49 protein-coding genes (1 of these 49 running past the window's edge) are annotated in these 57671 nt (G+C 61.1%); 41 read left to right on the top strand and 8 right to left on the bottom strand.

Going from position 1 to position 57671, the window contains the following annotated elements; translation table 11 throughout:
* From CIW50_RS27385 to CIW50_RS27310, 16 genes are all read left to right on the top strand, one after another.
* Nucleotides 1-1031, top strand: the 3' portion of a protein-coding gene (locus CIW50_RS27385) for an acyl-CoA carboxylase subunit beta (RefSeq protein ID WP_502707551.1). The gene continues 490 nt to the left of window position 1, outside the view; 1031 of the gene's 1521 nt are visible here — the last part of the coding sequence; its start codon lies off the left edge, out of view; its stop codon occupies nucleotides 1029-1031.
* Between the two features lie 8 nt (nucleotides 1032-1039).
* Nucleotides 1040-3055, top strand: a complete 2016-nt coding sequence (locus CIW50_RS27380; RefSeq protein ID WP_149534313.1) for an acetyl-CoA carboxylase biotin carboxylase subunit — start codon at nucleotides 1040-1042, stop codon at nucleotides 3053-3055.
* Nucleotides 3052-4914: a methylmalonyl-CoA mutase subunit beta gene (locus tag CIW50_RS27375; RefSeq protein WP_149534312.1), complete on the top strand. Its 1863-nt coding sequence runs from the start codon at nucleotides 3052-3054 to the stop codon at nucleotides 4912-4914. The genes CIW50_RS27380 and CIW50_RS27375 overlap by 4 nt, the downstream gene beginning before the upstream one ends.
* A gap of 58 nt (nucleotides 4915-4972) precedes the next feature.
* The gene (gene scpA, locus CIW50_RS27370) at nucleotides 4973-7126 is read left to right on the top strand and encodes a methylmalonyl-CoA mutase (RefSeq protein ID WP_149534311.1); all 2154 of its coding nucleotides are present in this window, start codon (nucleotides 4973-4975) and stop codon (nucleotides 7124-7126) included.
* Between the two features lie 235 nt (nucleotides 7127-7361).
* Nucleotides 7362-7706: a VOC family protein gene (locus tag CIW50_RS27365; RefSeq protein WP_246664481.1), complete on the top strand. Its 345-nt coding sequence runs from the start codon at nucleotides 7362-7364 to the stop codon at nucleotides 7704-7706.
* 95 nt (nucleotides 7707-7801) lie between these two features.
* Nucleotides 7802-8332: a flavin reductase family protein gene (locus CIW50_RS27360; protein ID WP_149534310.1), complete on the top strand. Its 531-nt coding sequence runs from the start codon at nucleotides 7802-7804 to the stop codon at nucleotides 8330-8332.
* Nucleotides 8333-8538: 206 nt separating this feature from the next.
* Entirely contained in the window at nucleotides 8539-9408 is an 870-nt protein-coding gene (locus tag CIW50_RS27355) for a branched-chain amino acid ABC transporter permease (protein ID WP_149534309.1), read from the top strand.
* Nucleotides 9392-10435: a branched-chain amino acid ABC transporter permease gene (locus tag CIW50_RS27350; protein ID WP_246664480.1), complete on the top strand. Its 1044-nt coding sequence runs from the start codon at nucleotides 9392-9394 to the stop codon at nucleotides 10433-10435. Before CIW50_RS27355 ends, CIW50_RS27350 begins: the two co-directional genes overlap by 17 nt.
* Nucleotides 10419-11144 (top strand): ABC transporter ATP-binding protein, encoded by a 726-nt coding sequence (locus CIW50_RS27345; protein WP_149534308.1) that lies wholly within the window; start codon nucleotides 10419-10421, stop codon nucleotides 11142-11144. The genes CIW50_RS27350 and CIW50_RS27345 overlap by 17 nt, the downstream gene beginning before the upstream one ends.
* Nucleotides 11137-11856, top strand: coding sequence for an ABC transporter ATP-binding protein (locus tag CIW50_RS27340; protein ID WP_149534307.1), 720 nt, complete (start codon nucleotides 11137-11139; stop codon nucleotides 11854-11856). The genes CIW50_RS27345 and CIW50_RS27340 overlap by 8 nt, the downstream gene beginning before the upstream one ends.
* A gap of 114 nt (nucleotides 11857-11970) precedes the next feature.
* Nucleotides 11971-12735 (top strand): enoyl-CoA hydratase/isomerase family protein, encoded by a 765-nt coding sequence (locus tag CIW50_RS27335; RefSeq protein ID WP_149534306.1) that lies wholly within the window; start codon nucleotides 11971-11973, stop codon nucleotides 12733-12735.
* 3 nt (nucleotides 12736-12738) lie between these two features.
* Complete coding sequence (locus CIW50_RS27330) at nucleotides 12739-13524, top strand: creatininase family protein (protein ID WP_149534305.1); 786 nt, start codon at nucleotides 12739-12741, stop codon at nucleotides 13522-13524.
* A gap of 105 nt (nucleotides 13525-13629) precedes the next feature.
* Entirely contained in the window at nucleotides 13630-14760 is a 1131-nt protein-coding gene (locus CIW50_RS27325; RefSeq protein ID WP_149534304.1) for an LLM class flavin-dependent oxidoreductase, read from the top strand.
* 16 nt (nucleotides 14761-14776) lie between these two features.
* Entirely contained in the window at nucleotides 14777-15556 is a 780-nt protein-coding gene (locus CIW50_RS27320) for an enoyl-CoA hydratase/isomerase family protein (RefSeq protein ID WP_149534303.1), read from the top strand.
* A gap of 1 nt (nucleotide 15557) precedes the next feature.
* On the top strand, nucleotides 15558-17426 hold the full coding sequence (locus CIW50_RS27315; protein ID WP_149534302.1) for an AMP-dependent synthetase/ligase: 1869 nt from the start codon (nucleotides 15558-15560) through the stop codon (nucleotides 17424-17426).
* 145 nt (nucleotides 17427-17571) lie between these two features.
* Nucleotides 17572-18795 (top strand): ABC transporter substrate-binding protein, encoded by a 1224-nt coding sequence (locus CIW50_RS27310; protein WP_149534301.1) that lies wholly within the window; start codon nucleotides 17572-17574, stop codon nucleotides 18793-18795.
* Between the two features lie 73 nt (nucleotides 18796-18868).
* Here CIW50_RS27310 and CIW50_RS27305 read toward each other — a convergent pair whose 3' ends face one another.
* Entirely contained in the window at nucleotides 18869-19735 is an 867-nt protein-coding gene (locus tag CIW50_RS27305) for an AraC family transcriptional regulator (RefSeq protein ID WP_246664479.1), read from the bottom strand.
* Between the two features lie 285 nt (nucleotides 19736-20020).
* Between CIW50_RS27305 and mdeB the strand changes: the two genes are divergently transcribed.
* Genes mdeB through CIW50_RS27285 form a run of 4 tightly spaced genes read left to right on the top strand, consistent with a single transcriptional unit; the run spans nucleotide 20021 to nucleotide 26118 of the window.
* Complete coding sequence (gene mdeB / locus CIW50_RS27300) at nucleotides 20021-22708, top strand: alpha-ketoglutarate dehydrogenase (RefSeq protein ID WP_149534300.1); 2688 nt, start codon at nucleotides 20021-20023, stop codon at nucleotides 22706-22708.
* Nucleotides 22709-22729: 21 nt separating this feature from the next.
* Nucleotides 22730-24004, top strand: a complete 1275-nt coding sequence (locus CIW50_RS27295; protein ID WP_149534299.1) for a 2-oxo acid dehydrogenase subunit E2 — start codon at nucleotides 22730-22732, stop codon at nucleotides 24002-24004.
* 8 nt (nucleotides 24005-24012) lie between these two features.
* Nucleotides 24013-25758, top strand: coding sequence for a dihydrolipoyl dehydrogenase (lpdA, locus tag CIW50_RS27290; RefSeq protein WP_149534298.1), 1746 nt, complete (start codon nucleotides 24013-24015; stop codon nucleotides 25756-25758).
* A gap of 24 nt (nucleotides 25759-25782) precedes the next feature.
* Complete coding sequence (locus tag CIW50_RS27285) at nucleotides 25783-26118, top strand: hypothetical protein (RefSeq protein ID WP_149534297.1); 336 nt, start codon at nucleotides 25783-25785, stop codon at nucleotides 26116-26118.
* 208 nt (nucleotides 26119-26326) lie between these two features.
* On the opposite strand, the gene CIW50_RS27280 is transcribed toward CIW50_RS27285, so the two are convergent.
* On the bottom strand, nucleotides 26327-26950 hold the full coding sequence (locus tag CIW50_RS27280) for a MarR family winged helix-turn-helix transcriptional regulator (RefSeq protein WP_246664478.1): 624 nt from the start codon (nucleotides 26948-26950) through the stop codon (nucleotides 26327-26329).
* A 167-nt stretch (nucleotides 26951-27117) separates the two neighbouring features.
* Between CIW50_RS27280 and CIW50_RS27275 the strand changes: the two genes are divergently transcribed.
* From CIW50_RS27275 to CIW50_RS27240, 8 genes are all read left to right on the top strand, one after another.
* Entirely contained in the window at nucleotides 27118-29379 is a 2262-nt protein-coding gene (locus CIW50_RS27275; protein ID WP_172980483.1) for a xanthine dehydrogenase family protein molybdopterin-binding subunit, read from the top strand.
* A gap of 16 nt (nucleotides 29380-29395) precedes the next feature.
* Nucleotides 29396-29833 carry an SRPBCC family protein gene (locus CIW50_RS27270; RefSeq protein ID WP_246664477.1) on the top strand — a complete coding sequence of 146 codons (438 nt, stop codon included), beginning with the start codon at nucleotides 29396-29398 and terminating at the stop codon, nucleotides 29831-29833.
* Between the two features lie 2 nt (nucleotides 29834-29835).
* The gene (locus CIW50_RS27265) at nucleotides 29836-30702 is read left to right on the top strand and encodes an FAD binding domain-containing protein (protein WP_149534295.1); all 867 of its coding nucleotides are present in this window, start codon (nucleotides 29836-29838) and stop codon (nucleotides 30700-30702) included.
* Nucleotides 30703-30707: 5 nt separating this feature from the next.
* Nucleotides 30708-31169, top strand: coding sequence for a (2Fe-2S)-binding protein (locus tag CIW50_RS27260; RefSeq protein WP_120286717.1), 462 nt, complete (start codon nucleotides 30708-30710; stop codon nucleotides 31167-31169).
* A gap of 65 nt (nucleotides 31170-31234) precedes the next feature.
* The gene (locus CIW50_RS27255) at nucleotides 31235-32446 is read left to right on the top strand and encodes an FAD-dependent monooxygenase (RefSeq protein WP_149534294.1); all 1212 of its coding nucleotides are present in this window, start codon (nucleotides 31235-31237) and stop codon (nucleotides 32444-32446) included.
* A gap of 22 nt (nucleotides 32447-32468) precedes the next feature.
* Nucleotides 32469-33170, top strand: a complete 702-nt coding sequence (locus CIW50_RS27250; RefSeq protein ID WP_246664476.1) for an isochorismatase family protein — start codon at nucleotides 32469-32471, stop codon at nucleotides 33168-33170.
* Complete coding sequence (locus CIW50_RS27245; protein WP_149534292.1) at nucleotides 33167-34018, top strand: alpha/beta fold hydrolase; 852 nt, start codon at nucleotides 33167-33169, stop codon at nucleotides 34016-34018. The genes CIW50_RS27250 and CIW50_RS27245 overlap by 4 nt, the downstream gene beginning before the upstream one ends.
* Before the next feature lie 15 nt (nucleotides 34019-34033).
* Nucleotides 34034-35086, top strand: coding sequence for a 2,5-dihydroxypyridine 5,6-dioxygenase NicX family protein (locus CIW50_RS27240; RefSeq protein WP_120286721.1), 1053 nt, complete (start codon nucleotides 34034-34036; stop codon nucleotides 35084-35086).
* 544 nt (nucleotides 35087-35630) lie between these two features.
* Here the strand turns inward: CIW50_RS27240 and CIW50_RS27235 are convergent.
* Together CIW50_RS27235 and CIW50_RS27230 are read right to left on the bottom strand one after the other, a co-directional pair.
* Entirely contained in the window at nucleotides 35631-36053 is a 423-nt protein-coding gene (locus tag CIW50_RS27235) for a PaaI family thioesterase (protein WP_149534291.1), read from the bottom strand.
* 42 nt (nucleotides 36054-36095) lie between these two features.
* Nucleotides 36096-36569: a MarR family winged helix-turn-helix transcriptional regulator gene (locus CIW50_RS27230; protein ID WP_149534290.1), complete on the bottom strand. Its 474-nt coding sequence runs from the start codon at nucleotides 36567-36569 to the stop codon at nucleotides 36096-36098.
* Between the two features lie 270 nt (nucleotides 36570-36839).
* On the opposite strand from CIW50_RS27230, the gene CIW50_RS27225 reads away from it, so the two are divergent.
* The 11 genes from CIW50_RS27225 (at nucleotide 36840) to CIW50_RS27175 (ending at nucleotide 50517) form a co-directional block, all read left to right on the top strand.
* Nucleotides 36840-37793, top strand: coding sequence for a Bug family tripartite tricarboxylate transporter substrate binding protein (locus CIW50_RS27225; protein WP_149534289.1), 954 nt, complete (start codon nucleotides 36840-36842; stop codon nucleotides 37791-37793).
* 7 nt (nucleotides 37794-37800) lie between these two features.
* Entirely contained in the window at nucleotides 37801-38301 is a 501-nt protein-coding gene (locus CIW50_RS27220; RefSeq protein ID WP_149534288.1) for a tripartite tricarboxylate transporter TctB family protein, read from the top strand.
* A gap of 2 nt (nucleotides 38302-38303) precedes the next feature.
* Nucleotides 38304-39812 carry a tripartite tricarboxylate transporter permease gene (locus CIW50_RS27215; protein WP_149534287.1) on the top strand — a complete coding sequence of 503 codons (1509 nt, stop codon included), beginning with the start codon at nucleotides 38304-38306 and terminating at the stop codon, nucleotides 39810-39812.
* 48 nt (nucleotides 39813-39860) lie between these two features.
* Nucleotides 39861-41513, top strand: a complete 1653-nt coding sequence (gene pimA / locus CIW50_RS27210; RefSeq protein WP_149534286.1) for a dicarboxylate--CoA ligase PimA — start codon at nucleotides 39861-39863, stop codon at nucleotides 41511-41513.
* Nucleotides 41514-41528: 15 nt separating this feature from the next.
* Nucleotides 41529-42713, top strand: coding sequence for an acetyl-CoA C-acyltransferase (locus tag CIW50_RS27205; RefSeq protein ID WP_149534285.1), 1185 nt, complete (start codon nucleotides 41529-41531; stop codon nucleotides 42711-42713).
* A gap of 98 nt (nucleotides 42714-42811) precedes the next feature.
* Nucleotides 42812-44908: a 3-hydroxyacyl-CoA dehydrogenase NAD-binding domain-containing protein gene (locus tag CIW50_RS27200; protein WP_149534346.1), complete on the top strand. Its 2097-nt coding sequence runs from the start codon at nucleotides 42812-42814 to the stop codon at nucleotides 44906-44908.
* Nucleotides 44909-45130: 222 nt separating this feature from the next.
* Nucleotides 45131-46213, top strand: a complete 1083-nt coding sequence (locus tag CIW50_RS27195; RefSeq protein WP_149534284.1) for an ABC transporter substrate-binding protein — start codon at nucleotides 45131-45133, stop codon at nucleotides 46211-46213.
* Nucleotides 46214-46281: 68 nt separating this feature from the next.
* The gene (locus CIW50_RS27190; RefSeq protein WP_149534283.1) at nucleotides 46282-47109 is read left to right on the top strand and encodes an ABC transporter ATP-binding protein; all 828 of its coding nucleotides are present in this window, start codon (nucleotides 46282-46284) and stop codon (nucleotides 47107-47109) included.
* The gene (locus CIW50_RS27185) at nucleotides 47106-47900 is read left to right on the top strand and encodes an ABC transporter permease (protein ID WP_149534282.1); all 795 of its coding nucleotides are present in this window, start codon (nucleotides 47106-47108) and stop codon (nucleotides 47898-47900) included. The genes CIW50_RS27190 and CIW50_RS27185 overlap by 4 nt, the downstream gene beginning before the upstream one ends.
* A gap of 108 nt (nucleotides 47901-48008) precedes the next feature.
* Nucleotides 48009-49196, top strand: coding sequence for a pimeloyl-CoA dehydrogenase large subunit (gene pimC / locus CIW50_RS27180; protein ID WP_149534281.1), 1188 nt, complete (start codon nucleotides 48009-48011; stop codon nucleotides 49194-49196).
* A gap of 178 nt (nucleotides 49197-49374) precedes the next feature.
* A complete protein-coding gene (locus CIW50_RS27175) occupies nucleotides 49375-50517 on the top strand; it encodes an acyl-CoA dehydrogenase family protein (protein ID WP_149534280.1) in 1143 nt (380 codons plus the stop codon).
* Between the two features lie 53 nt (nucleotides 50518-50570).
* Here CIW50_RS27175 and CIW50_RS27170 read toward each other — a convergent pair whose 3' ends face one another.
* Entirely contained in the window at nucleotides 50571-50852 is a 282-nt protein-coding gene (locus CIW50_RS27170) for a LysR substrate-binding domain-containing protein (protein ID WP_502707554.1), read from the bottom strand.
* Nucleotides 50853-51114: 262 nt separating this feature from the next.
* Here CIW50_RS27170 and CIW50_RS27165 point away from each other — a divergent pair, with 262 nt between their 5' ends.
* The gene (locus CIW50_RS27165; protein ID WP_172980482.1) at nucleotides 51115-52296 is read left to right on the top strand and encodes an acyl-CoA dehydrogenase family protein; all 1182 of its coding nucleotides are present in this window, start codon (nucleotides 51115-51117) and stop codon (nucleotides 52294-52296) included.
* Between the two features lie 42 nt (nucleotides 52297-52338).
* On the opposite strand, the gene CIW50_RS27160 is transcribed toward CIW50_RS27165, so the two are convergent.
* The 3 genes from CIW50_RS27160 to CIW50_RS27150 all read right to left on the bottom strand — a co-directional run bounded on the left by CIW50_RS27160 (nucleotide 52339) and on the right by CIW50_RS27150 (nucleotide 56293).
* A complete protein-coding gene (locus tag CIW50_RS27160; RefSeq protein WP_149534277.1) occupies nucleotides 52339-53550 on the bottom strand; it encodes an ABC transporter substrate-binding protein in 1212 nt (403 codons plus the stop codon).
* Nucleotides 53551-53574: 24 nt separating this feature from the next.
* The gene (locus CIW50_RS27155; protein WP_502707548.1) at nucleotides 53575-55101 is read right to left on the bottom strand and encodes an acyl-CoA synthetase; all 1527 of its coding nucleotides are present in this window, start codon (nucleotides 55099-55101) and stop codon (nucleotides 53575-53577) included.
* 70 nt (nucleotides 55102-55171) lie between these two features.
* A complete protein-coding gene (locus CIW50_RS27150; protein ID WP_172980481.1) occupies nucleotides 55172-56293 on the bottom strand; it encodes an AraC family transcriptional regulator in 1122 nt (373 codons plus the stop codon).
* Here CIW50_RS27150 and CIW50_RS27145 point away from each other — a divergent pair.
* Complete coding sequence (locus CIW50_RS27145; RefSeq protein ID WP_197738406.1) at nucleotides 56292-57395, top strand: NADPH:quinone oxidoreductase family protein; 1104 nt, start codon at nucleotides 56292-56294, stop codon at nucleotides 57393-57395. The two genes, CIW50_RS27150 and CIW50_RS27145, sit on opposite strands and share 2 nt — an antisense overlap.
* Nucleotides 57396-57671: the final 276 nt, after the last annotated feature.

Here is a 57671-nt window from a genome sequence, read left to right as displayed (position 1 = left end):
CCGGCGGCGACGTCTACTCGCCGGCCATGACCGACTTCATCTTCATGGTGAAGAACACCAGCTACATGTTCGTCACCGGCCCGGACGTGGTGAAGACCGTCACCAATGAGGTGGTCACCGCCGAGGAACTCGGCGGCGCCAGCGTGCATGCGACGAAATCCTCGATCGCCGACGGCGCCTTCGAGAATGACGTCGAGACGCTGTTGCAGATGCGCCGGCTGATCGACTTCCTGCCAGCCAACAACACCGAAGGCGTGCCGGAATGGCCGAGCTTCGACGACATCGAGCGCACGGATTTGTCGCTCGACACGCTGATCCCCGACAATCCCAACAAGCCCTATGACATGAAGGAGCTGATCCTGAAGATCGTGGACGAGGGCGACTTCTTCGAGATCGCGGAAACCTTCGCCAAGAACATCGTCACAGGTTTTGGCCGCATCGCCGGCAAGACGGTGGGCTTCGTCGCCAACCAGCCGATGGTGCTGGCCGGCGTGCTCGACAGCGACGCTTCGCGCAAGGCTGCGCGCTTCGTACGCTTCTGCGACGCCTTCAACATTCCGATCGTGACCTTCGTCGACGTGCCGGGTTTCCTGCCGGGCACCGCGCAGGAATATGGTGGCCTCATCAAACACGGCGCCAAGCTGCTGTTCGCCTACAGCCAGTGCACCGTCCCTTTGGTGACCGTGATCACCCGCAAGGCCTATGGCGGCGCCTTCGACGTGATGGCCTCGAAGGAAATCGGCGCCGACATGAACTATGCCTGGCCGACCGCGCAGATCGCCGTGATGGGCGCCAAGGGCGCGGTGGAGATCATCTTCCGCCAGGACATTGGCGACGCCGACAAGATTGCCGCGCGCACCAAGGAATATGAAGACCGCTTCCTGTCACCCTTCGTCGCCGCCGAGCGCGGCTATATCGACGACGTGATCATGCCGCACTCCACCCGCAAGCGCATCGCCCGCGCGCTGGCGATGCTGAAGGACAAGCATCTGGAAGTGCCGATGAAGAAGCACGACAATATGCCGTTGTGAGGCCAAAAGTGTTCAAAAAAATTCTGATCGCCAATCGCGGCGAGATCGCCTGCCGGGTCATCAAGTCGGCCCGCAAGATGGGTATCAAGACCGTCGCCGTCTATTCGGAAGCCGATCGCGATGCGCTCCATGTCGAGATGGCCGATGAGGCTGTCTTCATTGGGCCGCCTGCCGCGGCCGAGAGCTATCTCCTGATCGAGAAGATCGTCGAGGCCTGCAAGGCGACCGGCGCCGAAGCCGTGCATCCCGGCTACGGCTTCCTGTCCGAGCGCGAGGCGTTCCCGCGCGCGCTGGAAGCGGCCGGAATCGTTTTCATCGGCCCGAACCCCGGCGCCATCGCCGCGATGGGCGACAAGATCGAGTCCAAGAAGGCTGCGGCCAAGGCCAACGTCTCGACGGTGCCGGGCTATCTCGGTGTCATCGAGGACGAGAAGCACGCGGTCAAGATCGCCGACGAGATCGGCTATCCCGTAATGATCAAGGCCTCCGCCGGCGGCGGCGGCAAGGGCATGCGCATCGCGCATTCGACCTCGGAAGTGGCTGAAGGTTTCAATCTCGCCAAGGCCGAGGCGAAGTCCTCGTTCGGCGACGACCGTGTCTTCATCGAGAAGTTCATCGTCGATCCCCGCCACATCGAAATCCAGGTGCTCGGCGACAAGCACGGCAACGTGATCTATCTCGGCGAGCGCGAATGTTCGATCCAGCGCCGCAACCAGAAAGTCATCGAGGAAGCGCCGTCGCCGCTGCTCGACGAGACCACCCGCCGCAAGATGGGCGAACAGGCCGTGGCTCTCGCCAAGGCCGTGAATTACGACTCGGCCGGCACCGTGGAATTCGTCGCCGGTCAGGACAAGAGCTTCTACTTCCTCGAAATGAACACCCGTCTGCAGGTCGAACATCCCGTGACTGAACTCGTCACCGGCGTCGACCTCGTCGAGCAGATGATCCGCGTCGCTGCCGGCGAGAAGCTGCAGCTTGCGCAGAAGGACGTCACGCTGACCGGCTGGGCGGTGGAATCCCGCGTCTATGCGGAAGATCCGTTCCGCAACTTCCTGCCGTCCATCGGCCGTCTAGTGAAGTATCGCCCGCCGGCCGAGAGCAAGTCCGACAACATCACCGTGCGCAACGACACCGGCGTGCAGGAGGGCGGCGAGATCTCGATCTATTACGATCCGATGATCGCCAAGCTCGTGACCCACGCGCCGTCGCGCGCCGCCGCCATCGAGGCGCAATCTCACGCGCTCGACGCCTTCTATATCGACGGCATCCGCCATAACATTCCGTTCCTGTCGGCGCTGATGAGCCATCCGCGCTGGCGCGAGGGCAATCTCTCCACAGGCTTCATCGCTGAGGAGTTCCCGAAGGGTTTTGCCGCGCGGGCGCCGGAGGGTGAAGTCGCCCGTCGCATCGCCGCTGTGGCCGCTGCCGTCGACTCCATCTACGGCGAGCGCAAGCGGCAGATTTCCGGCCAGTTGATAGGTCGTCCGGTGACCCGTGCCGGTCGCCGCGCCGTCTGGCTCGAGCGTGAGGAAGTACTGCTCGACATCGCCCGCGATGGTGACGGGGCCACGGTTGCCTATATCGGCGCGGACGGCAAAGCCGGCAACGCGCATCGCGTGGTGTCGTCGTGGAAGCCCGGCGTGCCGGTCTGGGATGGCACCATCGATGGCGATCACGTCGCCATGCAGGTGCGCCCGATGGCGTCCGGCATCCGCATCGCCCATCAGGGCTACGAGGTCGCGGTCAATGTCTTCACCGAGGCCGAAGCGGCGGCCGCGCGCCTGATGCCGGTTGGCGTCAAGGCTGATACCGGCAAGAAGCTGCTATGCCCGATGCCGGGCCTCGTGGTGTCGATCGCCGTGACCGAAGGTCAAGACGTCAAGATCGGCGAGACTCTTGCCGTTGTGGAGGCGATGAAGATGCAGAACGTGCTGCGGGCCGAACGCGACGGCACCGTCAAGAAGATCCACGCCGCTGCCGGCGCCACATTGGCGGTGGACACGCTCATTCTTGAATTCGCATGAACCATCGTGACGATAGATTTATACGCCCGGAATGGGCCCACTTCGACGCTGCCCAGTGGCGCAAACTGGTGGATGGCGTGCTCAAAGGTGCACCGTTCGAGAAGCTGATCGGCAAGACCTATAACGGCATTGCCACCCGTCCGCTCTATGAACGTGCGGTCGATGTGCAATCGATCGCCGGCCGCCCCGCTGCCGCACCATGGCAGATCATGCAGCGGATCGATCATCCCGACGCCGCCGCGTCGAACGGGCAGGCGCTGCACGATCTCGAAAACGGTGCCACCGGTCTCGCATTGGTGCTTGAAGGTGCCATTGGCGCCCGCGGCTTCGGCCTGCCGGCCAACCAGGACAGCATCTCGACTTTGCTCAACGGCATCTATCCCGACGCCGGCGTTGGCTTCGAACTTCATGCCGGCCCGCAATCGCGCATGGCAGCGACCTGGCTCGCCGACGCCATCAAGGTCCAGGGCTTTGATCCAAAAAAGTGCGACATCCGTTTCGGCCTCGATCCGATCGGCGCCTGCGCGGTGTGGGGCGCGGGCGTCCAGGACTGCGACGAGATCGCGCCTGCTGTCACCGATGTGGTGAGGAAGCTCGACGATGACGGTTTTAGGGGCCCGTTCATGGTCGCCGATGGCCGCGTCATCCATGATGCCGGCGGCTCGGAGGTGCAGGAACTCGCTTACACATTGGCGGTGATGCTGGCCTATCTGCGCAAGCTCGACGGAGCCGGCTTTGCGCTGGAGATGGCGCGGTGCATGGTCTATGCGCGCCTTGCCTCTGATGCCGACCAGTTTCTAACGATGGCAAAATTTCGCTCTCTGCGCTTGTTGTGGGCGCGTATCGAGGAAGGTTGTGGGGTGAGGCCGAAGCCGCTCTTTATTGCCGCAGAAACCGCATGGCGCATGATGACCCAGCGCGATTCCGCGGTGAACATGCTGCGCGCCACCATGGCGACATTTTCCGCCGGGCTTGCTGGCGCCAACTCGGTCTGCGTGCTGCCTCATACGCTCGCGCTCGGCCTGCCGGATTCTGGCGCTCGCCGCATCGCGCGCAACACGCAGCTGATCCTGCTGGAAGAGGCCAATCTCGCCAAGGTCACCGATCCTGCCGCTGGTGCTGGCGGCATCGAAACACTGACACGCGAATTCTGCGACGCGGCATGGGCGTTGTTCCAAGAGATCGAGAAAGCCGGCGGCGCCTTCGCCGCTCTTAGCGCCAATCTGATCCAGTCGAAGGTCGCAGTTACCGGCGCCGCGCGCCAAGCCGCTGTCGGCAAGCGCATCGATGTCCTGACCGGCACTAGCGAGTTCCCCAATCTGCACGAAACCCGCGCTGCGGTGTTGAAGGCCAAGCGGATCTTCGCGAGACGCCGTGACGACAACGAGATCAAGTTTCCGCCGCTGGAGCCGATCCGCCTTGCCGAACCGTTCGAGGCGCTGCGCGACAAATCCGATCAGCTGCTCGCCCGCAACGGTGTGCGGCCGCAGGTGTTTCTCGCCAATCTCGGCACGTCCGCCGATTTCACCGCACGCGCGAGCTTCGCCAAGGGCTTCTTCGAAACCGGGGGCATCGAGGCCGTCCATAGCGAGGGCTTCGCCGATCCCGCAGCCTTAGCTAACGCATTCAAGGCGACGGGGCTGGCAATCGCTTGTCTGTGCTCCTCGGACAAGCAATATCCCGCTCATGCCGCGGCAGCGGCGAACGCGCTACAGGCGGCGGGTGCTCGCCATATCTATCTCGCCGGTAACCCCGGTGATCTTGAGGCCGAGCTGCGTGCAGCTGGCGTGCAGGACTTCATCTTTGCCGGCAAGGATGCACTCGGCGTTCTAACCGACGCCTTCGGTGAGTTGACATGATATCGGCCAATATCATCGATCACGTTGGCACGCACCCCTTCAATCACGAAGGCTGGACATGACCAGGATTCCGAATTTCGCCGATATCGCTTTCACCCCAACCGCAGCCCCGGTCTTTGCCGGCACAGCCGAACCGTGGCTGACGCCAGAAGGCATTCTGGTGAAGCCGGGCTACAGCGAGGACGATGTCAAGGGCATCGATTTCCTCGACACCTATCCGGGCATCGCGCCGTTCCTGCGCGGCCCCTACCCGACCATGTATGTCAACCAGCCCTGGACGATCCGGCAATATGCCGGGTTCTCCACCGCGGAGGATTCCAACGCCTTCTATCGCCGCAATCTCGCCGCCGGCCAGAAGGGTCTCTCGGTCGCGTTCGATCTCGCCACCCATCGCGGCTATGACTCAGATCATCCGCGCGTGTCGGGCGATGTCGGCATGGCCGGCGTGGCGATCGATTCGATCTACGACATGCGCACGCTGTTCGCCGGCATTCCGCTCGACCAGATGAGCGTGTCGATGACCATGAACGGCGCGGTGCTGCCGATCCTCGCGCTTTATGTCGCTGCCGCCGAGGAACAGGGCGTGCCACCGGAGAAGCTCACAGGCACCATTCAGAATGACATTCTGAAAGAGTTCATGGTGCGCAACACCTATATCTATCCGCCGACGCCCTCGATGCGGATCATCTCGGACATCTTTGCCTACACCTCGCAAAAGATGCCGAAGTACAATTCGATTTCGATCTCCGGCTATCACATGCAGGAAGCCGGCGCGACGCAGGATCTCGAACTCGCTTACACGCTCGCCGACGGCGTCGAATATCTGCGCGCGGGTCTTGCCGCCGGCATCGATGTCGACCGCTTCGCGCCGCGGCTGTCGTTCTTCTGGGCGATCGGCATGAACTTCTTCATGGAAGTCGCCAAGATGCGCGCCGCGCGGCTGCTCTGGGCCAAGCTGCTGACGCAGTTCAATCCGAAGGACCCGAAATCGCTGTCGCTGCGCACTCATTGCCAGACCTCAGGCTGGTCGCTGACCGCGCAGGACGTCTACAACAACGTGATGCGCACCACCATCGAGGCGATGGCGGCGACGCAGGGCCACACCCAGTCCCTGCACACCAATGCGCTCGACGAGGCACTGGCGCTGCCGACCGACTTCTCCGCGCGCATCGCGCGCAACACGCAGCTCTTTCTGCAGCAGGAAACCGGCACCAACCGCATCATCGATCCATGGGGCGGCTCCTATTACGTCGAGCGCCTGACCCACGACCTCGCCACCAAGGCCTGGGCGCATATCCAGGAAGTGGAAGAACTCGGCGGCATGGCCAAGGCCATCGAGGCCGGCGTGCCCAAGCTGCGCATCGAGGAAGCCTCGGCCAAGACGCAGGCGCGCATCGACGCCGGCCGCCAGGCGGTGATCGGTGTCAACAAATACAAGCCGGAGAATGAAGAAGCGCTCGACGTGCTCAAGGTGGAGAACTCCACCGTGCGCCGGCTGCAGATCGACAAATTGAAGAGGCTTCGTGGCGAGCGCAGCCAGGCCGACGTCGATGCCGCGCTGGCGGCGCTGACGCGCAGCGCCAAGGACGGCAACGGCAACCTGCTGGCGCTGGCCATCGATGCCGCGCGGGCCAAGGCCACCGTCGGCGAAATCTCCGATGCGATGGAGAAGGTGTTCGGCCGCCACCGCGCCGAGATCAAATCCATCACCGGTGTCTACAAGCGCGAGGCGTCAACCATGAATGACAACGTCGCGAAAGTTCAGGCGCTGATCGACGCCTTCGAGGACGCCGAGGGCCGCCGCCCGCGCATTCTCGTCGCGAAAATCGGCCAGGACGGCCACGACCGCGGTCAGAAGGTGATCGCGTCCGCTTTCGCGGATGTCGGTTTCGACGTCGATATCGGGCCGCTATTCGCGACCGCCGATGAGGCCGCGCGTCAGGCTGTCGAAAACGACGTGCACATCCTCGGCCTGTCGTCGCTGGCCGCCGCCCACCTCACCGCAGTCCCCGAATTGAAGGCCGCGCTGAAGAAGCAGGGCCGCGAGGACATCATGATCATCATCGGCGGCGTCGTCCCCCCGCAGGATTACGACGAACTCTACAAGGCCGGCGCCGAGGCGATCTTCCCGCCGGGTACCGTGATCTCGGAAGCGGCGGAGGAACTGGTCCATAAGCTCAATGCGCGGCTCGGATACCTTATTGTCTCCTGATTTCTGCCGCGTTGAAGACAGCCTGATGCTACGCCGCCGGTGCGCGGACGAAGAAGGTTTGTAACATCGCGCCGGGCAAGCGCAGGCCCGAATTTCCCGCATGTCGCCGCGGCAGCATAAAATGCTTATGAACGACATGCGACACGCGCTGTTCAAGCATTAATGCTGGACGGCCAGGGTGAATATCCATCGACGATGCGCATTGCAGGGGGCATCGATCAAATGGATTTCGAACGTGAAACTCAAGCAAGTTTATCTCACAGCGGCCGACCCAGAGCGTCTGGCCTCGTTCTACGAAGGCCTGGGTCTGAAGGTGCGCTTTGCAGACCCGGGAAAGTGGATTCAATTCGTGAGCGATCCCGCGGCTTTCTGTGTCGCCAGCCCAGCTGAATCGGTGTCGGATCAACTGCAAGATGCCGTTCTGGTGTTTGATGTCGACAATCTGGAAGCCGCGATAGAGAGCGCCGTAGCAGGTGGTGCTCAAGTTGAGGCAATTCGCGACATGGCCAGCCACGGCCGTGCGGTGAAGGTGCGCGACCCGAGCGGCAACGTTATCCAGTTCTACCAGGCGATCAAATAGATCAGACGCTCAGTAGATAAGACGGCGGATACCAACGCCGGTCACCATCGACGATATCGGGGCGCATCTTTTACATGAATCTAAGAGTATCACCTATGCAAGCGCCAGCAGCCTCAGCTTCCGATCCGTCATCCTTCGATCCTGCTGAGTTCCGCGTCGCCATGCGCAACGTGCCGGGCGCTGTTTCAATTGTCACGACAGGCCGCATGCCTCATCGGCACGGCCTGACACTGACCGCGGGCTGTTCTTTATCCACCGAGCCGCCGAGTGTGCTGGTCTGCGTCAATCGCTCTGCGGGGGCGCATGACACGATAGAAAGCAACGGCTCGTTCTGCTGGAATATTCTGGGCATCGAACATCTCGGCTTGGCTCTGACCTTTTCTGGTCAGGATGGAAGCAAAGGCGATATCCGCTTCGCGGACGGCCTTTGGTGCGATCTGAAAACCGGAGCGCCAAGTCTGATCGACGCGATCTGTAGCTTCGATTGCCGGGTCGTGAATGCACACAGCTCCGGCAGCCATACCATCTTCACCGGCGAGGTCGTGGCTCAAACCACGAGAAAAGGCGGCGAACCGCTCGTCTATGTCGATGGATGTTTCGCCGCGCCCAAGGCGCTTCCGAAATAAACCGAGCATCTACGCAGTACCGATTTGGATACAACCAGAATGGAGCCGATTGATATGCCAGGAAAGTGCAGCGTTCCAATCGAGGCCAGCCGTGAGCTTTCCGATCAGGCATGTCTGGAGATGTGTCGGCCGTGCGAGGCGCGCCGTCATCGACGAAGCGATCGCGCTGCAAGCTGCTTCACCTACCTACCAGCGGGGGCGTGCTGATGTTGTCGCTTTGGCTCAATGTTCTTGCGAGCGGGGTACTTATCGGCCTGGTTTACGGGCTCGTGGCGCTTGGCCTCACCATTATCTTCGGCGTCATGCGCGTGGTGAATTTTGCGCATGGAGAGATGGTGGTGTTCGGGGTGTACATCGGATACTGGACCGTCCGCATCTGGGACATTCCGATCATCGCGGCCGCTGCGATCGCCGCAGTGATTATGTTCTTGTTTGGATATCTCTTGGAAGCATTGGTCGTGAAGCGGTTCGTCAATCGACCGCACCACTATCAATTCATTGTCTTCATCGGCCTGTCGCTCCTCTTCAGCGGCGTACTGCTGGTCTCGTTTGGTCCTGATCCGCGGCCGACGGCCTCGCAGCTATCGTTCCAGACCGTTGCGGTGGGGCCGCTGACGCTGGATTGGGCGCGGATCCAGGCCGCCCTTACAGCCGGCGTTCTGATCGCTGCTCTCAGCGCCTATCTGAAATATTCTGCATTCGGCCGATCGCTTCGGGCTGCCGCAGATAACCGCTTGGGCGGGTTGGTCGTCGGCCTCAATATTCCGCGCGTGTATGCCGTGACCTTTGGTATCGGCTCCGCTTGCGCCGGAGTCGCTGGTGCGCTGATTTCACCGTTGTTCGACGCACAACCTTATCTCGCGGTCGACTTTACTCTTCTGGCCTTCGTGACAGTGATTGTCGGTGGTCTCGGCAGTTTCGGCGGCGCTCTTTTGGGGGGGCTCACGATCGGAGTGGCCGAAGCGGTAGCGGCGTTGATGTTCACGCCGTCGATGAAGACGGCACTCCCTTACGCGCTCTTGATCATCATTTTAATTCTCCGTCCGAGGGGTTTTTTCGGTGCAAAAGAAGTTTGATCAAACCAGCGATCCGAAGCGATGGGGTGCCGGCGTTCTGGTTTTCGCCATCCTTGCGATGGTGGGTAGTATATCAAATGCCTACATCATTTCGCTCCTCACGGTCGTCCTGTTGTTTACGTTTATGGGACAGTCCTGGAATCTCATGCTCGGGATCGGCGGGCAGTTATCCATCGGTCACGCGCTGTTTGTCGGGATCGGCGCATATAGCGTAGCGATCCTGAACATCAAATACGGCATCACACCGTGGATCGGGTTGATCCTGGGAGCGGCCATTGCCGGTCTTATCGGTGCTGTGCTCGCATGGCTCAGCTTCCGTTTCGAGGTCCGCGGCATCTACTTCGCGCTGCTTACGATCGCTGCCGCTGAATTCGCTCGGATCATGTTCGGCGGATGGGACTATGTAGGAGGGATGCAGGGCCTTTTCTTTCAGGCCCCGACGGGTTCGATGGACATCGCCATGCTCCGAGGCGACACGCGGTTCTATTACTTCGTCGCTCTTACCCTCGCGGCCATCGGCGTGGCGGGAACGGAAATGATCTCGCGGTCCTATCTAGGTTACGTCTGGCGCGCGATGAGGGACGACGACGACGCGGCGCGCGCGCTCGGCGTTCAGACCTTTCGTCACAAGATTTTAGTGATTTCGATCTCAGCCGCAATGGCGGCGATCGGCGGTGGCGTGCTAGGACTCGTGCAGGGGGCGATCTTTCCGGACTCGATCATGGGTATGAGCATCTCCGTCGATGTGCTCATCGGCCCGGTGGTGGGCGGACTGGGCACGGCCTTCGGTCCGCTGGTCGGTTCGATGGCTGCCATACCGCTTCACCATGCCATGGGTGCTCTCGGGGACAGTTTCGGCATTCCGGGATTGAACAGCATCGCGTACGGGGCCGTGCTGATCCTTGTTGTTTGGTTTCTGCCTGATGGCATCTGGCCCGCGGTGGTTCGCCTTTATGGCGCGATCCAACTGCCGGCGCGTGTTCGGATATCGAAGCTGCGGGAGGTCGAGAATGACCGCGCTGCTTGAAGTGAAAAACCTGACCAAATCCTTCCAGGGATTGGTTGCCGTCAATGACGTTAGCTTCGCGCTGGCGCCGGGCCGCATCACCGCGCTGATCGGGCCGAATGGCGCGGGCAAGACCACATGCTTCAATCTCGTTGCCGGTGCGCTGAGCCCGACCCGCGGACAGGTTCTGTTTGAGGGGCGTTCGATCGAACGGACGCCACCCGAGACGGTCTGTCGCATGGGCATAGCGCGGACGTTTCAAATCGTCCGGCCAATGAAGGACATGTCGGTGCTGGAGAATGCCATGGTGGGGGCCTTCAGCTGGACGACGAGTGTCAAGGAGGCGCGGGCCAAGGCCTACGAGTCGCTCGAAAGCGTCGGCCTTGCCGGCAAGGCGAATGCGCGCACCGATCAATTGACGCTGCCTGATCGCAAAATGCTGGAAATGGCCAAAGCGTTGTCGACGCGCCCCAGATTGCTGCTGCTTGACGAAGTGATGGCAGGTCTGCGGCCGACCGAGGCGGCCGGCGTGGTCGGCGTGCTGCAAAAGCTCGCGGAGAGTGGGCTGACGATTTTGCTGGTCGAGCATGTGATGCGGATCGTTATGGAAGTAGCCTCGACGGTGGTGGTGCTGCATCACGGCGCCAAGATTGCGGAGGGCAAGCCGTCGGACGTGGTGGCCGACCCGCGGGTGCTCGAAAGTTATCTGGGGGCCGGTTTCCATGCTTGACGATGCTCTTCTCGCCATCGACAACCTGTGCGTCGCCTATGACGGTTCCAATGCCCTGAACGGCGTGTCGCTCCGGATTAGCAAGGGTGAGCTGATCTGCGTGGTCGGAGCCAATGGCGCCGGCAAGACTTCCCTTATCCGCTCGATTGCAGGAATCGTCCCGTCGTCGGGTGGATCCGTGAGGATGAAGGGGGTCGATATCACGCGGCTGCCGCCCTGGGAGATCTGCGAAATGGGCATCGCCCAGGTCGCCGAAGGCCGCCAGATCTTCAGCGCGCTTTCCGTCGAGGACAATCTGCTCATCGGCGGCGCGCTGAAGCGGGCACGAGACGACCAGATGGGTACGCTCGAATTCGTCTATCAGTTGTTCGAGCGGCTTCGTGAGCGCCGCCGCCAATTGGCCGGTACCCTGTCCGGCGGCGAGCAGCAAATGCTGGCGATCGGCAGAGCCATTATGTCGAAGCCGGAAGTCGTGATGTTCGACGAGCCGTCGATCGGTCTATCACCGGCGCTCACCGACGTGATGTTCGGGGTGGTCAAATCGCTCAATGACCAGGGCATCACCGTTCTTCTGGTGGAGCAGAATGTTGCGAAATCGCTGGCATTGAGCAGCCGCGGCTACGTTCTGGAGAACGGGTCCGTGGTGCTTCACGGATCGAGCAAAGAACTGCTCGAAAATCCCGATATCCAGCGCGCTTATCTCGGGATGTGAGCGCGCGCCGAATTGACGAGACCTTTATGCAGCACGAGCAGGCATGCGTCGTGGCTGCATCAATCAACTTCATGTCGGCGGTAGCTCCTGCCGTATCCTGCCGAGGATCTTCTCATGATCTCTGATGCGTCCCTTCTGATCGAGCGCGATGGTGACCTGGTCACGATCACCATGAACAGGCCTCCGGCTAATGCGTTGAATTCCCGGCTCATCGCCCTGTTGCTGGACGCGATCGAGTGCTTTGCGGCGGAGGAGCAGCCTCCCGGAATCGTGCTGACCGGAAGCGGCAGTCGCTTCTTCAGCGCCGGCGGAGACATCAAGGAGGTGGTGGGGTTGGAGGTCGCAAGGCCGCGCATCCGGCTCTTCCACCAATTGCTCGTGACGATGGAGAGCTATCCGGGCCCGATTGTCTGCGCCGTTCGCGGCTATGCGGTCGGAGGTGCTTTGGAGTTCCTGCTGCATGCGGACCACGTGGTTGCCGATGAAGCGTGCAAGGTCGGCTTCCCCGAAATCAATCACGGCCTCCTGCCCGTGACCAAGGGCATGCGCCGGGCCGTCGAAAAACTCGGCGTGCGGGCGGCCCAAGAGTTGCTGTATTGGGGCGACTTCATCGACGCGACGCGGGCCAAAGCGATCGGAGCGATCAACGAAGTCGTTCGGACCGAGGAGGTGGCGCCGCGTGCGACGGAGGTCTGCCGAGCATTGCGGCAGAAGGATCGCAAGCTGTTCGATGTCATCAAGCGATCGCTCAACCGCACAGCTTTGTTGGACGATCGGGCGCTTGAGGACATGACCGTCGCCGACCTTGAGGCCTATGTCACCGCAGAAAGTTCGGCCGAGGCCCGCGCGCGGTTTCTGTCCAAGAACAGCAAAGGCTGAGCGATGGCGCGGGAATATCCCAGTGCAATCCATCTGGAGCAGATGAGTTTCGAGGACGTCGGCGCTGCGCTGGCGCAGGGGTACACGGCGGTGATGATCCCGCTAGGCGCCATTGAGCAGCACGGACCGCATCTGGCGCTCAGCATGGACGCGGATCATGCCGACGCCTTGGGCGAGCGCGTCGCGCGAAGCCGAGGCAAGACCTTGGTGGCGCCGACCATCAAGGTCGGCTGTTCGGCTCATCATTTGCCGTTTCCGGGCACCCTGTCGCTTCGCCCGGAAACGCTCGAGGCGATCTGCACGGACTATTGCACGAGTCTTGCTGGGCATGGCTTCAAGCGGCTGCTGATCTTCTCCGGTCATATCGGTAACTTTCCCGTCATCAAGGGAATGCTCGATCGGCTGCGCGCATCGGTGCCGCCGGATGTAGAGATTGTCGCGTTCACTGACTCGACGCTGTGGATCGACACTTGGCGTCATGCAGTGGCGGCTGCGGGCGGAGATCCTCTCGCCGTCGGCGGACATGCCGACATCGCCGAAACCTCGTTGATGATGGCGATCCGCCCGGACAGCGTGAGACAGGACCGGTTCGAAGCCGGGCATCTTGGTGCCCTGACGCAGGTGCAACTCGAATTGATGTGGAAAAACGGAGTTCGGTCGATTTCTCAGAACGGCATCATCGGAAGCCCGATCGGCGCGAGCCGCGACATTGGTGAGGCGTGTCTCGCCGCGATCGCAGATCTGCTCGTCGATACGTTCAAGGAGCAGGAGAGATCAACCGGCTCCTGACGGCATAAAATTTGGAAAGACTTGCGGCACGCTGCAGCTTTCGAACGAAAATGTCGCTCCGCCTATGAAACTCTGAGCCATCTCGAAATCTAAAAGGATCTAGAAATGGCACTAACGTTTGGGTTCTGGTCTGAGCAGGAAACCCAGGTCGGCCACAGCTACTCGCGCAGACTCCACGAGTTGGTGGATGAAGTGCTTCTGGCAGAAAAGGTTGGCTTCGATTGCGTCGCGCTTTCGGAGCAGCACGTCGCCCTGGGCGGTATATCGAGCTCTGCGCCCGAGGTCGTATTCGGCTATCTCGCCGCCGTGACCTCCCGAGTCAAGTTGCGCGCGGCGGTGACGCTGATGCCCCAGCGCATCAACCATGCCTTGCGTTCTGCCGAGCGCCTTGCGGTGACTGACATCCTCTCGAATGGCCGCATGGAATTCTACGGAGGCCGCGCCAATACAACTATCGCGATGCGGGCGTTCAACGTCGATCCGAACGAAACGTTGGCACAGATGGAAGAGGGCCTGGCGCTTCTGAAGAAGTCGATGCGCGAGGACATCTTCACCTTCGAAGGAAAGTACTACCAGATTCCGCCGCGTCAGCTGGTTCCAAAGCCGCTGCAGAAGCCGCATCCGGTCATCGGCATCGCCGCGACCAGCGAGCGCAGCCATGTCTGGGCGGCGTCCGAGGGCTTCGCTGTGATGAGCAGTAACATCTATCAGGGCTGGGAGGTCCAGCAGAAGCTGATCGACACTTACCGGTCCAACTGGAAGCGCGACGAGGAAGGACCGCTGCAACGCCCCCGCATCGGCATTCCGCTGTTCATCGGTATCGGCAGGACTGACGAGCAGGCCAAGGCGGATTACGCCGGACCGCTCATGCATTATGCGAAAATCTCGACTGATGCCTATCCGCGTCTCGCCAAGATCGCTGATGACTACAAGTATATGAGCGAAAGCATTCCTTCCATGGAGCGCGCGGCGAACGACTGGGACTATCTGGTCAACGAGTCGGCCACGACGGTTTGCGGCAGCCCCGACACGATCATCCGCCAGCTCGAGAAATTCGAGGCCATGGGTGTCGATGAAATCCTGCTGCACATGGACTCGGTGCCGCATGAAAAGATCATGGAAGCGATCGACATGGTCGGCCGCTTTGTCATTCCGCATTTCAACGACCGAAACAATGTGGTGCGACCTACCGAGGAAATTCTCGGGAAGATCCGTCTGATGCGGCCACAGAACTAATCGAAAGGAAAGATCGATGTCGAAATACGACTATAAGTATCTCATCGTTGAGAAGCGTCCCACCGGCGTTGCGATCGTAACGATGAACCGGCCGGAGATTCTCAATGCGATCAACTGGGATATGCATGAGGAGCTGGAAGACGTTTTCGTCAAGCTGGACCACGACAAGGCCGTCAATGCCATCGTTCTGACGGGCGCGGGACGTGGATTTTGCTCGGGAGGCGATCAAAAGTCGCTCGATAAAGGCGTGCTTCCGTCGCCGACCCGAAGCGGACGCCATCTCATTCGCAACATGCTCGAAGTGGAAGTTCCGATCGTGGCGGCCGTCAACGGCGTTGCTGTGGGTCTTGGTGCCACGCTCGCTCTGTTCTGTGACGTGATCTATGCGAGCCCGAACGCGCGATTTGCCGATACGCACGTTAATGCCGGTGTGGTCGCCGGCGATGGCGGCGCCATCATGTGGCCACTTCTTATGGGGCCGGTGCGGGCCAAGCATTACCTGATGACCGGCGAATTCATCTCGGCCGAGAAAGCAGCGGCTATCGGTATGATCAACGAGGTGATTGCGGACAAGAACGTTCTCGACGTCGCGATCGAATATGCCGAGATGCTTGCCAGCGGCCCGAAAGAGTCGATCGTGTGGACGAAATACAGCGTCAACAAGATCATCAAGCAGTATACTCATCTGTTGCTCGACACCTCGGCGGCTCTCGAGATGTTGACCTTCGCGTCGCCTGAGCGGGCTGAAGCAGTTGCTGCGTTCGCAGAAAAACGTAAGCGATTCGCGGAGCGATGAGATGAATCTCGCTGCGGTCACTTCCGGCGCTCAGCTGGCCGACTCGACGGTTGCGCAGCTGTTCGCTGCGCGGCTTGCGGAGCGGCCCGGCAAGACTGCCTATCAGCAAAAACGTCACGGAGCATGGGCGGGCGTGACATGGGGCGTCTATGCCCAACGCGTGGTCAATCTTGCCAACGCTCTGCAACGCGCTGGATTGCAGCGCGGCGACCGGGTCGCGATCATGGGCGATTCGTCGCAGGAATGGTTGATCGCGGACATGGCGATCATGTGCGCCGGTGGCGTCATGGTCGGAGTCTACTTCACTTCTTCGCCTGAAGAGGTTGCCTATTACTTCAGCGATTCTGGAGCCAAGTTCGTATTCGTGGGCGGTGAGCAGCAGCTGCGTGTGGTGCTGGCCTCCGGCGAAGCTGAAAGGTTCTGCCGCATCATTGTCCTAGACCCAGAATGGAAGGGCCAAGCAGGCGCTTCGGTCCAAGCCATGGCGGACTTTGTAGGAGCGGAAAACGTCGAACCCGCAGCATATCTTCAGAAGGAGAGCGCAGCGGCCAAGACCTCAGATCTGGTTAGCATCGGATACACATCCGGGACCACCGGAAATCCGAAGGGCGCGATGCTAACCCATCTCTCCATTCTCGCTGGCGCCCATTGCGTCACCTTGTTCGGGCCGAGCATGCGTAACGATGAGCATCGCGTGGTGGTGCACCTGCCGATGTCGCATACTGTGGCGCGCGGACAGGCAACGGTACTGCCGCTCGTTGCCAATGTCGTTCCCTATTTTGGCGAGACGACCGCGGATTTCGCTCAGACGATCAAGGAAGTGAAACCGACGTATTACATGGCGCCTCCGCGCTTCTATCAGCGGTTCGCGACTCAGATCCTTAGCAAGGCGCATGCTGCAACGGAGACGAGGGTTCAGCGATACCCTCTCGCCATGACCGTCGCGCGTAAGGCCCTGGATGACCGACAGACCGGAGGCGCGCTCGATGCTTTTGTCTCCAAACTCTTCTCCACCTGCCGCGAGCAGGTATTCCTGCCGCTTCTCGCGGAGGTCGGCTTCGACGAGCTGAAGGTCGCATTCACGTCGTCGGCAGCGATGCCGTCCGAACTGATGTCGCTTTGGCAGCTATGGGGACTGCAGCTGAAGGAATGCTACGGACAAACCGAACTGGTCGGCGCCAATCTAGTTCAGATGGCCGAGTGGCCCCATTCTGGCAACGTAGGTGTTCCCTTGCCGGACGCTGCCTGGGAGACAGCGGTGCTGGAGGACGGGGAGATGATCGTGCGCGGGCCGGGTCTTTTCGCCGGCTATTGGAATAAGCCTGACGAGACCAAGTCGGCGCTGCGCGATGGCTGGCTCTACACAGGCGATATCGTCGAAGTGTCCCCCGACGGCGTATTCAAGCTGGTCGACCGGAAAAAGGAGATCATCAACACCTCGAACGGAAAATCAATCAGTCCGACTCAGATCGAGAACGAGATTCGGCATAGCTCGTTCATCTCCGAAGCGGCGGTGATCGGCGAGGGACGGAAGTATCTCACCGCACTGATCGAGGTAGATGCGACCGCGACTATGGACTGGGCGAAGTTGCGCGATCCTAAGATCGTAGAATACTCAGATCTTGCAAAGTCCGAAATCGTTAACCGCTTGATCGAGGCGGAGATTGGCAAGGCGAACGGAAGGCTGGCGCGCGCTGAGCAAATCAAGGCCTTCCGCATCCTACCGGAGGAGCTGTCACCAGAGAACGGAGTGATGACTCCGACACGCAAGAAACGCCGCAAGCAATTGCATGAGCGATATCAGTCCCTGATCAATTCCCTCTATGACGAAACCGAAGAAAATCTGATCAGGGCGGAAATGGGTCTTTGACGTCAACGCCGGCCAAGCGTGGATGCGTCGATGCCCCCAAGACTAGGCGGCGTCGATGATATGAAGGTGTCGGTGTCGAAAAAATTCAAGCCCAGTACGCCCTCGAGTCGGGCAAATCTTTCTCATTTCAAAGCAGGACATTCATATGACCAAGCGAGGCGGAATTACACGGCGGACGATCGTAGGAAGTGGATTGGGGATTGCAGCCGGCCTGACGTCCTGGCCGTCTGTCGCGGCGACGGCGAAAGTGAAAATCGGGGCGATCATGCCCAGCAGCGGCGTGCTCGCCTTTCCAGGCCAGGCCTGTGTTCGGGGAATTGACCTCGGTGCGAAATTCGCGCGCGAGAAATACGGGCTCGACATCGAGATCGTTCATGCCGATACGCAGAGCCGCCCCGAGAATGGTCGGATCGCTGCGGAGAGCCTCATTCGGCAGGGCTGCACCGTGCTGATCGGCGCGTGGGATTCCGGTGCCACCATCTCGGCGCTCCAGGCATGCGAAGCCGCCAAGGTGCCGATGGTCGTTCACATTGCCAGCGCGACACAGGTGACTTCGCAGGGGTTTACCCAGGTCTTCCGTTACTACCCGACCTCGCTCACCATCGTGCGGCAGTCGCTGGTCGAGCTGAAGTCTGTGCTCGGCACGTTGAAAGATCCGCCGACCAGCGCAGCCATCCTCCATCTCAACAACACGATGGGACAATCGACGGCTGCGAGTATTGACCAGGCGTGGAAAGAGGTGAACGTTCCGCTCAAGATCGCGCAATATGTCGCCTATGACGAGAAGGCCAAAGACCTATCCGTCGAAGTTGCTAAGGCCAAGGCATCGGGAGCTGACGCGTTGATCTCGGTCACCCGCGTCAACGACGCGATCATGATCGCACGCGAATGCATCAAGCAGGGATGGGATCCCAAGATGGTGTTCTCACCCAATTCCAATGGCGTGTCCGACAAGGCCTATCACGATGCGCTTGGAAAATATGGCAATGGTCCGATCTTGTCGGCGCTCTGGCTCAATCCGAAGGGGGCCGATTCCGAAAAGATCATGAAGATGTTCGCGACCGACTATCCCAATGACTGGTTCGACGCGAATGCGGGCTGCGCCTTCGAGGCCGTGCAGATCGTAGGCGATGCGGTGAAGCGGGCGTCGTCGTCGGAGTCGGGAGCCATTCACAGTGCGCTCAAGGCGACCGACATGAAGCCGGTCCTAATGTATGGCGAAAACACCAAATTCGATCAGACCGGACAGAACGTCAACTGTTCGATGGTCATGCTGCAAGGCCTGCAAGGCAGACCACGCGTGGTGGCGCCGAAAGCCATCGCGGAAGCGTCGCTCGAATATCCGCTGACGCCCTATAGCAAGCGATAACTAAGCCGGTTCGTGCGGCCCCATGGAAATATCGTGGGGCCCGCCCGCGCCCGGGTTCTGCGAAGCGTGAGGGTTACGGCAGAGTTTCAAGATTGATCAGACGCGCTCGCTCGGCCAGAAAGCGCCGCGGGCTTTTTCCCATAGTTTTTTTGAACATTGTAATGAACGCACTGGGCGTCTCGTAGCCGAGATCCAGCGAAACCGTCTGCACAGAACTGCCGGCCGTGAGGCGCTGCATCGCGATGAGGATCTGCAGCCGCTGGCGCCAGCGCCCGAATGTCATTCCCGTCTCCTTTACAACGAGGCGGGCGAATGTGCTCTCGCTCATTGCATATCGTGCTGCCAGCTCACCAATGGTGCTGCGGTCGCCGGGATTCTGCAGTAGGGCCGCTGCGAGATGCTGAAGCCTACTGTCCGCGGAGATCGGCAGATACATCTCATCCGTCGTCGACATCTGAACAAGCTCGTCGAGCAAGACTCGCCCAAGGCGGCTGGTCGGCCCCTCCAATGGGTAGAGCGGCGGGAAGACGGACAAGCGATGGATCAGTTCCCGCACTAGCGACGTGATCATGAGCGTGCAGCAGGTCCGTGGCAGCATGCTGACTTGCGGATCGATGAACACCGTGTAGATGCGGCCGAAGTCGGCCACGCAGTTACTGTGAAGAATGCCGGCCGGTATCCAGACGGCGCCTTGCGGAGGGACGATCCACAAGCCGCCCGGTGCTCTGCACATCACCGAGCCGTGAGATGCGACGACCAGCTGGCCCTTTCGATGTGAATGCAACGGGAGATCGTCATTGTCCTCACTCGTCTCGAGGCAAAACGAGGTGATCGGGCGATCGAACTGATCCGGATCGACCGGATCATAATTGATCCGGAGATCGGGCAAATCCATGCGGGCAAAATCGGGATCGTATTTGGGATCGGGCGCGATTCGCATTGTGTGACTCGTCGACGCTGTCTGGCCCTAGCGCGGCCTTGCCAAGCGACGATAGCGTTTCCGCAACGCGAGGTCACTGAAAACTGCGCAGCGTGAGATGCGCCGATCTGCGGCAAAATACCGGTTCTGCAATTCCGCGCAGCAGATGGGCCAACAGCAGAGAATGCTGAATGAGGCGTCCGGCGTCCACGTAAGGCGTGCAATCTTCCAGATTGCGTCGGTATTCAGCAGCAAGTGCCACGGTACTCGATGCTACCAAATACGGGCTTTTCAGGAGTCCGACGAATGACCGTTCATATCGATCCGCCGCGCAAAGTCGTCACCTCGTCGCTTGTCGATCAAGACGAAATAGAGACCGCCGATTGGCTGGCGTCCCTCGGATCGCTCCACCGAAGTGCCGGCGCCGATCGTGTCCGATATATTCTGGCGGCACTGGATCGGCGTGCGAAGGAGATCGGGGTGTTGCCCGATGCGCCGCCCTATTCGCCATATCGCAATTCGATTCCGCTGGAGACGCAGAAGCCCTATCCCGGCGACGTCGCGCTTGAGACACGCTTGACCGCCATCATCCGCTGGAATGCGCTCGCGATGGTGGTTCGCGCAAACAAGGCCTATGGTGAGCTTGGAGGGCACGTCGCTAGCTACGCGTCGGTCGCCGAGATTTTCGAGGTCGGCTTCAATCATTTCTTCCGCGCATCGACCGACGAATCCGAGGGCGATGTGGTCTATTTCCAGCCGCACTCGTCTCCGGGGGTTTATGCGCGCGCCTATCTCGAAGGGCGGCTTTCGGACGAGAATCTAAAACTCTATCGACAGGAACTAAGCGGCCCGGGCCTCGCCTCTTATCCGCATCCCTGGCTGATGCCTGAGTTCTGGCAGGTCCCCACGGCCTCCATGGGCCTTGGGCCGATCAGCGCCATCTATCAGGCGCGGTTCATGAAGTATCTCGAACATCGCGGGCTGGTGCAGACGCGCGGCCGCCACGTATGGGGTGTGTTCGGCGACGGCGAGATGGACGAGCCGGAATCGATCGCCGGGCTCGCACTCGCCGCGCGCGAGAAACTCGATAATCTCACTTTCATCGTCAACTGCAACCTGCAGCGCTTGGATGGGCCGGTTCGCGGCAACGGCCAGGTGATCCAGGAGTTGGAGTCGATCTTCCAAGGCGCCGGTTGGAACGTCATCAAGGTCTTGTGGGGATCGGACTGGGATGACATTTTCGCGCGCGACAGCAAGCATGCTCTGTTGCGCAAGTTCGCCGAAACGGTCGATGGAAAGTATCAGACGCTCGGAGCCAAAGATGGCGCCTATAACCTCGCCAATTTCTTCAGCGAAGACCCCGAGGTTCGCGCACTTGTCGCGCATATGTCCGATGCCGATATCGATGGTTTGAAGCGCGGCGGCCACGACTTACGAAAACTCTTTGCGGCATTCGCAGCGGCCAAAGATACTAAAGGTCGCCCGACCGTAATTCTCGCCAAGACGAAGAAGGGCTATGGCATGGGCGGGGCTGGCGAGTCTCGCATGACCTCGCATCAGGCGAAGAAGCTCGACATTGATGCGCTCTATGCATTCCGTGACCGATTTAGTCTGCCCCTCACCAATCAGCAGGTCGAGAATCTGGAGTTTTTCAAGCCGGCGGAGGACAGCGCGGAGCTGCAATATCTGCGCGCCCGCCGCGAGGCGCTTGGTGGCTATATGCCCGTGCGACGGCGCCGGTCTGAGGCTCTCGCCGTGCCGCCACTGCAGTCTTATGGCGACTTTGCACTACGCGGAGACGGCAAGGAAACATCCACCACCATGGCGATCGTGCGTCTGTTCTCCAACCTGCTGAAGGACAAGACGCTCGGCCCGCGCGTCATTCCCATCGTTGCTGACGAAGCGCGGACATTCGGGATGGCCAATCTCTTTCGCCAAGTCGGCATCTATTCGCCGGTCGGCCAGCTCTACGAGCCGGAAGATGCCGGCTCGATGCTGTACTACAAGGAAGCGACCGACGGTCAGCTGCTGGAGGAAGGCATCACCGAGGCTGGGGCGATCTCGTCCTGGACCGCTGCCGCGACATCCTACAGCGTGCATAATTTCGCGCTTCTGCCGTTCTATATCTACTATTCGATGTTCGGGTTCCAGCGGATCGGCGATCTCATCTGGGCGGCTGCGGATCAGCGTGCGCGCGGCTTCCTGATCGGCGCGACGGCGGGGCGCACCACGCTGGGCGGTGAGGGGCTGCAGCATCAGGACGGTTCGAGCCATGTGATCGCGGCCACAATACCGAATTGCCGCGCCTATGACCCGGCCTTCTCCTACGAGGTCGCAACCATCGTCGATCACGGCATGCGGTCCATGCTGGAGGAGGGGCGCGACGAGTTCTATTACCTGACGGTGATGAACGAGAATTATGCGCAGCCGTCGATGCCGGCGGGCGTGCAGGATGACATCATCAAGGGGCTGTACCGGATAGTTGCAACAAAGACGGTATCGCCACAGGTGCGGCTCGTCGGATCCGGCGCCATCCTGCCGGAGGTTCTGGCCGCGGCCAAAATGTTGGAGGAGGATTGGCAGATCGCATCTGAGGTGTGGTCAGCCACCAGCTTCTCCGAACTCGCGCGCGACGCACGCGACGTCGAGCGGCACAACCGCCTCAATCCGTTGTCCGATCAGATCGAATGCCATGCATCGAAATGTTTATCCGGAGGCACCCCCGTCGTGGCAGCGTCTGATTACGTGCGCGCCTATCCGCAGTTGATCGCCTCGTATATCGAGGCACCCTACATGGTGCTGGGGACCGACGGTTTCGGACGCAGCGATACGCGCGCAGCGCTAAGGTCGTTCTTCGAGGTCGATCGCAAGCAGATTGTCCTGGCCGCGTTGTCCGCCGCGGCACGCGCAGGCAATATCGACCGCAAGCGCGTGGCTGATGCCATCAAGCGCTACGAAATAACCGTCGAAGTCGTTTCGCCATGGTCCCGATAATCAATTAGTCAGAACAGCGTCATGAGCAATTCAGTAGAAGTGGTCCTGCCGGATATTGGTGACTACAAGGACGTTCCCATCGTCGAGATCAATGTGGCGGTCGGCGACCAGATCGCCATCGATACGCCTTTGCTGTCGATCGAATCCGACAAGGCGACGATGGAGGTGCCGTCGCCCGCCGCCGGCAAGATCAAGCAGTTGATGATCGAGGTCGGCAGCCGGGTGTCCCAGGGCGCGGTGCTGATGATCCTGGAAGGTGCGGGGGGCTCCGCCTCGACCTCTCAGGTGAAGCCCATTGAGACACTGTCGGCCCCCGCGCAGCCCGATTCACCGACTGCGCCTAAGCCGGCCGCGCCCGCACCGATGGTGGAGAGCCGCGACACCCAGCGGCAGCCGATCGCATCGGCGGCGCATGCATCGCCGTCGGTGCGCTCCTTGGCACGCGAACTGGGCGTGGCATTGAATGGCGTGACGCCTACCGGGCTTAAGGGCCGGATCCTGCGCGAGGACGTCGCCAATCACGTCATGCGTGTCCTGAGCGCGCCGCGCGGGACATCGCCAGGGCAAGGCCTGCTCGACTGGCCGAAGGTGGATTTTGAGAAATTCGGTCCGATCGAGCGGCAGCCACTATCGCGAATCCAGAAGCTGACCGGCGCAAACCTGTCGCGCAACTGGAACGTGATCCCTCATGTCACGAATTTCGACAAAGCGGATGTCACTGACGCCGAAGCGTTCCGCAAGATCGTCAACGGCCAGAGCGACAAGAGCGCACCGAAACTGACCATGGTCTCCTTCCTGATCAAGGCATCGGCGCTGGCATTAAAGAAATATCCGCGCTTCAATGCCTCGCTGGAACAGGACGAGCTGGTACTCAAGCAATACGTCCATGTCGGCTTCGCCGTCGATACGCCAAAGGGCCTGGTCGTGCCGGTGATCAGGGACTGCGACAGGAAAGGTCTGCTGGAGATCGCATCGGAGATGCGCGCCCTCGCGGATAAGGCGATCGCGGGTCAGCTTCCCGCCAGCGACATGCAGGGCGGATGCTTTTCCGTCTCCTCCCTCGGCGGCGTCGGCGGCGCTGGCTTCACGCCCATCATCAACGCGCCCGAAGTCGCCATTCTCGGCGCCGGACGATCGGCCACCGAGGCTGTCTGGAACGGCACCGAATTCCAGCCGCGTTCGATTCTTGCGGTCAGCCTGTCATGGGATCACCGCGTGGTTGATGGCGTCGCTGCCGCCCAATTCCTCGGCTTCATCGCCGCGGTCCTCAGCGACCTGCGGCGATATGCGTTGTGAGGTCGATCATGGAACGCACCGTTAAGATCGAAGTCCCTGATATCGGCGACTTCAAGGAAGTCGAGATCGTCGACGTACTTGTGGCGGCGGGCGATGTCGTCGCCGCCGAACAGGCGCTGATCACCGTAGAGTCCGACAAGGCGACCCTGGAGATTCCATCGCCTGCGGCAGGCAGGATCGCCAGCGTGCTCCTGAAGGTCGGCGATAAGGTGTCGAAGGGCACGGCGATCGCCACGCTGGTCCCGGCCGATGCGGAGCGAGCCGATGAGCCGATCGGAGCCCCTGTCAAAGCGGCCGGCGAGGGCGGCGGCGGGCAGTTCGACCTCGTCGTGATCGGCGGCGGGCCGGGCGGCTATTCAGCGGCCTACCGCGCCGCGGATCTCGGCCTCAAGGTCGCGATCGTCGAACGGCACGAGACTCTCGGCGGCGTATGCCTGAATGTCGGATGCATTCCATCAAAGGCACTGCTGCACATCGCCGCCGTGAAGGAGGAAGCGGAGCGGATCTCCGACAAGGGCGTGCGTTTCAGCAAAGCGGTGATCGACCTCGACGCGCTCCGCGCGTACAAGAATGGCACGGTCAAGAAGCTCACCGACGGCTTGAGCCAAATGGCCGGCGCTCGGAATGTCACGGTGATCCGCGGCGTCGCGCAGTTTGAATCCGCGCAATGCCTGACCGTCACCGAGGCCGAGGGTGCAACGCATCGCATGGCATTCGACTCCTGTATCATCGCTACCGGCTCGTCGGCCGTGAAGCTCGGTGTGTTTCCGGACGACAAGCGCGTCGTCACATCCACCGGCGCGCTGCGATTGGACGCGATTCCGGAGCGCATGCTGGTGGTCGGCGCGGGCATCATCGGCTTGGAGATGGCCACGGTTTACAGCGCGCTGGGCGCCAGGATCGACGTGGTCGAGCGCCTGTCGGACATGCTCGCTGGCCTTGACCCCGATGCGATAAAGATCTGGCGAAGCCGCAACAATCATCGCTTCGGTGCTATCGATCTCAACGCCAGCGTCACCAGTGCCAAAGCGGGCCCTGACGGCATAGCGGTTCAGATCGTCGGCGCGAAGGACACGAGCCGGTCCTATGATCTGGTCCTGCAGTCGGCCGGCCGGCTGCCGAACAGTGCGGATCTCGGGCTCGAAACCATTGGCATTGCCTGCGATGCCAGAGGTTTCGTGACCGTCGATGCGCAGATGCGCACCAACGTGCCGCACATCTTTGCCATCGGCGATGTCGCTGGCGGTCCCATGCTGGCGCATAAGGCCGTGCACGAAGGCCACGTGGCGGCGGAAGCTGCGGCCGGCCACAAGAGCTTCTTCGACGCCAAGTTAGTGCCGAACGTTGCCTATACTGATCCCGAGATTGCCTGGGTCGGAGAGATGGAAGGTGCAGCTGGCGTCGCACCGTTGGGCCGGCGCAGCAAGAGCGCGAAATTTCCGTGGGCGGCATCGGGGCGAGCAATCGCGTCAGGCGCCGCCTATGGCATGACAAAACTAATCTTCGATGAGGAAACGCATCGCATTATCGGCGGCGTGATCGTCGGACCGCATGCCGGCGACATGATTGGGGAAATCTGCCTCGCCATTGAGATGGGCGCCGATGCGATCGATATCGGGAAGACTATCCATCCGCATCCGACTCTCGGCGAAACCATCGGTATGGCGGCTGAAATCTACGAAGGCGTCTGCACCGATACACTGCCTAGCTCTCGAAAGTCGTTGAAAAGATCGTCGGTGAACGGAAGTGTTTAAGCTGATCCAGAGGATGACTATGACGTGGCCGGCGATCACACCTATCTAGGAATCTCATTGAACGTCCAGGAGGAGGAGTTCGCAGCCGCTTGTCGCGATTTTACTTTGGCGAAGCAGCCGCAGCTATCCGCGAAAATCCTTCTTTTCAATCGATGCCTCTCGATCTCGAGAGATTTGCCGGTCAGAGAAGCGTTCTTAGAACACGGTCTAGCGCGTTTGCTCAAAGTCATGCCGCTGGCGGTGCAAAACGGGCGCATAAGTGCCAACGATCAACCGAAGCTGAAACACGATCTCGCGTTATTCAAAATAAAAATCTTGAGTTCGCTCAGCCGGGACAACGGCCAAATGTTGAACAGCTAAATCACTTCTGTTTGGATCGTGCGCTCTACGGCAGACGATTTCGGCAGAGACTATCTAACTGGCCTCCGGACGGGATTGACGACCGGGCTGCCAGAATGGCCTCAACATACCCGGACTATGCGGTTATATTTGCCGAGGCATGGTTCGACATCATCAGTCCGTCTGCGAAACTTTTCGTCCCGGGAAGTGCCTGAGTGTCAGTTGTTTATCATCGGCGAATTACTTTTTTCAAGATCTCAGTCAGCGTTCGAAACTCCTGCTGGCTCAGGGGCGAAAATGTCTCGTTAGAAATCTCCCCGATGGTCTCTATCGCGGCGTCGGCTATTCGTCGCCCCTTTTCGGTCAGGTCGATTTCTCTCCGTCTTGGATCCAACGGATCCTTGTAGCTCGTGATCAGGCCACGCGACTTGAGGCGTGTAATTACGCCAGTGATCGTCGCCGAATCATAATGAATGAGCCGACCGAGATGGTTCTGGGAGCAGGGACCCACCTCGCGCAGTTTCGCTAGCGTCGAGAACTGAGGCGCCGTCAAGCCTTCGATCATCTTTGCGGTAAAAAAAGCCGTGTGGGTCCGCAAGGCGACCCGCAGCAGAAAGCCGGGCGCCTCATCAAGCGTATATGAGAGCGCGGCATCTTTCGCTTTGTCGGTCGAGCGTGGCTTCGTCTTAGGCGACAAACATTCCCCCGGGTCTGATCTGGCATCAATTGCAAGCCATGATACGGCGCGAAAGCCGTTAAGGCTGCTTGCCTGTTTACCGATCCCGGCCGCCGAAATCCACGGTGGTCTCTGCAATTTCCTGTCTTTGGCTTCATGGGAAATGGCCGTCTGCACGCAGGGAGGGTCAAAGCTCCCGGCCAGCCTATAATGGGTCCAGTCGTGCACGAGCGCAGCACTTGCATACGAGCAATAAATGCTTTAGCGCTTGTCGCAGCGTTTTTCAAACTGTGTCGCGGCACCGCGCGGCTCGGAATAGCAGCGAAGTTCCCGTGGATTGTTGAATGTCGAAGACGATTGACAATATGAGCTCCGTGCGGCCCGACCTCATCGAGAAGGTCACCGGGCGGGCGGAGTACATCACCGACCTGACGGTGCCGGGCATGCTGCACGGCTTCGTGGTCCGGTCGCCGGCGGTCCATGCCCGTATCGTGTCGATCGATACGAGCGCAGCACTGGCGTCCGACGGCGTTGTCGATGTGCTGACCGGTGCCGATGTCGCGCAATTCGGTCTGTGGGGTCTGGTTCTCAAGGATCGGCCGATCATTGCGATCGACCGCGTTCGTCATGTCGGGGAACCCATCGCCGTGGTGATCGCCGACACGGTCGAGATCGCGGAAAACGCCGCGGAACTGGTCGATGTCGAATATGAAGAGCTGCCGCGGGCGACGACGATCCGGGAGGCGATGGCCGACGGCGCACCGCTGATCCACGCGCATCACGAAAATCTTCAGGACTTCTATTTCAAGGGCGGCGCGCGCCCGACCCAGGGCAGCAACGTCTTTCACACCTATCGGAACGAAGTCGGTGACGTCGACGCGGCCGAGGCCACCGCCGCCTATATCCACGAGGATCACTTCACCTTTCCCGGCATCTCGCATTTCGCATTGGAGCCGCACACCGTGATCGCCGACTTCAAGGGCGATTCCCTGACCATCTGGGCTGGCGCACAAACGCCGACGGCCGTGCAGAAAGTATTGTCACGCCTGTTCGGCCTGCAGCTTGCGCGCATCCGGGTGATCGTCCCGTTCGTCGGCGGCGGCTTCGGTGGCAAGGCATCGGTCAAAATCGAGCCGCTGGTCGCAGCTGCGTCCTGGAAGGTGCAGCGTCCGGTTCGCATTGCCCAATCCCAAGTGGAGTCCATGCTCACCTGCCGCAGGCTCGGCGCGGACATAACGATACGCACCGCAGTGGACGCGAAGGGGCGCATTGTCGCCAAGAGCGCAAAGCTGCTGCTCGATGGTGGCGCCTATTCCGATACGGGCTCCGCGGTCGCAACCAAGTCGGCCAATCGCATCATGGGCCCGTATGTGATGCCCAATCTGCGTCTCGAAGCGCAGGCGGTGTATACGAACACGATCCCGGGGGCCGCATTTCGTTCGATCGGCGGCCCGCAGGCCGTATGGGCCAAGGAGTCGCACATGGACAATGTCGCGGCGGCCATCGGCATGGATCCGAGCGAATTCCGGTTGATCAATTTGGCATCCCGAGGCCAGCGCACGCGGCCGGACCTGCGGGCGCTCGACATGGATATGAGCGAGCTGATGGGCCGGGTGAGCCAGTCGTTCGGCACCGAAGCCAACGCGTCCAACAGGAAGTCGCGTGGGCTCGCCGTGGCGGCGACGGATCCGGCCAATACGCCGATCAGCAACGCGATCGTGCGGCTCAAGATTGACGGCTCGATCCTGGTTTCGACCTCTGCCATCGAAGTGGGGCAGGGATCCCATGCGACCATGGGGCGGATCGCGGCACAGACGCTGAAGCAGCCGGCCTCCGCGGTCACGGTGTTGCGCACGGATACGGCGGTCGCCCCCTATGACTGGGGCACTGGGGCCAGTCGCTCGACTATCGTGGTCGGCCTGTCGGTCGAAAAGGCAGCGCTCGATGCAGCCGATCAGATCCTGGAGATGGTCGCAGATGTCTGGGAACTGCCGAAGGAGAGCCTGTCGCTGGTCGAAGGCGGCGTCTCGATTGGCGCCGAAGTTCTCACCTTTCACGAGATTTTCCACCGCACGCTGGGCGTCGATTCCGGCGAGGTCATCGGCCGCGGCGCCATTACCCCGCGCTCGAAGAAAGGGGCGTTGGTCGAGTCGCCGCTGTTTTGGGAGACTTCGGCGGGTCTTGCTGAAATCATCGTCGATGAAGACACCGGCGAAATCCACATTCCCCACTATGCCAGCGCCGCCGATGTCGGCCGGGTCATCAACCGCGTCGCCGCCGAAGGGCAGGACGAGGGCGCGGCTGTGATGGGATTCGGGCACGCGCTTTACGAGCAGTTGGAATTCGAGGACGGCCAGCCGGTCAATGCGAATCCAATCGACTATTTCATCCCGCGGATCTCCGACGTGCCGCCGGCCTTCGACACCATCCTGATTGAAAATGGCGACGGTCCCGGGCCGGGCGGCGCCAAGGGAATGGGCGAAGGCGCCATTCTTCCGGTCGCGCCGGCGATCGCCAACGCGCTGTTCTCTGCTTATGGGATCCGCATTACCGACCTGCCCATGACGCCGGAAAAAGTGTGGCGCGCTTTGCAGAAGAGGAATTGAGCTAATGGAATTCAAGATGTCGATGGTCGTCCCGGCGACACCTGCGGAGCTTTGGAGCACGCTGCTAGATGTGCCGCGCATTTCGTCCTGCATCCCGGGCTGCGACAATGTCGAGGAAATCGAACGGCTCGCGACCTACAAAGCAACGGTCAAACAGAAAATCGGCCCGTTCAAGATCGAAGTACCCGCCGATATCGTCGTCGAATCCATCACCGAACCGTCGCACGTACGCACCCGCGCCACGGGGCGCGACAAGTTCACCGGTACGCGGCTTGCGGTGGTCCTCGATGTGACGGTGACGCCGCAGGACGCCGGCTCGACATTCGCCGTGGAAGCGAAGGTCGATGTGCAGGGACGCCTCGCCTCCATGGGCTTCGGCGTCATCAAGCGACGAGTCGATCAGAATTTCGAAGAGTTTGAAAAGAAGCTCAAAGACATGTTGGGCGCTGCTTGATCATGCTGCCGCTTCCCTTCGAATATACAAGGTTGCCGACGATCGACGAGGCACTCGCAGCCGTCGGTGAGGACGGCGAGGGCATGTTCTATTCCGGCGGCACCGAGCTGCTGTTGGCGATGAAGATGCGCGTGATCCATACGGAACGGCTCGTTGATATCAAGGGTATCGCGGGGCTCGATGGCATCATGTTGAACGATGCGGACGAGATCGAGATCGGCGCGCGCTGCACGCATAACCGGATTGCGGGCGATGCACTCATTCAGGAGCATGTGCCGGCGCTGTCCGCGCTCTGCGCCGATGTGGCCAATATCAGGGTCCGCAGCGTCGGGACTATCGGCGGCAACCTGTGCTTCGGAGAGCCGCATGCCGATCCGCCGACCATGCTGGCGGTGCTCGATGCGCGGCTGGTGCTGCAGGGTCTCGGTGGCATCCGATCCGTGCCTGCGGACGAGTTCATCCAGGGCGAATTGGAAACGGTGCGTGCGCCGAACGAGCTGCTGACGACAATCGTATTTCCGCGTCCGAGCGGCTCCGTCACCTATCGCCGTTTCAAGCATGGCGAACGGCCGTCGGTAAATGTCGCCATGGCCTGGTCGCTGGCCGAGCGCAATACGATCATCGCAAGCGCCCGGATCCGGGTCGGCGCACTGAGCTTCCGCCCGCAGGCGTTGACGGCCGTCGAAGACGCACTTCGCGGTCGTTCCATCGTCGAGGCGCGTTGCGCGGTGGCTGAGGCATTGCCGGCGGCGCTTGATGCGCTCGATGTCAACGCCGATCGGCATGGCGGCGCCGACTACAAGCGCCATCTCGCCGGCGTCCTGCTACAGAGAAATCTGGACGACGCGCTTGGTGGCGGCAGGAGCTAGGCCGGATGACACATCATCTCCCCATTTCCTTCTCGCTGAATGGCGAGGCCATCGCGATCGAGGTGCCGACCCACACGCTGCTGGTCGATCTGATCAGGGATCGCATCGGCCTCAAGGGCACGAAGCGGTCCTGCGACATGGAGGTCTGCGGCGCCTGCACCGTGCTGCTCGACGGCGCGCCGATTTCGAGTTGCACGACACTGGCGGTGGACGTGGATCGCCGCGAGGTCACGACCATCGAGGGGGTAACTCCGGCGGACGGTCTGTCGCGCATCCAGGAGGCCTTCGTGCGTCACGGCGGTCTGCAATGCGGCTTCTGTACGCCTGGCTTCATCATGGCGGTGACCGCGCTGCTGAAAGCGAAGCCGCATCCGACCGACGACGAAATCCGCCACTACCTGCACGGCAATCTGTGTCGGTGCACCGGATACATCAAGATTTTCGAGGCGGTGAAGAGTCTTGCCTAGCAGCATGTTTCGGAAGACGCCGCCTGAACCATCGTGCCCCAGCACATCTTTTGTCCGGAGATATCATGAATACTGAACAAGTCGGCAAGTCGAGCATTCTCATCGCCGGCGCCGGGATCGGCGGCCTCGCGATGGCCCTGTCGCTGCTGCGTCGCGGCATCGATTGCGACGTGTTCGAGCAGGCACCCGAACTGCGCGAGGTCGGCGCTGGCCTGTGGATTTCCATGAATGGCGTGCGCGTTCTCAACGATCTCGGCCTGACCGAGCAGGTCGAGCAGAGCTGTATCGCGGCCGAACGGCGCGACATCCGTCTGTGGAGCACTGGCCAAAGCTGGCCGCTTTATAACCGTGCGATGGATGTTGCCGGCAATCAGCCTTACCTTCTGCTCCGTGCGCATCTCCTCAAGCTTCTGACGGACGGCGTCCGCAAACTGAAGCCGGGCGCCATTCATCTGAACGCCCATGTCGTCGGATTCAGCCAGACCGATGGCGGCGTCCGAGCGACCCTCGCCGACGGTGCCGAGGTCGAAGGCCGCGCGCTGATCGGGGCCGACGGCGCCCATTCCAAGGTCCGGACCGGGATCATGGGTCAGCTCGCGAGCAAGTACACCAATGTCATCGCCTGGCGCGGTCTGGTGCCGGTCGATCGGCTGGCGCCGCACCAGCGAGAGCATGTGGTGTCGACCTGGATTGGGCCGACCGCGCATGTCACCGCCTATCCGGTGCTGTGGCAGGACACCATGCTGATGACTTTTTCGGGACAGGTCGACCGCGCCGACTGGCAGCTGGAATCTTGGTCCGAGAAAGGATCGATCGAGGAGTGTCTCCGCGATTTCGTCGGCTGGCATTCCGACATCATCGCGCTGGTCGAGAACGTCGATACGCTGAACAAATGGGGCCTGTTCGTGCGGCCGCCGCTCAAGACTTGGTCGCAGGGCCGCGTCACCTTGCTGGGCGACGCCTGTCACTCGATGCCGCCCTATCTCGGGCAGGGCGTGAACATGGCGCTGGAGGACGCCGCCGTGCTGGCGCGCTGCCTCGACGAGCAGCCCAACGATTTGGCCAGGGCGTTCCAAACCTATCAGGGGCTGCGGCTCGATCGCACCGGCAAGGTGGTGGAGTCGGCGATCGGCATGCTGCCGATCTTCCACAACAAGGCGCTCGGCACGGTCGAGACCGCGGACGACTACATCAAGACGCAGTGGTCACCGGTCGCGTCCAAGGCGCGCTTCGACTGGATCTACCAATACGACGCGACCACCGTGCCGCTTCGGTGACATCAAAGACAGGAGTGTAGTCGTGACCATCAAGCAGCCTTGGGACGACGTTATTCCATTGGAGGAGCGCGAGACCTATGCGATGGCCGGGCTCGGCGGCGCGGCCGGCTTCGGCAAGCGGCCGGCACTCCTCGTCATTGACGTTCAATATCGTTCGGTCGGCGACCGGCCGATGCCGATCCGCGAGGCGGTGAAGCAGTATCCGACCAGTTGTGGCGACGCCGGGTGGAATGCCATTCCGCATATCGCCAATCTCGTGAGCGTGTTTCGCGAGAACAGGTGGCCGGTGATCTTCCCGCACGTCGCCCGCAAGGTCGCCCAGGACCACGGCGCGTTCGCCACCAAGATTCCGGGCATCATGCGGATCCCTGCAGCGGGTTATGATTTTGTCAAGGAAGTTGCCCCGCAGCCCGGCGAATTGCTGCTGCCGAAGACTCAGGCAAGCGCCTTCTTCGGTACGCCGTTGGCGACCTATCTGATCGGCGGCGGCGTGGATTCGCTCGTCGTCACGGGCTGCACCACCAGCGGCTGCGTTCGCGCATCGGTCGTTGATGCCTGCGCCTTGAACTTCAAATCCATCGTTCCGAGCGACGCGGTGTATGATCGGTCCCCGACCTCGCATGCCGTCAACCTGTTCGACATCGCCAGCAAATATGCCGACATTCTGCCCACGCACGCCGTCATCGACAAGCTTCGGACATTGTCGGCGGAGCGCGCACCGTGACCGGCACCGGGCCCTCGAAATTGCTCTACGGCGCCCATGTGCGCGCCAACGGCATCCGACAGCATTATCTGAGATTCGGTGGAAGCGGACCGGTGTTGATCATCGTTCCGGGAATCTCGACCACGGCGGCGCAATGGGCTTTCGTCGCCGAACGCCTTTGCGTCGGACGCGATATCTTTGTTCTTGATGTTCGCGGCCGCGGCCTGTCCGAAAGCGGTCGGCATCTCAACTACTCGCTCGATGCCTGCGCGTCCGACCTCCTCGCATTCGCCGAGGCGCTCGGCATCACGAGATACACGATCCTCGGTCACTCCATGGGGGCGCGCATCGGCATTCGCGCGTCGCGCTGGCGGCCGGCCTCCATCGAGCGTTTGATCATGGTGGATCCGCCCGTTTCGGGTCCAGGTCGTCGCGCCTATCCGATCCCGATCGAACCGCTGATCAGACTGCTGCACAGCGCGCAGCGCGGCGATGTTGAAGCGGCCCTGCGCGGCCCGGATGCTCCGAATTGGCCAGAGCAGCACATCAAGATGCGTGCCGAGTGGATGCATACCTGCGACGAGCGCGCCTTGACGGAGAGCCACAAGGGTTTCCATCACGACGACGTTCACTTCGATCTCGGCAAGATCGCCGTCGCTGCCACATTGATCGTCGCGGGCAAAGGCGGCGTCATTCGGGGTGAGGATGAAGCCGAAATCCAGCGACTGCTGCCTTCCATTGCGATCCGGCGCCTCGAAGGCGCCAGTCACCAGATGCAGATCGACGATACCGAAGGATTCCTCGCCATCGTCGAGGACATTCTTGCGCCGCCACGTTCCCAGCAAGCCGATCATTCCACCTATCGCTAACAGGAGTCTGTCACAATGCCCAGGCAACGCGTCGATGTCGAGATGCTCGATCTGTTCAAGACCGAGCTCGAACTCTGCAAGGTCAGGAAGGGCGAAGTCGTCGTCGTACTCAGCGGCGGCGAGGATCAGCCGGAATACGCCCAGGCCTTCATGCTGGCTGCCCAGAGCCTGGGTGCCACGACCTTTCATATCAACGTGCCGAAATACGGTCAGGGCAAGGTCGCCGGCCTGCAAGGCCGCCACGCGCTGACGGGCATTCAGCTAGCCATCGATACGCTGAAGCGCGCCGATATGGTGATCGATCTGCTCGGTCTGTTGTTCTCCAAAGAACAGGCCGAAATCCAAGAGGCCGGTGCGCGCATCCTGCGCGTGATGGAGCCGTTCCACATTCTCAAGAAGATGTTTCCGACCGAGGACCTGCGCCGCCGCACCGAACTGTCGCGCAAGCTGCTGCAGTCGGCCAGTAAGATGCGCATCACCTCGCCGGGCGGAACAGATGTGACCTATGGGCTGAAGCAATATCCGGTGATTTCCGAATATGGCTATACCGACGAGCCCGGCCGCTGGGATCACTTCCCTTCCGGCTTCGCCTTCACGCAGGCGACCGATGGCGATGTCAACGGCACCGTGGTGCTGATGCCGGGCGATATCCTCTGCGCCTTCAAGCGCTACATCCAGTCGCCGGTCACGCTGACGGTGAAGGACGGGTTCATCGTCGATATCCAGGGCGAGGGCACCGATGCGCTCCTGATCAAGAACTATATCGACAGCTTCGGCGATCCGCGCGGCTGGGCGATCGCCCATATCGGCTGGGGCTCCAACGAGCGCGCGCAATGGCATCACATCGCCGCCTCGCAGCAATTGTCCGAGGAGCACATCATGAACGCGCTTTCGTTCTATGGAAACGTGCTGTTCTCCACCGGCCCGAACGTGGAGCTCGGTGGCACCAACGACACGCCGTGCCATCTCGACATTCCGCTGCGCGGCTGCAGCCTGTGGCTGGACGACATCCATATCCTGGACAAGGGCGAGTTTGCCTACAAGGAGCTGAGAGCCCCGGGCAGATAGGCGGCAGCTACAATCATTCGGCGGGCTTCGCGCGATCGAAGCCCGTCCGAGCCCTCCGACTTTCAGCCAGATTGCCAGATGTCCGCATCGGTCTTTTCCATCGAACAATTAAACCGCGAACCAGCACTACGCGATCATGATTTCGGCCATGCTGGGACACATCCTCGACTTCTGTTTTCCGTGGCCGCTCTGGTGACCGCCTTTGCATGGAATTATTGATCGCTCGCGGTGCTGCGGCTGATCACCGGCACGCGCGCGCTTACAGCATCGGCATGGAATTGAACGAGATCTGGAAAAGCAAAGCCGGTGCTTCGGCGGGGGCGGACTCGGCGGCATGGTCGCCATCGCATTGCTGGCCGCAGCCGTCCTCGTCATCGCGTCGATGCTATTGCCAGAGACTCTCGGCCGGCCTGTCGGCCAAGGGATTTCACAGCGGCGATGGTCATGGGCGGATGCCGCTTCGGTGTTGCGCTCCTAAGGATCGCGGCGGCGACAACGCTGCAGGCGCAGACGTCGGGCGAGGGCTGCCTTTGTCGGCCGCCGGCTATCGACCGGATGTCAGAAAGACCATCCGGCCCGTCGCCAGCAAACGATTCTCCCGATTAAAAACGGACGCGTCGACGCTGGCCACGGTGCGCCCGAAATGAAGCACGTTGGCGTCCGTCATCAGTTCCGATTCGAAGCCCGGCCGCAAAAAATCGACCCGCATATCGATGGTCTGCGCCGGCCTGCCGAGCAGGGTAGCGACCGCATACGATCCCGCGGTATCGAGCAGGGTGGCCAGGATGCCGCCATGGGCGAAGCGATGGTCGGGATTGGAGATGAATTCGTCCCGCCAGGGCGATGACAGCCGGATTTGTCCGGCGGCGGCGTGGACGACCCTCAAGCCCATCCAGTTCGCAAGGTGATTGCGGGACAGACGGCTTTGGAGTTCATCGGCAGTGAGCTGCATCGAATGGGCGGGCATCGCGGCTTTGGCCTGTCAGAAAGGAAAAAGAAAATCGCGGGGCTATCGCAGGATCACTTTCTTTAGCAGCGCGGTCAGCGTCGCATGCTCGCTCGCAGACAGCGGCGAGAATGTTTCCTGCGATATCTTCTTGACGGCGGCGATGGCATCGTCGGCGATGGCCCGGCCACTCTCCGTCAGGTCGACAGCGACGCGGCGGCGATCAAGCGGATCAACGATGCTTTCGATCAGACCGCGAATCTTCAGTCGGTTGACAACCCCGGTGATGGTTGCGGAATCATAGTGGATCAGGCGCCCGAGATAGTTTTGCGAGCACGGCCCGACTTCTTTGAGCTTAGCCAGCGTCGAGAATTGCGGCGCGGTGAGACCGTCGATCATATTTCCGGCGAATACCGTCGTATGGGCTTTTAGCGCCACGCGCAGGAGAAAACCGGGTTGATCGTCGAGCGCATATGACGGCTCCGGCTGTGGAGCAACGCTGGCAGTATTTGCTCTCTTCGTGGAAGCGATGGTCATCGGGTTCTCGCGCTTGTCGTACGAAGGCTGCAAGCGTCTCGAAACCTGACAACCGGGATGAATGTTTTATCCCATTCATTTGCTTGCTTGCAAGTTGTGCGCTTGCGAACAAGTTTTGTGCTTGCATACGAGTGATAGTCGAAATATCATTGTGTTTGATAAAAGTCGGCGGAAGCGTCTTGCCCGGGCAGATCATGGGCTCGGAGTCCGAAGCATCGGGATGTGCCCGACCGTCGATTTCTATTTGGTCACTCGACGGGGTAGCTCACGATGCGCAGTATTGCAGGAATCGCCTTCGCTAGTTTCGCTCTCGCCAATTCGTGCGCTTTCGCAGCGGATGAGCCGTTTCCCACCAAGCCAGTGACGTTGACCGTCAATTACGGCGCCGGAGGCGGCTCGGATGCTATTGCGCGCGCGCTTGGAAGGGCGCTGGAGAAGCCGCTGAAGCAGCCGGTGACGATCGAGAATGTGGCGGGCGGCGCGGGCACGCGCGGCGTGACGGCCGTAGTGACGGCCGTGGCCGATGGGTACCAGATCGGTGTCGCGACCAACAGTCCGATGACCATTGCCGTGCACTCGGTCAAGGGGCTGTCCTGGGGAGATCCCGGCACCTATGATATCCTAGGCGGTATCGGCATCGTCTACAACGCCCTCTGCATTCAGGCCGATTCGCCGTTGCAGAAGCTGGACGACGTGGTGAACTATGCGCGCCAGAATCCCGGCAAGCTGAAGGTCGCCAGCATCGCCGGCGGCATCAATCACTACACTTGGGACGCCTTTGCCAAGAAGGCCAATATCAATATTAGATTCGTGCCCTATAGCGGCGACGCCGACGGCGTAGCCTCATTTCTCGGCAAGAACACCGAGCTCGTGGCGCTCACATGGCCGGGTCTGAAAGCGCAGGTCGAGGTCGGCAAAGCGCGGCCGCTGGCCGTGTTCGGCCCGGAGCGGATGGCGACCAATCCGAATGTTCCGACCTTCAAGGAGCTGGGTTACGACGTCGTCACCACCAGCGACTATGTCGTCTACGCACCAAAGGGAATTCCGGAGGCCAGGCGAAGCGTTCTGATCGAAGCCATCAAGCAGGCGGTGTCGGATCCCGATTTCCGGCTTGTTCTGGTGGCGCAGAACATCCAGGTCAAGTTCACCGATGGCGAGGAGATGACCCGGCAATTCACAGAGGTCTTTCGCGGCACGGCGCCGTCTGCACAGGCCGGAAAGTAGGTCGCGGATGGTCGACGCGACAGCAACTGACGTCGATGTCCCGGCAGCGGCCAAAGGATCGCGGCTGACGTCGCTGATCCTGACCGCTGCGGGCCTGGGCTATCTGTACCAATCGATGCAACTTCCGATGGGGGATCCCCTGGGGACAGGCGTCGGTGCGATCCCTGCACTAATCGCGGTTTGCTGGGTGGCATTCGGCATCTATGTCACGATCCGCAATCGCCCCGTGGCTGCGGAGCTCGGTCCGTGGCCGCGCGGCACAGCGGCGCTGCGCGTCGGTTATTCGCTTCTGCTCTGCATAGCCTTCGTAGTGACGTTGCCCTTTCTCGGCATCTTCCTGACGACGGCGGCCTTCCTGCTTCTGATGGCGCGCCTCGCCGATGCGACATGGAAGAATGCGTGCGTGGTTGCCGTGACGACGCCGATCGCGTTCTGGGTCGTGTTCGCGCTCGGCCTTAAAGTCTCGCTTCCTTACGGATCGCTGTTCACCACCATGTTCGGAGGCTGACGATGGACCTGCTCGCCCAAATGCTCGGCGGCTTCGCCGTCGCGCTTCAGCCGGTCAATATCGGCGCTGCCCTGTTGGGTGCGCTCGTCGGCACAGCCACTGGCGTTCTGCCCGGCCTCGGCGTGCTCGGTGCGATGGCCATTCTCATGCCGATCACCGTGCATTTTTCCGCGGTCACCGGTTTGATCATGCTGGCCGGCATTTATTACGGCGCCATGTATGGCGGATCGACAACGGCCATCCTCCTGCGTATTCCGGGCGAGGGAGGATCCATCGTCACCACCATCGATGGCTACGAATTCGCACGCAAGGGACGGGCAGGGGCGGCGCTGATGATCTGCGCCGTCGGCTCGTTCATCGCGGGCACGATTAGCATTATTGGGCTGAGCCTGTTCACCACCGTCCTAGCCGATGTCGCCTTGCGCTTCTCCTCGCCAGAATTCTGTTTGTTGGCGCTGCTGGGCGGCCTGACCCTGGTGCGCATCACCGGCAACGACCCGGCGCGAAATATGTTGATGCTGTTGATCGGAATGGCGCTGGCAACGATCGGTGTCGATGCCGTGGGCGGTGACACCCGTTTCACTTTCGACACCAACACTCTCGCGCTGGGCTTCGATCTTGTCCCGATCACGCTCGGCCTTTACGGGTTGAGCGAACTGTTTCATGTCGTCGCTTCTAATAATGGATTCCCTCGTGCCGATAGGGTGCGGCTGCGCGACATGATTCCGACACGGGTCGAATGGTCGCGGGCATGGCCGGCGATCGTGCGTGGCTCCGGCATCGGTTTTCTAATCGGCCTGTTACCGGGGCCAGGATCGCTGACCGCGACTTTCGCGTCCTACGGCGTTGAGAAGGCGATCGCTCGCAAATATCGCGATGAATTCGGCCGCGGGGCGGTTGAGGGATTCGCCGGGCCTGAGGCTGCCAACAATGCCGTGGCGACGTCGGCGCTGGTGCCAGTGCTGGCGCTTGGCATCCCGTTCACGCCCAATGTGGCGTTGATGCTGGGCGCGCTGATCGTTCAGGGAATCCAGCCGGGGCCGCTGCTGCTGTCGCAGCATCCGGATGTGGTGTGGGGCCTGCTGGCATCGATGTATATCGGAAACATTGCATTGCTCGCGCTGAACCTGCCGCTGGTCGGCATTTGGGTGCGCCTGCTGCGGGTACCGCAATATGCGCTGATCGGCTTCATCTTCGCGATCAGTTTCATCGGCGTCTATACGATGCGCAGCAGCTACTGGGATCTTTGCGTGCTGGTGGGATTCGGCGCGGTCGGGGCGATTCTGCGGCAGATCGGTTTCGACCTCGCGCCGCTGGTTCTTGGAATCGTAATCGGGCCCATTTTCGAGAAATCGCTACGCGAAACGCTGTTTCTAAGCGGTGGCGATCTATCCATCTTTGTCACCCGGCCGATCAGCGGGACCTTGTCCGCGCTTTGCGTCGTGGCAGTGCTGGGTCCCGCCATCATCGCCATGGTCAGGCGAAACGCCATCCGCGCAAAACACGCATAACATCGCAGCCTGTCATCAAGCTAAACGGCGCTGCGGGGAGGGAAATGGATGAAATATCCCGGCGAGAAATTCTATCCGGAAGGCGTCCGCTGGGACGAGCCAATCAAGACCGGCCTCGTGCCGGCGCTGCTGGAGCAATCGGCACGCGAATTCGCGGATCGACCGGCCATCGAATTCCGTGGCCGTCAGACCAGCTATTCTGACCTGAATGCCAAAGTCACGGAGGCGGCCGCCGCCTATCTGCGCGCTGGTCTCGGCCGCGGTACCACCGTCGGAATCTTTCTCGGCAACACGCCGGATCACCCGATCAACTTCTTCGGCGCGCTCAAGGCGGGCGCGCGTCTCGTGCATCTCAGCCCGCTTGATGGCGAGATCACGCTGAAGCACAAATTGACCGACAGCGGCACGCGGGTCGTCGTCACCAGCAATCTCGCGTCGATTTTCCCGCGCGCCCTTGCGTTTCTCGAGGCCGGGATCGTCGATCGCATAATTGTCTGCGAAGACGAAGCATGGGGCGCGGCCAAGAACGCGCTGGCCTCCTACGACCGGCGTCCGGAGATCGTCACTTTCGCGGATTTCATCAAGGAGGCGCAGTCGCCCGCGACCTGGCCGGCTCTCGATCAGGACGACGTCGCTCTGCTTCAATACACAGGCGGGACCACCGGCCTGCCCAAGGGAGCGATGCTCTCGCATCGTAATCTGACCGCCGCGGTCTCGATCCGGGAAGTGTGGACGCGCCCGTTCCGGGCCAAGCGCAGCATTGCCGAGCGGGTGATCTGTGCGCTTCCCTTGTTTCACATCTATGCCCTTACGCTCGTGCTAATGAAGCGGCTGCGCTACGGCGACCTCATTTCGCTGCATCAGCGCTTCGACCTGGACGAGATTATGCGCGACATCGAGGTCAAGCGCGCGACAGTGTTTCCGGGCGTGCCGACCATGTGGATCGCCATCACAAGCCTGCCGGATCTCGACAACCGCGATCTGTCGTCGCTGGTCTCCTGCGGCTCGGGTGGAGCGCCGCTGCCCGTCGAGGTCGCGGCGATCCTCGAGCGCAAGACCGCTCTGCGGCTGCGCAGCGGCTGGGGCATGACGGAAACCTCGTCGCCGGGCACCACGCATCCGTCGGACGGTCCGGACCGGCCCGGCTCCATCGGCTTGATGCTGCCGGGCATCGAAATCGACATCGTCGCGCATGACGACCCGCATCGCGTGCTGCCTGCCGGCGAGGTCGGTGAATTGCGCATCCGCGGGCCGAACGTGACGAAGGGTTACTGGAATCGCGACGAAGACCGTTCCGAATGGTTCCTCGGCGATCGCTTCCTGACCGGCGACATCGGCTACATGGACGCCGATGGCTGGTTCTATCTGGTCGACCGTAAGAAGGATCTCATCATATCGGGCGGCTTCAACGTGTATCCGCAACTGATCGAGCAGGCGATCTATGCGCATCCGCACGTCAAGGAGGTGCTCGTCATCGGCATTCCCGACGAATATCGCGGCGAGGCCGCAAAAGCCTATATCACGCTGCGGCCCGGCGCCGCGGGTTTCGACATCGACGAGTTGCGCGCCTTCCTCACCGGCAAGATTGGCAAGCATGAATTGCCGACGGCGCTCGATTTCATCGACGAACTGCCGCGAACCAATGTCGGCAAGCTGTCCCGGCAAGCGCTCCGCGACCAGCTCTCCTCCCATTCTGCTTAAACTGGAAGTTCTCCCATGACCGATGCCGTTATCGTTTCGACCGCGCGTACCCCGATTGGAAAGGCCTATCGCGGCGCGCTGAATAGCACCGATGGTGCCACGCTGCTGGGCGAGGCGATCAAGGCGGCGGTGACGCGCGCGCAGGTCGATCCCGGCGACATAGAGGACGTGGTCATGGGCGCCGCCATGCAGCAGGGCACCACCGGCGGCAACATCGCCCGCAAGGCCTTGCTGCGCGCAGGCTTGCCGGTTTCGGTGTCGGGCACCACGGTCGATCGCCTTTGCGCGTCGGGGCTGCAGGCCATCGCCATCGCCGCCCGCTCGGTGATCCACGATGGCGTCCAGATCGCGGTCGGCGGCGGCGGCCAGTCGATCACGCTGGTGCAGAACGAACATGCCAACACCTATCGCGCCGTCGATCCTGCATTGATGGAGATGAAGCCGGACATCTATATGCCAATGCTCGACACCGCGGAGGTGGTGGCGAAGCGTTACGCGATCTCGCGCGACCGGCAGGACGAATATTCGTTCGATAGCCAGATGCGCACCGCATCCGCGCAGACCAGTGGCAAGTTCGACGACGAGATCGTGCCGCTGACGACCACCATGTCGGTGACGAACAAGGAGACCAAGGAAACTAGCCTGAAAGGCATCACGCTGTCGCAGGACGAGGGACCGCGTCCGGATACGACGCAAGATGGCCTGACCAGGCTGAAGCCGGTGCGCGAAGGCGGCTGCATCACGGCAGGCAATGCCAGCCAGCTGTCGGACGGCGCCAGCGCTATGGTGATCATGAGCGACAGGGAAGCGGCGCGGCGGGGTCTGGAGCCGCTCGGCATTTTCCGGGGCTTCGTATCGGCAGGCTGCGAGCCGGACGAAATGGGCATCGGCCCGGTCTACGCCGTCCCGCGCCTCCTCGCGCGTCACGGCCTTGGCATCGACGACATCGATCTCTGGGAACTGAACGAGGCCTTTGCGGTCCAGGTGATTTATTGCCGCGACAAGCTCGGCATCGATCCGGCGAAGCTGAACGTGAATGGCGGCGCCATCTCCATGGGCCATCCCTATGGCATGAGCGGCGCGCGGCTGGCCGGCCATCTGTTGATCGAGGGCCGCCGCCGCAAGGCGAAATATGGCGTCGCGACCATGTGCGTGGGCGGCGGCATGGGCACCGCGGGCCTGTTCGAGATCATCCACTGACCCGCGTGCCGATAATAACGTTGCGCAGCGTTCTGCGGCTGGCAGGACCGCGGCTCGCTGCGTGCACCGAGTGATAATGCTCTGATTGGAGAATGACATTGAGCGAAGTCGTCAAGCTCGCGGTGACCGACCGCTGTGCGGTCGTTACCATCGACTCACCGCCGGTGAATGCGCTGAGCGCCGCCGTCCGCCGTGGGATCCTCGAACGGGTCGAGGCCGCAAATGTGGACGCCGCAGTGGATTGCATCGTGATCGCCTGCGCCGGACGCACATTCGTCGCCGGTGCCGACATCACCGAATTCGGAAAGCCGCCGCAGTCGCCATCCCTCAACGAGGTGATCGCGGCGATCGAGAGCTGCAGCAAGCTGGTGATCGCCGCTATCCATGGCACCGCGCTCGGCGGCGGGCTCGAACTCGCGCTGGGCTGTCACTTTCGTGTCGCCACGAACGACGCGAAACTCGGTCTTCCCGAGGTGAAGCTCGGTCTGCTGCCCGGGGCCGGCGGCACGCAGCGCCTGCCGCGCGCGGTCGGTCCGGAATTCGCCGTCAAAATGATCGTGACCGGCGAGCCAATCGGCGCCGCCGAGGCGCGCGAGCGCGGCCTGATCGACGATATCGTCGAAAGGCCGGCGGATGGCGCGATTGCTTTTGCGAAGCGCGTCGTTGCCGAGCGGCGCCCGCTGCTTCTGCTGCGCAACGACGACTCTAGGCTCGCGGACGCCCGGGCGGATCGCTCGCTGTTCACCGCCGCTGCTGCGGCAGCCACGAAGAAAGCGCGTGGAATGAATGCGCCTCTGGCTTGCGCCGAGGCGGTGAGCTGGACCCTCGACACGCCGTTCGACGACGCGTTGAAGCGGGAACGCGAGACCTTTCTAAAACTCGTGGCCGACGATCAGTCTAAGGCGCAGCGTCACGCGTTCTTTGCAGAACGTGAGGCGGTCAAGGTTCAAGGCGTGCCGGTTGGCGTGAAGCCGCGGCCGGTCGAGCGCGTCGCCATCATTGGTGCCGGCACCATGGGCGGCGGTATCGCGATGGCCTTTGCCAATGCCGGCATCCCCGTGACCCTGATCGAGACCGGAGAGGCGCAGCTGACCCGTGGCCTCGGCATGATGCAGAAGAACTGGGAAGCCACCGCGGCACGCGGTGGCATTGCCGCGGACGAGCCCGGCAAACGCATGGTTTTGATCGACGGCAAGGTCGGGCTCGAACATGTCAGAGACGCTGATCTTGTCATCGAGGCCGTGTTCGAAACCATGGCCATCAAGAAGGACGTCTTCACCGCCATTGATGCCCATGCAAAACCGGGCGCGGTGCTGGCCACCAACACGTCCTATCTCGACATCAACGAGATAGCGGCCGTCACGGGGCGGCCGCAGGATGTCCTGGGCATGCACTTCTTCTCGCCGGCCAATATCATGAAGCTCTGCGAGATCGTGCGTGCCGACAAGACGGCGGCCGATGCGCTGCTGACCGCCGCCGCGGTGGCCAAGCGCATCCGCAAGACGCCCGTCGTCGTGGGCGTCTGCCACGGCTTCGTCGGCAACCGCATGCTTGCTGTTCGCGGCCTGCAGGGCGAAGCGCTGCTTAAGAGCGGCGCGCTGCCCGAACAGGTCGACGCGGTCATCACCCGCTACGGCCTTCCCATGGGCCCGTTCGCGATGGGCGATCTCGCCGGCCTCGATATCGGCTGGCGCTCGCGGCAGGATCGCGGCATCCGCTGGGACATCGCCGATGCGATCTGCGAGGCTGGCCGCCTCGGCCAGAAGACATCCAAAGGTTACTACCGGTACGAAGCGGGATCGCGGGCGCCGATCTCCGATCCGGAGGTCGAAAAGATTATCGACGACACCTGCAGGCGTCTTGGCCTGACGCGTCGGGCGATCGGCGATCAGGAAATTCTGGAGCGCATGATCTATCCGATGATTAACGAAGGCGCGCGCATCCTCGAGGAAGATATCGCGGCGCGCCCGAGCGACATCGACGTGATCTGGCTCTACGGGTACGGATGGCCGATCCACCGCGGCGGTCCGATGTTCTATGGCGACCAGGTTGGCCTGAAGCACATCGTCGGGCGGCTCGAATTCTATGCGGACCACCTCAACGAGCCGGCTTTGAGACCGGCCGCCTTGCTCGCTCGGCTGGCGAGCGAAGGCGCGACTTTCGCATCGCTCAATGCTGCAAAGAGCGATCGCTGACGGACGCCCTCCGGATGATGACGACGCCATCTTACGCTCGGGCAGTCCGCGCTAGATGCCGCGAGGGCAGCCGCATCATGGCGAATGGTGGGCTGCACAAAAACTGATGAAATGTGAGCAAGTTTTTGTTGCTTGTAAGCGAGCGCTGAGCTTGTGTACGAGTGATTTCCCGAATAGCGTTGCGTTAGTTGTCAACCGGCTTGAGCCTGGAGTTTTAAGAACATGAATAAGCTTCTTGCTGTTTTCCTTCTGACGGTTTCCGCCTGCGGCTCGCTTTCCGGTGCCGTCTCTGCCGAACAAATCAACGTCCTGTTGCCGCAGCGCAACGCGAACGAGGCCATCGCACCGTTCATCGCTGCGAAGTATCTCGGCTATCTCGATCAGGAGGGGCTCGACGTCGCCTACATCCTGGCGGCAGGATCGAACGAGGTCGCAATTCAGGTTGCTACCGGCAACGCCCAGATCGGCTGGGCCAGTCCGGCGCAGGCCGTGATCGCGATGCAAGAAGGCGTCGCCGCGCCGCTAGACCTGCGTTATTTCTCCAGCGTTGAATATCGCAATATCTGGTCAATCTCGGTTCCGGTCGACAGCGCGATACAGTCGGTGACCGAATTGAAAGGCAAGCGTATCGGTGTGACGGCGCTTGGCAGCGCCGCCATGAATTATGGCAAGGCCTATCTTCGCGCCGCCGGGCTGAATCCGGACCGCGATGTCACCTTCATTCCGATCGGCGCCGGCGGGCAGGCGATGGCTGCCATGAAGCAAAAGGTGGTCGACGCGATCGTGTTTTGGGAGACGGCGAATATCACCTTCGGGCTCGCCGGCTCGCCGGTCAGGCAGTTGCCGATCGACGACAAGCTCGCCAAGCTTCCCGACGTTTCGCTTCTGGCGACCAATGAGACAATCAAAAAAAAGCCGAAGCTGCTCGCCGGTTTTGGCCGTGCGCTGGCCAAGGGCCTCGACTTCTGCCTCGCCAACCGAACCGCCTGCGTCCTGATGACCTGGAAAATCTATCCGGAAAGCAAGCCTGCCGAGGGCTCTGTCGAACAGAAGCTCGAGCGCGGATTGAAGATGACAACCACTTGGGACGGTTGGACCGATCTCGAGATCGGCGACAAGCGCGGCGTGTTCATCGAACCGCGCTGGCAGGATCTGAGCGATTTTCTGCTGCAGGGCGGTCAGATCGCCAAGCCGATTCCGGCGTCGCGCATGTTTACCACCGAATTGGTCGATCAAATCAACGATTATGATCGGGCAGCGATCGTGAAGCAGGCGAAGAATTTCGACCTAAAAACGCTTCAATAGCGAGCGGCACATTCGATAGCGCGGCCGCACGGGCGCGCCCACTTCACCAAAACGAACGAGACATATGCATGCTGACGTCTCCCGTCACAGAGACCGATAGGCCGGCGATTGCGAGCCGCGCGCTGATCACGATCGAAAATGTCGAAAAGAAATTCGCCACACACTCGGGCGAGGTCGTGACTGCGCTCGCGAAAGTCAATCTCGACATCAAGGAGAACGAATTTGTTTCGGTCGTCGGGCCGAGCGGATGCGGAAAGACGACGTTGCTGCGCATACTGGCCGGCCTGACCTCGGTGACGTCGGGCACGGTGAAATGCGATGGCGAAATCCTCCGCGGGCCGCGGTCCGATGTCGGCATCGTGTTTCAGCAGGCTCTGCTGTTGCCGTGGAATACCGTGCTGGACAATGTTCTGCTGTCGCCCCATCTGAAGAACGATCGGTCCGAGGCGACCAGGTGGCGTGCAGAACGCTGGCTGGATTTCATGGGGCTTGCTGATTTCGGCCGGAAATATCCGTTCGAACTGTCGGGTGGCATGCAGCAGCGCGTCGCCATCTGCCGCGCGCTGATGCGCGAGCCGAAGGTTCTTCTGATGGACGAGCCGTTCGGTGCGCTCGATGCCATGACCCGCGAGTCGCTGAATGTCGAATTGATGCGGGTCTGCTCAGAAGAGAAGAAGACCGTGCTGTTCATCACGCATAGCATTCCCGAGGCCGTGCTGCTCGGCGACCGCGTAGTGGTGATGTCGCCTCGGCCCGGCCGCATCTCGGAAATCATCGACGTCGATATCGCGCGGCCGCGCAGTCTCAAGACCATGGCTGACACGCGTTTCGGCGAGATTTGCGATCGGATCAGGACCATTTTCGGCTCGGAAGCGCCGACGGGGGCGTCACTATGAACCACAAGCTAGCGAACCAATTATCCGCGCGGATCCAGGTGATCGCCCTGGCGATCGTTCTCGTGGCTCTCTGGGAAGCCATCTGCCGCATCGGCCATGTCTCACCGCTGGTGGTGCCAGCGCCCAGCGGCGTCGCCGTCCGCCTTTACACCCTGCTGAGCGATGGGACGATGTGGCCGCATCTGCTGGTCACATTGACCGAGGTGCTGATCGGCTTCGCTGTCGGAATAGCATCCGGCCTCGTCGTTGGCGCGCTGATATCCTTGGTGCCGGTGATCGAAAAGCTGGTCTATCCCTATCTGGTCGCATTGCAGACCGTGCCGAAGGTCGCCGTCGCGCCGCTTCTAGTTATCTGGTTCGGTTACGGCCTGACCTCGAAGGTCGTGATCACCGCACTGATCTGCTTCTTCCCGATCCTAGTAAGCGTCATTTCCGGCTTTCATTCCACCGATCGTGACCAGCTCGACATGATGAAGGCCTATGGCGCGACAACATGGCAGACGCTGCTCCGCCTGAGGATTCCTTCCGCGCTGGTCCTGATCTTTGCGGGGCTCGAAATCGCGTCCGTTCTCGCGGTGATCGGCACCATCGTCGGCGAGTTCGTGGGCGCGCAGGCCGGGCTCGGTTACCTGATCATGAACTATAATTTTAATTTGGACATCACCGGCGTCTTTGCTGTCCTGATCATTTTGTCGGCGATCGGCATGATCCTGCACGGCATCACGCGTTTTGCCGGGCGTCGCTACATCTTCTGGATCCGGCGCGAGCAGCCTGCCGTGATGCCGCATTAAATTGCGGCCGCATCTCAAACCCCTAAAATCGTAGGGCGCCCTCGTGACGATGAGACGCCCGCAGCGTGGTTGCGGGCCGCGGCCCGCCGAAACCGGAGTCTTAGGTATATGGATCTCAGTTTTACGGCCGATGAAATCGCGTTTCGCGACGAAGTGCGTGAATTCTTCGAGGACAACCTCGACCCTGCGGTGCGCGCCAAGCTGATGGCGACGCGGCATGTTAGCAAGGATGAACAGGTCTCCTGGCAGCGCGTGCTGAACCGGAAGGGGTGGGGCGTGCCGCACTGGCCGGTAGAATATGGCGGTACCGGGTGGAGCGCGGCGAAGCAGTATATCTTCCTTGAGGAGCTGCAGAAACATCCGGCGCCGCCGCCATTGCCGTTCGGCGTGAACATGGTCGGTCCGGTCATCTACACTTTCGGCAATGACGCGCAGAAGAAGCACTATTTGCCGCGCATCGCGAATATGGACGACTGGTGGTGTCAGGGCTTTTCGGAGCCGGGTGCTGGCTCGGACCTCGCCTCGCTGAAGACCACGGCGAAGAGAAAGGGTGACGTCTATATCGTCAACGGTCAGAAGACCTGGACCACACTCGCGCAGCATGCCGACTGGATTTTCTGCCTGTGCCGCACCGATTCCGATGTTAGGAAGCAATTAGGCATTTCCTTCCTCCTGATCGACATGGCATCGAAAGGCGTCACCGTCCGTCCAATTCAGATGATCGATGGCGGCGCCGAGATCAATGAAGTGTTCTTCGATGACGTTCTGGTGCCCGCCGAAAACCTCGTCGGCGAGGAAAACAAGGGATGGGATTATGCCAAGTTCCTGCTCGGCCATGAGCGCGTCAATATTGCCCGCGTCGGCATATCGAAGGCACGCATCCGCCGCATCAGGGAGCTTGCGGGCAACGTGCTATCGGGCGGCAAGCCGCTGATCGAGGATCCGCAATTCCGTCAGAAACTCGCCGCCACCGAGATCGAGCTTAAGGCGTTGGAACTGACGCAGATGCGTGTCGTTGCCGCCGAAGGCAAGCATGGCAAGGGCAAGCCGGATCCGGCCTCGTCGATCCTCAAGATCAAGGGTTCGGAAATCCAGCAGACGCTGACCGAGCTCTTGCTCGAAGTCACCGGCCCGTTCGCGATGCCTTTCCTCCCGGAAGTCGATGGCACAAACGACGAGACCGACTGGGCCTCGCCGATCGCGCCGACATACTTCAATTACCGGAAGGTTTCGATCTATGGCGGCTCAAACGAGATCCAGCGTAACATCATCGCCAAGGCTGTCCTCGGCCTTTGATCATTCTTACTTCTTACCCCGAAGGAGGTCGAGGCGCGCAGCGCAGCGCTGCGGCTGCTGAGATCACATAGCCCGTCGCTCGCGGCTCCCTTCACTAGGCGCTTTGCGACGAGATGACGAAGAGCCGAGCCGGCTCATTCACGCCACGCGCACTCCGCGCGATCCGAAAGAAAACACGATGGATTTTGATCTTTCCGAGGAGCAGCGCCTCCTCAAGGACAGCATCGACGGCCTTTTGAAGTCGTCCTACGATTTCGAGGTCCGCAAAAAGTATCGCGCTGAGCCTGGTGGCTACAGCAAGGCCATGTGGGGCAAGTTTGCCGAGCAGGGCCTGCTTGGCCTGCCGTTTAGCGAGGAAGACGGCGGTTTCGGCGCCGGTCCCATCGAGACCATGGTCGTAATGGAAGCGCTCGGCCGCAATCTGGTAGTCGAACCCTATCTCGACACGGTCGTCATCGGCGGCGGTTTTCTGCGCCGCGGCTCAAGCGAGCAGCGTGCAGCACATCTGCCGAGAATTATTGAGGGCAGTAAGAGCATGGCCTTTGCCCAGCTCGAGCGCGGCTCGCGTTATGATCTCGGCGATGTGGCGACCTCTGCCAAGAAGAACGCCGCGGGCTACGTGCTCAACGGCGAGAAATTCGTGGCGGGCCATGGCGACACGGCCGATACACTCATCGTCACCGCTCGCACCGCCGGTGGTCAGCGCGATGCCAAGGGTATCGGTGTGTTTCTCGTTCCCGCCAATGCCAAAGGAGTCGATATCCGCGGATACGAGACGCAAGATGGCAGCCGCGCTGCCGATATCAAGCTCACCAATGTGGAAATCCCTGCGGATGCCGTGATCGGTGATGCCGAGAACGGCCTTCCCATCGTCGAGCAGGTCGCCGATGACGCTCGCATCGCGCTGTGCGCCGAAGCGGTCGGCGCGATGGAGGAGGCGCTCAAGATCTCGGTTGAATATATCAAGGAGCGCAAGCAGTTCGGCGTCGCAATCGGCTCGTTCCAGGCTCTGCAGCACCGCGCCGCCGATATGTTTACCGCAATGGAGACCGCACGCAGCATGTCCTATCTAGCTTCGATGGCGTCAGGCCTCACAGATCTGGACGAACGCGCAATAACGGTCGCTGCTGCCAAGGTACAGATCGGCCGCTCGGCGCGCTTTGTCGGGCAGGGCGGCGTGCAGCTGCATGGTGGCATTGGCGTTACGATGGAGTACAAGATCGGTCACTACTTCAAGCGGCTGACCATGATCGAGCAGCAGTTTGGCGATGCTGACTTTCATTTGAGCAGCGTCGCCAGGGCGGGTGGCCTAATCACATAGTTGTTCTAGCTCTGACAAGCCCGCTTTTAGCCACCGTCTGCATCGATTTTCCGTCAACCGCGAATCGTCATTGATTTGGAACGACAAGCTTCCGACGCTTCGATGAGTCGTGGTCGGAGCGGAAGGGCTAGGTCGAGCACCTTCCTCCTCCAACCAGCGTAAAGCGCTGAGGCCTGCGATCTCCTCGCCTCTGGAACGTAAGCGTAGTAGCTGCGCGTAGGAAGGGTGATGTCCGGAAACGGCGTGACGAGACGTCCTGCAACGATATCGGCTTGGACGAGAACGGTGGGCCCCATGGCTACGCCGAGGACATCCTGAGCCGCCTGCAATTGCACCAATGTATGGTCCGGTCAGCGCTGAGATGCCGTGACGCTGAACGGACATAAAGTTTGACAAGCTTTTGAACCTCATCGCTCTGCTTGCCTCTTGGTCTTCTGGAGAGGTCTGGGTCACCCCACCCTGTTCTGCAGTGCCGCGCCGGCGGATGGGCCGGGTCGCGGAGCCCGACGGCCGAGCCATGCTGATTGATCGTCAAAGTCATAAACATCTCTCGGGAGCCCAGGTAGCTTCGGGCATCAAACAATGAGGGGCGTTGCAATGGACTTCGAGCTATCCAAGGAACAACGAGATATAAAAGGCCGCGCTGCCGCGTTCGTCGAGGAGGTCTGTCGACCTCTCGAAGGTACCTGGGGTGTGGACGATTACGCCGTTCCCCACGATATCTTTATGTCGGTCGTCCGGAAATTTCGCGAATACGGATTCCGTGGGCTGGCGGTCCCGAAGGATGCGGGTGGTCAGGGGCTCGGCACCATGGCGAAATGTCTGGTCTACGAGGAGATCGTCAAATCGCCGGTCATGCACGGACTTCTGACGACCTGGTCAGGCTTCCTCGATCCTCACCCGGCGCTCTACGTCGCTCCCGAATGGCAGAAGGAGGCCTACCTCTATCCGATCCTGAAGGAAGACAAATTCTATCATATCAACATCTCCGAGCCCGGTGCGGGCTCCGACGCCGCCGGTATCGAGACGACCGCAATCCGGGACGGAGATAACTACATCATCAATGGCATCAAGCGCTGGGCGCCGCCGCCGAACCATCCGGGCATCACGCCGAAATACCTCCTTTGCTACGCGGTGACCGATCCGACCAAGGGATACGAGGGCATCAGCCTCCTTCTCGTCGATTATCCCAACCCAGGCGTTTCGGTTATTCGCGAATACGAGACGATGGCGCCGGGCACGTATCTCGGCCGGAGCTGCGACTACGAGTACAAGGATTGCGTGGTGCCCGCGAAGAACCTCCTCGGGGAGGAGGGCATGGGCTTCCGCTACATGATGGATCAGCTAAACCGCAATCGTACGGTCATCGGGGCGCGATTGACGGGCACGGCGACGTGGGCGCACGCTCAGGCCGCGAAGCGCGCCAGCGAACGCGAGACCTTCGGAAAACCGCTCGCCGACCGGCAGGCCATCCAATGGATGCTCGCGGAATCAGAGATGGATTTGGAGCAGGCGCGCTTGATGGTCTACAAGACGGCGTGGATGCTAGATAACGGGCAGGATGCCCGCAAAGAAGCAGCGATGGTCAAGTGCTTCGCGCCTGTTGCCGCCTGTCGCGTGATCGACCGCGCCATCCAAATTCACGGAGGTCTGGGGGTTCTGAAAGAAAGCAGGTTCGGGCAGCTTTACTTCCAGAGCCGCATCGCGCAGGTCGCCGAGGGCACCACGGAAATCATGAAGATGACGATCGCCCGTGAAGTCCTGAAAAAGTACCGATAAACGAAAGGGGAGATGCTTGCGAGCATCTCCCCTTCATTGAACCTACTTCTCTGCGTCGATCACCTGCCCGACGGCCATCCATTTCGCACCGTCGAACTGCATGATTTGTTCCTGGCTCATGGGTGTGTAACGGGCGGGTGTCGTATTGAGCTTGATGCCAGGGAGCATGATCGGGAGTTCAAGATCCTTGATGCTTGCCGCCTGCTTCATCAGGTTTTCGCGAGTCAGGTCGTCGCCGCACTTTTCCAACACGTGAACGAACGTCTGGGCTGTTGCGTAACCGAATACATTGTAGGTCTCGGCGGCATTAGCGTCAGGCATGTACTGCTTGAGGAACGCGAGGTAATCCCTCATCCCTTTGTCGTCCGCCCATGCCGGATCGTTCGGATCCTTTCGGAAGGCGACGGTGATGACGCCTTTGGAATTCTCCAGCCCGGCCGGGATAAGTGTGCTCGCGATCGAGCCGGCAGCATCGCTTAGCAGGTGGAGAGCTTCCCACCTGATCTCGGCCATGCGCTTGATCGCCTGCGCCGAGAACTTTGGTGTCGAGATGTTAACCAGCACGTCGGCGCCGGTCGACCTGAGCACGAGGATCTGGGAGTCGATGGTCGGTTCGGAAAGTTCGTAGCTGACCTCCTTCACGATCATCGACGACGCCTTGCCGCCCAGCCCGTCGCGGAACCCCTTGGCGTAGTCCCTGCCGAAATCGTCGTTCTGGAAGAGGACGGCCACCTTAGCGTTCGGGCGTTCCTGCAGAATGTATTTCGCGTAGATTACGCCCTTTGCATGATTGTTCGGCTGCCAGCCCATCGACCAGGGATAAGTCTCGGGCTCCGATACCCGGTTGGCGCCGGTGCCGAGGAACAGACCGGGCACCTTCTTCGCGTTCAGATACTTCTGGATGGCGAAGTTCGTCGGTGACCCGAACGTGCCCACGATGGCCAGAACTTCGTCGCTTTCGACGAGGCGCCGTGTCTGCTCGACAGCTTTCGGAGGGCTGTACCCGTCATCCAGAGAGATAAGATTGATCTTTCGTCGGTTGACGCCACCTTCCGCATTCACTTTCTGGAAATAAGCGTTCATCGAACGGCCGATTGCGGCGAAGCTTGAGGCCGGTCCGCTGTATGGCATGGTCTGACCGATCTTTATCTCGGTATCGGTGACACCGGGACCGTAGGACTTCGTCTTGGCGTCCGCGAATGCCGGCGTCGAGACGAGCGCCAGCGCGCAGGCGATTGCTGCGTGATATCTCATGGTTCCTCCCGTCTTCTGGCCGCTTTATGCGGGCTGCAGATATTTTTGCTTGAGCACGTGCTTGAACAGTTTTCCGTTGTCGTGCCGTGGCATCTCCGTCGCGAAGTCGATTGATCGGGGGCACTTCACGCTGGACAACGCCTCACGGCAGAAGGCCATTAGGGATTGGCGCACGATGTCGGACGCCTGCACCGCTTCTTTGAGCTGGACGACGGCCTTCACTTCCTCACCGAATTCCGGGTTAGGTACGCCGAACACCGCGACGTCTTGGACGTCCGGATGCATCGAAAGCCGGTTTTCGATCTCCGCGGGATAGATGTTCACGCCTCCAGAGATGATCATGTGCGATCGGCGGTCGGTCAGGTAGAGGAAGCCATCCTCGTCCAGATAGCCGACGTCGCCGATCGAGGACCAGCCTTTATCGTTGCGCGATCTTGCCGTCTTTTCCGGGTCGTTGTGATAGACGAACTGCGGGCCTTCGAAGTAGACGTCGCCGATCTCGCCATGCCCCAGCTCTCGCTGGTCTTCATCGAGAATGTGCAGCTTGCCGACGCATGCCTTGCCGACCGACCCGCGATGGCTCAGCCAAGCCTGCGTCGATATGCACGTGGCGCCGTTTCTCTCGGAGCCGGCGTAGTACTCCCATATGATCGGGCCCCACCATGCGATCATCTGCTCCTTTATGTCGGGAGGGCACGGCGCCGCCGCATGGATGGCACATTGATGCGTCGATAAATCCCAGGACGAGCGGACGTCCTGTGGAAGCGCGAGCAGTCGGAAGAACATCGTGGGGACCCATTGGCTGTGGGTCGCGCCGTACTTCTCGATAGCCTCCAGAGCCCTGTCCGCGGCGAACTTGGTCATGATGACGGCGGTGCCACCGGACTCGATCGTACGCAGTGTGAAGCGCAACGGGGCGCCGTGGTAGAGCGGAGCGGGAGATAGATAGACGGTGTTTTCGTCGAAGCCGAAGTTCTCCCGAACCCAGTCGCCCGATGCTTGCGCCTGCGTGATGTTCTGGAAGAGTGGCTGCTTGATCCCTTTCGGCCGTCCGGTCGTGCCCGAGGAGTAGAAAAAATCCTTGCCTACAGGGCCATCGGGGATCTCGATGTAGCGATCGAAACGTTTCAGTTCGGTCTCATAGTCGAGTGCGCCCGTGATCTCTCCGTGGAGTGCGAATACGGTGCAGCGCGCCGGGTTGTCCGCGAGGAGCTCCTCGACCACGTTGGCGAAACGCGCAGCGACGAAGAAGACCTTTGCGCCGCTATCCCGGACGATGTAGGTCGCCTCGGCCGGTGTAAGATGCGTGCTGACGGGCGTATAGTAGATGCCTTGCCTCCTGGCGCCCCAAACGAGCTCGAAAAAGGCGAGGTCGTTATCCAGGAGGACGGCGACGCCGTCTCCTTTGGTTAGTCCCATCCACATGAGCAGTTGGGAGACCGAGTTTGCGCGTTCGTCCAGAGCCTTATAGGTGAGCGACGCATCACCGAACGCGATACGCGTCGCTTCCTTGTGCGGGTGCAGTTCCGCCCATCTTCTGAGTGTCGGCATTTCGATCCCAAGACTTTACCCCGTCCATACGGGGGCTTCTTGGTCGCAAATATCGAGACTAGGGCCGAAGCTAGGTATGACCTTGGCCGACAAAATCGTTGGCCGCATCTTTCTGCCGCGCCTGCTCCAACGTCCGTCGGGCGGCCTGGCGGAATTCTCCAGGAGCCGTCCCCGTCCAGCGGCGAAACGCTCGGTGAAACGTACTGAGTTCGGAGAATCCGAGAGAAATTGCGATCTCCTCGAGCGGAAGTCTCGATTTTTCGAGAAGATGCATCCCAACCTCGCGACGGACGCGGTCCTTGAGGTCCTGGAAGGTGCAGTTGTCCTGCTCATGCAGGCGTCGTCTCAGCGTCTGTGGAGATAGCGCGAGCATTCCTGCGACATTCTCGAGGGTGAGCTGCTTCCCGATGTTTCGCCGCAGGACCGAGCGCACGCGCTCGGCAAGGCTGTTCTCATCGCGGTACCGAACTAGCAGCACGCTGGGCACAGACGCCAAGAAGCGCAACAACCTCTCTTCGTCGGGCATTATCGGCATGTCGAGAATCGCGGAATCGAACCGGAGCTCGCTTCTCGGCTGACTAAACAACAGCGGCGCCTTGTATACAGGCTCCAGCTCCGAGCTGTAGGGTTGCTCGGGAAAGACGTAATGCACGGTGTGGAGCGGAAGCCGCCTGCCGACGAGCCAGCACATGAGCCCGTAAACGAAGAAGATGATGGCGCCGTTCACCATCCGTCTGCGATCCGGGTCGTGGATCCGGTCGGTGACCCATAAGGATCCCTCTCTATCGTCTTCAGCGAACCGGACGGCGAAGTCATCGACGACGAGATGATAGAAATGGCATCCCGTGCGAAGCGCCTCGCGGAGCGTGCTGCATCGCACAAGGAGTCGACACATCGTCCGGAAGGTTCCGGGCTTTATCGGACGATCGCAAAGCATCCAGAACTCGTCACGGGAAACACGTGTCATCATCGCGATGAGCTGCGCGAACTGGCGCTGCGACAGGCGGGCCCCTTGTATGGGCGTCGAGCCTGGCTCGACGCCGGCGCGGCGCATGACGGAGACCGTGTCCACGCCGGCCTGACGCATTCCGCTCATGATCAGGTCCACATAGCCGGGGTCGATTACGGCGCGAGCGACGTCCGCGGACAGTTCCGGGCCTGCGTCGCTTGCTCTACTGGGGTGCACGGTCATGCTATTCGGTCTGCCAACGAATTTGGGCGGATACGTCATATCGGGCGACCATCCGCGCTGGCAGATTGCGGGCAATTCGACGAAAAGCAAGGCTGAGAGCATGCGCGCGTTAGTGAGCTATGAACCGGGCGGCCCTGACACCCTTCGGTTGGCCTCCCTGCCGGATCCCGTGCCTGCCAGTGGCCAGTTGCTCGTCTCGATCGCGGCTTGCGGTGTGAACTTCCCGGACCTGCTAATGATCCAGGACCTCTATCAGGTGAAGGCACCACGCCCATTCGCACCGGGAGCGGAAATCGCCGGAACAGTTGTAGCACTCGGGGAAGGCATTTCCGGCTTTAAGGTGGGGGACCGAGTGGCGGCGCGCTGCGGCACGGGCGGCATGGCCGAGATGATCGCGATCGATGCGGCGCGTTGCACGAAGATCCCAGATACAATGCCTTTCAGGGACGCGGCCGCTTTCCAGTTCACTTATGAGACGGCCTACTACGCACTCGTCACTCGGGGGCGTCTGAAGCAGAACGAGACCGTGCTCGTTCTGGGTGCTGCGGGCGGCGTCGGATCGGCATCCATACAGGTCGCGAAAGCGCTCGGTGCCAGGGTGGTCGCGGCTACATCTTCGGAGGAGAAGCTGGCATTCGCTTTATCGCAGGGCGCTGATCACGGTCTGGTCTATCAATTAGACAAAGAGTCTGAAGATCCGAAAAAGGAGCTTGCCCGCGCGATGAAGGTCGCGGTCGGACGCACCGGCGCAGATCTCATTATCGACCCCGTAGGTGGCTTCGCCGTGGAGCCGGCCATGCGCTGCGCGGCAGAGGGGGCTCGCTATCTGATTCTGGGGTTCACGGCCGGCATCGCCGCGATGCCCATGAATCTTCCACTGCTCAAATCGTGTGACGTTCTCGGCATCAACTGGCGGACCTTCACCTTGGAGCAACCGCTTCAAAGCGCGGCGAATCGGGCCCAACTGCTGGAGTTCTATGCGGCCAGAAAGATCGCCCCGGCAATTACCGCGACATTTGCACTGGAAGAGGGGCAGGCCGCGATCTCGGCCTTCAAGGACCGCAGCGTCCTCGGAAAGATCGTGGTGTTGATAGCCGGTTGAGCTTCTCCGCGGCGTGCACGTCCTTACACAAAATCTTCCGGATCAAGCTTGCAACTGCCCATCGCCGACCAAGCTATCCTGATCGGTCTTGGTTTGGTGTCAGCGCGACGCCGGTCCCGCTCGCAATTGAATTGACCACTCGTGGCGCAAATGTATGGACCGGCTGCTGATCGCAAGTGAGATTATGCTTAGATAGCGGAAGTCGCTGATATGTATCCGGCCTGTTGATCGGCTCGCGGGCCGTGGCCTTGATGGGGATACGCACGCGCCTTTGGC

It is taken from the genome of Tardiphaga sp. P9-11, assembly GCF_008329525.1.
In the GTDB taxonomy this organism is placed as follows: domain Bacteria; phylum Pseudomonadota; class Alphaproteobacteria; order Rhizobiales; family Xanthobacteraceae; genus Tardiphaga.
This window is presented reverse-complemented; position numbering and strand designations above follow the sequence as displayed.

What these genes read in the sequence shown, in the direction of transcription:
- CIW50_RS27375 (WP_149534312.1), top strand. Translation starts at nt 3,052, where the DNA reads ATGAACCATCGTGACGATAGATTTATACGCCCGGAATGGGCCCACTTC.
- scpA (WP_149534311.1), top strand. Translation starts at nt 4,973, where the DNA reads ATGACCAGGATTCCGAATTTCGCCGATATCGCTTTCACCCCAACCGCA.
- CIW50_RS27360 (WP_149534310.1), top strand. Translation starts at nt 7,802, where the DNA reads ATGCAAGCGCCAGCAGCCTCAGCTTCCGATCCGTCATCCTTCGATCCT.
- CIW50_RS27355 (WP_149534309.1), top strand. Translation starts at nt 8,539, where the DNA reads ATGTTGTCGCTTTGGCTCAATGTTCTTGCGAGCGGGGTACTTATCGGC.
- CIW50_RS27345 (WP_149534308.1), top strand. Translation starts at nt 10,419, where the DNA reads ATGACCGCGCTGCTTGAAGTGAAAAACCTGACCAAATCCTTCCAGGGA.
- CIW50_RS27340 (WP_149534307.1), top strand. Translation starts at nt 11,137, where the DNA reads ATGCTTGACGATGCTCTTCTCGCCATCGACAACCTGTGCGTCGCCTAT.
- CIW50_RS27335 (WP_149534306.1), top strand. Translation starts at nt 11,971, where the DNA reads ATGATCTCTGATGCGTCCCTTCTGATCGAGCGCGATGGTGACCTGGTC.
- CIW50_RS27330 (WP_149534305.1), top strand. Translation starts at nt 12,739, where the DNA reads ATGGCGCGGGAATATCCCAGTGCAATCCATCTGGAGCAGATGAGTTTC.
- CIW50_RS27325 (WP_149534304.1), top strand. Translation starts at nt 13,630, where the DNA reads ATGGCACTAACGTTTGGGTTCTGGTCTGAGCAGGAAACCCAGGTCGGC.
- CIW50_RS27320 (WP_149534303.1), top strand. Translation starts at nt 14,777, where the DNA reads ATGTCGAAATACGACTATAAGTATCTCATCGTTGAGAAGCGTCCCACC.
- CIW50_RS27315 (WP_149534302.1), top strand. Translation starts at nt 15,558, where the DNA reads ATGAATCTCGCTGCGGTCACTTCCGGCGCTCAGCTGGCCGACTCGACG.
- CIW50_RS27310 (WP_149534301.1), top strand. Translation starts at nt 17,572, where the DNA reads ATGACCAAGCGAGGCGGAATTACACGGCGGACGATCGTAGGAAGTGGA.
- CIW50_RS27305 (WP_246664479.1), bottom strand. Translation starts at nt 19,735, where the DNA reads ATGCGAATCGCGCCCGATCCCAAATACGATCCCGATTTTGCCCGCATG.
- mdeB (WP_149534300.1), top strand. Translation starts at nt 20,021, where the DNA reads ATGACCGTTCATATCGATCCGCCGCGCAAAGTCGTCACCTCGTCGCTT.
- CIW50_RS27295 (WP_149534299.1), top strand. Translation starts at nt 22,730, where the DNA reads ATGAGCAATTCAGTAGAAGTGGTCCTGCCGGATATTGGTGACTACAAG.
- lpdA (WP_149534298.1), top strand. Translation starts at nt 24,013, where the DNA reads ATGGAACGCACCGTTAAGATCGAAGTCCCTGATATCGGCGACTTCAAG.
- CIW50_RS27275 (WP_172980483.1), top strand. Translation starts at nt 27,118, where the DNA reads ATGTCGAAGACGATTGACAATATGAGCTCCGTGCGGCCCGACCTCATC.
- CIW50_RS27270 (WP_246664477.1), top strand. Translation starts at nt 29,396, where the DNA reads ATGTCGATGGTCGTCCCGGCGACACCTGCGGAGCTTTGGAGCACGCTG.
- CIW50_RS27265 (WP_149534295.1), top strand. Translation starts at nt 29,836, where the DNA reads ATGCTGCCGCTTCCCTTCGAATATACAAGGTTGCCGACGATCGACGAG.
- CIW50_RS27260 (WP_120286717.1), top strand. Translation starts at nt 30,708, where the DNA reads ATGACACATCATCTCCCCATTTCCTTCTCGCTGAATGGCGAGGCCATC.
- CIW50_RS27255 (WP_149534294.1), top strand. Translation starts at nt 31,235, where the DNA reads ATGAATACTGAACAAGTCGGCAAGTCGAGCATTCTCATCGCCGGCGCC.
- CIW50_RS27240 (WP_120286721.1), top strand. Translation starts at nt 34,034, where the DNA reads ATGCCCAGGCAACGCGTCGATGTCGAGATGCTCGATCTGTTCAAGACC.
- CIW50_RS27235 (WP_149534291.1), bottom strand. Translation starts at nt 36,053, where the DNA reads ATGCCCGCCCATTCGATGCAGCTCACTGCCGATGAACTCCAAAGCCGT.
- CIW50_RS27230 (WP_149534290.1), bottom strand. Translation starts at nt 36,569, where the DNA reads ATGACCATCGCTTCCACGAAGAGAGCAAATACTGCCAGCGTTGCTCCA.
- CIW50_RS27225 (WP_149534289.1), top strand. Translation starts at nt 36,840, where the DNA reads ATGCGCAGTATTGCAGGAATCGCCTTCGCTAGTTTCGCTCTCGCCAAT.
- CIW50_RS27220 (WP_149534288.1), top strand. Translation starts at nt 37,801, where the DNA reads ATGGTCGACGCGACAGCAACTGACGTCGATGTCCCGGCAGCGGCCAAA.
- CIW50_RS27215 (WP_149534287.1), top strand. Translation starts at nt 38,304, where the DNA reads ATGGACCTGCTCGCCCAAATGCTCGGCGGCTTCGCCGTCGCGCTTCAG.
- pimA (WP_149534286.1), top strand. Translation starts at nt 39,861, where the DNA reads ATGAAATATCCCGGCGAGAAATTCTATCCGGAAGGCGTCCGCTGGGAC.
- CIW50_RS27205 (WP_149534285.1), top strand. Translation starts at nt 41,529, where the DNA reads ATGACCGATGCCGTTATCGTTTCGACCGCGCGTACCCCGATTGGAAAG.
- CIW50_RS27195 (WP_149534284.1), top strand. Translation starts at nt 45,131, where the DNA reads ATGAATAAGCTTCTTGCTGTTTTCCTTCTGACGGTTTCCGCCTGCGGC.
- CIW50_RS27190 (WP_149534283.1), top strand. Translation starts at nt 46,282, where the DNA reads ATGCTGACGTCTCCCGTCACAGAGACCGATAGGCCGGCGATTGCGAGC.
- CIW50_RS27185 (WP_149534282.1), top strand. Translation starts at nt 47,106, where the DNA reads ATGAACCACAAGCTAGCGAACCAATTATCCGCGCGGATCCAGGTGATC.
- pimC (WP_149534281.1), top strand. Translation starts at nt 48,009, where the DNA reads ATGGATCTCAGTTTTACGGCCGATGAAATCGCGTTTCGCGACGAAGTG.
- CIW50_RS27175 (WP_149534280.1), top strand. Translation starts at nt 49,375, where the DNA reads ATGGATTTTGATCTTTCCGAGGAGCAGCGCCTCCTCAAGGACAGCATC.
- CIW50_RS27165 (WP_172980482.1), top strand. Translation starts at nt 51,115, where the DNA reads ATGGACTTCGAGCTATCCAAGGAACAACGAGATATAAAAGGCCGCGCT.
- CIW50_RS27160 (WP_149534277.1), bottom strand. Translation starts at nt 53,550, where the DNA reads ATGAGATATCACGCAGCAATCGCCTGCGCGCTGGCGCTCGTCTCGACG.
- CIW50_RS27155 (WP_502707548.1), bottom strand. Translation starts at nt 55,101, where the DNA reads ATGCCGACACTCAGAAGATGGGCGGAACTGCACCCGCACAAGGAAGCG.
- CIW50_RS27145 (WP_197738406.1), top strand. Translation starts at nt 56,292, where the DNA reads ATGCTATTCGGTCTGCCAACGAATTTGGGCGGATACGTCATATCGGGC.
- CIW50_RS27150 (WP_172980481.1), bottom strand. Translation starts at nt 56,293, where the DNA reads ATGACCGTGCACCCCAGTAGAGCAAGCGACGCAGGCCCGGAACTGTCC.